This is a genomic window from Burkholderia sp. BCC1996, from assembly GCF_905339955.1.
In the GTDB taxonomy this organism is placed as follows: Bacteria; Pseudomonadota; Gammaproteobacteria; order Burkholderiales; family Burkholderiaceae; genus Burkholderia.
This window is the reverse complement of the sequence record NZ_CAJPHM010000043.1, coordinates 1-44643: the sequence shown is the minus strand read 5'-3', so window position 1 is coordinate 44643 and position 44643 is coordinate 1. Positions and strand designations below refer to the sequence as shown.

Here is a 44643-nt window from a genome sequence, read left to right as displayed (position 1 = left end):
TGCCGCTGGCATCCTGACTCAGCGTGTATTCGCATCCGGCTTTCCGGTCGGCGTTCAGAAACCCTACCGGTACTGGGAAGACGATTGGCGATATGACAAGAAGGGAACGAAGCCGGGATTCTGGTATCCGCCGTCACCGCCGGCCAAATTCAATCTGATCGGTGCGCTCAAAGGAAACGAAAACGTTCTGGGGATAGCCGCAACGCTGGCGACCGCGCCGCTCATGTTCGTCGTGACTGGCATCAGTTCGGCGTTGAACATGCTCCGCGTGAACGCTGACCCGCCGAAGGGTTGGACGGTGGTGGCGGATGCGCCGGAACTCGACGAGCCGTTCCCGCCGAAGGCGATGCGATTCGGTAAACCCGTCGAGACGAAGGACGGCGATGCGACAAGCGACTTCAACGAAGGCAACGATCCGCCGGCTGCTTGGCGCGACGCGAACAAGGCTGACGCGGACAAGCGGGCCGATGATCCGTACGACCAGTACCAGCCGAAGAACACGGATAGCGTCGCGCAGGGTACGGCAGGCACGGAGGCCGGGCAGCGTTATGAGGACCGCGCGTTGATGCGGATGGAAGCGCGACGAACGCTGAACAAGGAATGGCTCGATGGCGACGGCCACGTGATCGGCGAGGACGGCAAAAGCGCGATGCCCGAAGGCTACAAGGAATGGCGCGACAAACAGATTGTCGATTGGCTCGATCGCGGCGCGACCAACAGCCCGACGAATCACTCAACGACGATGACCAACCCCGAGCATGCCGAAAAGGCGCTTGCGTATGACGTGGCCGTGGGCCTGTGCTACTTGACGGAAAAACAACTCAAATCGCTGCGCATTGAGGCTGATTGGCGGATGGGCGATGGGATACCCAAAGACACCCCGAACAAGAAGTATGCCGACTATTTTGCGTCTGGCTCTTTCGCTAGAACGCCTCTCCAGGAATGGGTACACGCAGAGAAAAGCGAAGGCGAGATGCCGGCCGCAATCTCGAATGAGCGTGAAGGTCAGTTTTACTTAAAGGTTGGGGGGGCCGTATGAAGATGCTGATCGCTACATGGCCGCGACGTATCGCTATCGCTATTTGTGTCTGGCTGATCACCACTGCTCTCATGGCCTGGCTGATGGCGCACGTAGAACAACCTGACCCTGCGCATTTGGAAATCGGAGATTGGATGAAACGCTTTTTTGTCGTGCCCGCACTGACTGCGGCTATGGTTTTTGCGTTCACTACGGCCATGACGCGTCCAGCACAAGGCGCACCTATCGGGGATCCGAAGGAAGGTACAGCAGTCGGATCCGCAGAATCGGCGAAGCCATTCGTCGCTCAGGTTGTCGGCCTGGTCTGGTTGAATCCATTGCAACGTATGGATTACCCGACCGAATGGCAATCGTTGTGGACGCAAGGGCTTGCGACACCGAACAAAAACGATGACATGGTCCGCACCGATCCGAAGTCCTTTACCACCCTGCAATCGGTAGCGGGGATCGCATATGGCAACGAAGGCGAGGAAACGTTCGACGGCTTCTATGCCAAGTACATCGACAAATTCATCCTGCTTCTACGCGCTCGTTACTTCAGCAACGTGAAATACTTCTACACCGTGAAATCCGATAGCCAGAAAGATTGGCGCGAACTCGCCGGCATACGCGTCGAAGCTGCCGTTCCGCCCCGACTCGATCCGGCCTTTGCCAAGTCGCGCATGATCGATCGGATGATGAACTTCTTCGAGATTGGCCCGCCGTCACCCAAGACGCTTTGGAGCCGCGACACGCCTCCCGACGTGCAAATCACCCAAGGTGGCGCAAACGCCGGCTTCACGTCGCTGAACAACGCGCTGGACTACTTGCAGGCGAACCCCGACAAGACCGTATGGGCCATGAACTGGGACGCCCCGAACTTCCCGCCCACAGACGCGCAGATCAACGAGAACCTCGTCGTGCTTTTTCTCGCCGGCCCGAACTTCAACACCGAGCGCGAACCGCTCGCCTGGATCGGCAAGGCCGCAACCGGCAACACGCACGATTTTTCACCGAAGGTCGGCACGACACGCGCCGTGCAGGCATGGAAAGCCACGATCGACGAAGCAGCACGCAATGCCGGTGTCGCGGTCACGGACCTGAATTACATCGTCCACGACGCAGGTGTACCCAGCGACGCAGCGTCGTTACGCGTTGTCTCGCTCGCGCAGACCTTGACCGAAACCCTTCCGGAATACGACCCCAGGAATCAGACCTTCAACACGGCCGCCCTGCTCGGCGACATGGGAACCGGCAGCGCGTTGACCGACGTCGCACTCGCAATCGGCCGAATCAACCACTTTGGCGGCAACGCCTTGGTAGCAGGCACGACCGACCCCGAGCACCCCGTCGCGGTCGTGATCAAACCACCGTCGAAGCTCACCCCGATCGATCCGAACCAAGACTGGTTCCGCGCACGCGGCGGCAACAACGCGTACCTCCCCTGGTGGGGTCGTCGACACGACACCGATTACGGCATGCAAGGCTATTCGTGGTGACGCAAACTACGCGGCGGCGCAATCGTTGGCGACCGGGTTCGCTCGGCCGCTCCGCCGCGCCACCCGCAATTCGGCACCGGCGATCAGAACGATGGTGAATGGCGAACGGCGTACCCCACACGACACGCATTCGCCGGTTCCGCCACGCTCGCCCCCTCAAGGCGCAAACCGCGTGAACACATAGTCGTGATTCTTCACGCGCGCCTGATGGCACGCGAAGCAGGTCTGATGCTGACCGATATCGGCCGGCACGCCGTTGATGAAGCGCCCGAAGCCCCAGCCACCCGTCGATGCATAGCGACGCGAATCCTTCACCATCACCTGCACGGTCGTCGCCTGGCCGGGCACCGTCGCCGACGCGAACTCGTCGGACTGCTTGCGCTTGTACGCGAGCTTCACGAGGATCGCGCCGTCCGGAAACGGCAGCGTCGCCTGTTCGAGCGCGCGGATCGCGATGGGGTTGCCGAGCACCACGCGCAATTCGTCGAGCGGTGCCGCTTCCTCGGCCGGCGCGACCATTTCCCACTTCCGGTAGCCGGGCGGAATCGTCACGCCGTAGATCGGCGACGCGGCCGGCTTCGGCTGCTCCGCGAAAGCGGCCGGGCCGCTCGCGGACAACGCACCGGCCAGCAGCGCACCCGCGACGAGCGCATGGCGCGCGCCGCGATGCACGACACCAGAGGTACCTGCCTGCATCACAGATGCTCCACTTGCAGGATCGCATCCGCGAACGCCTGCGGCGCTTCCTGCGGCAGGTTGTGGCCGATGCCGCCGGTGATCGTCCGGTGCTGGTACTTGCCCGTGAACTTCTTCGCATACGCGGCCGGCTGCGGATGCGGCGCGCCGTTCGCGTCGCCTTCCATCGTGATCGTCGGCACGGTGATCGCCGGGCCGGCCGCGAGCCGCCGCTCGATGTCGTCGTATTGCGCTTCGCCCTGCGCGAGCCCGAGGCGCCAGCGATAGTTGTGGATCACGACGGCCACGTGGTCGGGGTTCTGGAATGACGCGGCGCTGCGCGCGAAGGTCTCGTCGGAGAACTGCCACTTCGGCGATGCGAGTTGCCAGATCAGCTTGTTGAACGCGTCGCGGTTCGCCGCGTAGCCGAGCGCGCCGCGCTCGGTCGTGAAGTAGAACTGATACCACCACTGGAATTCCGCTTGCGGCGGCAGCGGCTTGCGGTTCGCCTCCTGGCTGCCGATCAGGTAGCCGCTCACCGACACCAGCGCCTTCACGCGCTGCGGCCACAGTGCCGCGATGATGTCGGCCGTGCGCGCACCCCAGTCGTAGCCGCCGAACACCGCGCGGTCGATCTTGAGCGCATCCATCAGCGCGACGATGTCGACGGCCGTCACCGCCTGCTGGCCGTTGCGCACCGTGTCGGCCGAGCGGAACGTCGTCGATCCGTAGCCGCGCAGGTACGGCACGATCACGCGATAGCCGGCCGCCGTGAGCAGCGGTGCAACGTCCGCGTAGCTGTAGATATCGTACGGCCAGCCGTGCAGCAGAAACACGACCGGACCGTTCTTCGGCCCGAGATCCGCATACCCGACGTTCAGCACGCCCGCGTCGATCTGGTGGATCTTGCCGAGCGACGCCGCGCCGGCCGCGCGCTTCGGCGTCGACGCATCGGGCGCCGACTGCGCGCGCGCCAGCGAGCCGAACCCGAGGTCGGCCAGGCTCAGGCTGGCGAGTGTCGTGCCCAGAATCAGGCGGCGGCGGGTGTTGACGGTATCAGGCATGACGCGTTCTCCATTGTCGATCGGTAAGAAAGGGGCCCGCGGCACGTGCGGGCGATGCGGTATCGCCATTCACGGCGGCGGCGCATCGCACCGCGCCGCCGTGTGAATCGCTTCACCGGTTTTATATCCGAACCGCCCGGACGCTTTGTATCCCAACGTATCTGCGTTCGGGTACGACATACAGCGATTCAAAATCGTGGCGGAAACGGGTGTTCGCGGTCGGCCGCGCGCGACGCGCGACACGAGCCGGCATCGCTACCGGCCCGCGTTTTCCCGTCAAGCCACGCTTACGCGCGACGCAACGGCCGGAACCCGGCGCGCACTTCGCGGGCGAACAGTTCCGGCTCCTCCCAAGCCGCGAAATGCCCGCCCTTGTCGACTTCGTTGAAGTAGATCAGGTTGTGATAGCTGCGCTCGGCCCAGCTGCGCGGCGCCTGGTAGATCTCGCCGGGGAACACCGTGATCGCCGCCGGCAGCGAGATGTCCACCGCGTTGAAGTTGTTCGAGTGATCCTCCCAGTAGATCTGCGCGGCGGACGTCGCCGTGTTGGTCAGCCAGTACAACGAAATGTCGTCGAGGATCTCGTCGCGCGGGATCGACCGTTCCGGCACGCCGCCGCTGTAGGTCCACTGCGAGATCTTGTCGTACATCCACGCGGCTTGACCCGACGGCGAATCGGCCAGCGCGTAGCCGACCGTCTGCGGACGCGTGACCATCATCGCCGAGTAGCCGCAGTTATCGCGATAGAACGTCGCGAGCTTCTCGTACGCGGCCTTCTCCTTCGGCGCCAGCGACGCCGGTGCCGGCGCGTCGGTCTGGAGCAGCGTCGCGATGTCCGGCGGCACCGTCGCCGGCATGTTCACGTGAATCCCGGCCAGGCCCTGCACGCGCTGCATCGCCATCCGGTGCGAGATCACCGAGCCGCAGTCGCCGCCCTGCGACACGAAGCGCGTATAGCCGAGGCGCGCCATCAGCTCGCCCCAGGCACGCGCGATGTGGTCGGAGCCCCAGCCCGTTTTCGCCGGACGCCCCGAGAAACCGAAGCCCGGCAGCGACGGCACGACGACGTGGAACGCATCGTCGGCACTCGCACCGTGCGCGGTCGGGTCGGTCAGCGGGCCGATCGCCTTCAGCAGCTCGAAGATCGAACCGGGCCAGCCGTGCGTCATGATCATCGGCATCGCGTTCGCGTGCCGCGAGCGCACGTGGATGAAGTGAATGTCGAGCCCGTCGATCTCGGTGATGAACATCGGAAAGCCGTTCAGGCGCGCCTCGCCCTTGCGCCAGTCGTATTCGGCACCCCAGTAACGCAGCAGCGCCTGCATGCGCGCGAGCCGCACGCCCTGCGATTCGTCGGCGACGGTCTCGCGGCCCGGCCAGCGCGTCGCGGCAAGGCGGCGGCGCAGGTCGGCCAGTGCGTCGTCGGGGATATGGGCGGTGAACGGGCGTATGCCGTTGCCGCCGGTGGCCGCACGCAGCGCGGCGGTGGGCAGCATCGCGGATACCCCGGCGGCCACGGAAGTGGCCAGCAGGTGGCGACGCGTCGGGGAAAACGGTGTGGAAGACATCGTTCGGCATCTCCTTTCGTGAAGTGGAAAGTGAACATGCCGCGCGTCGGAGCGCGCCTTCGCTTTCATTCGGGCGCGCGCCGGTCACGCGGCGTTGCCCATTTGAAAGGTCTGATGTATCGGGGATTTGTCTGACTTGTACGCGCTTGTAGCAAAACCGCGGACGTCGCCGTCAGGGCGCGACCCAACGGCCTTCGTAGCCGTCGTCGTTCACGTCGAACACCGCGCGGCGATGGCCGCCGCGCGCGAGTTCGAGCCAGTCGATGCGCGTCACCGTGACGTGGAGCAGGCAGAAGTTCCGGTACCCGTCGTCGATGGCCGATGTGCCTGCGGTTGCGCCTGCCGCAACGTGCGCCTCTTCGGGCGACTCGACCGGCGTGCCGGGGCGCAGCGGTGCGCGATACAGCAGCAGCGTATGCGGACGGCTCGATTGCCAGACCGCGCGACGTTGCGCTTCGTCGTCGCAGATCGATGCCATGCCTTCCGCGCGAATCTGCACGAGTGAATCGAGATCGTTCGCGACGATGGCGATACGCGCGTCACGGCGCAATTCCGCGACCTTCTCCGAACGCGCATCGGTATGGAACGACAGCAGGCGATCGGCGCGGCTCAGTTGCCGCAACACGATCGTGCGCACCTTCGGCGCACCATCGAGGCCGAGCGTCGCGGCCTGCAGCATCGTGAACGGCGAGCGCTGCGCGCCGACGCCGGACTCGAGGCAGGACCAAAGGCGGTCGTACGTTTCCGTCAGCGATTCGGAACGGGTGTCGGTGTCGGACATGATGGCGCGGCGATCCTGCGCGATTCGATCGCGACAGCTTAACCGTTTCGGCGGCGGGCTTTCCTTCTAGGCCCGCCGCCGCGCGGTTCAGTTGTAGCCGAGGACGGCCGGTGCGGCGTCGCGCGTGTCGGTCGACTCCGCGCCGAAGCGGCCGAGTACGTCGGCCACGTACTGCGGCCCCGCGCTGATTTGCGACGACTTGTGCGCGACGGGACGGATATCGGCCATGCCCGGCGCTTCGTCCATCCATGCGGTGTGGTTGATGATCATGTTCATGTGTGTCTCCTCACGCGGCCAGCGCCGCACCATACGCGCGCACGAGGCGCGCCACGCCTTCCCGGATCGCGTCGACATCGGGCGCGGCGAACGACAGCCGCAGCGATGCCGCATCGACGTTGTCCGCGAAGAACGCCTTGCCCGGCACGAAGACGACCTTGTTCGCGATCGCCTGCTGCAGCAGCACGTCCGACGACACCGCGCCGATGCGCGCCCACACGAACATCCCGCCTTCGGGACGATGGAACGCGATCGCATCGCCGAGACCGTCGCGCAGCGCGTCGCACATCGCGTCGCACTTGCGCTGGTAGGCCGCCGTGATGCGCGGCAGATGGCGTTCGAGTGCGCCGTCGGCGAGATACTCGGCGGCGGTGGCTTGCGTCCACGGCGTGCTGCACAGGTCGACCGTCTGCTTCGCGATCACGCAGCGCCGCGCGATTTCGGCCGGCGCGATCGTCCAGCCCACGCGCAGCCCCGGCGCGACGATTTTCGACAGGCTCGCGAAATGCACGATCCAGTCGCGCGCGCCTTCGACGTCGTTCGCGAGTGCAAGCATCGACGGCACCGGTTCACCCGCGAAACGCAGGTCGCCGTAGGGATCGTCCTCGACGATCAGGAAACGGTATTGCACCGCGAGGCGCAGCAGCTTCAGCCGGCGTTCGCGCGTGAGCGTCGCGCCGGTCGGGTTCGCGAAGGTCGGGACCGTGTAGAGCAGCTTCGGCTGCGCGATCGCGCCGGATGCGAGTTGCGACGCGAGGAGGTCGACGTCGAGGCCTTCGCCGTCGACGGGGATCGTCACGATGCGCGCCTGTTGCAGACGCATCGCCGACAGCGTCGCCGGATACGCCGGCTGTTCGGTCAGCACGACGTCGCCGGGGCCGACCATCACGCGCAATAGCAGATCGAGGCCCTGTTGCGAGCCGGTCGTGACGAGCAGTTCGGCGGGCGTGCACGTCACGTTGCGGCGCGCCATCAACGCGATCAGTTGCTGCTTCAGTTCGGCGAGGCCGTCGGTCGGGCCGTATTGCAGGCAGCGGACCGGCTGGGCGTATGCGCGTTCGGCGGCGGCGTTCAGGCCGTCGACGTCGAACAGGTCGCTGGCCGGGTAACCGCCGGCGAACGAAATCATCCCCGGCTCGGAGAGGTATTTGAACAGCTCGCGGATCGGCGAACCGGCAGGATTCTGGAATGAAGGCGTGAACGCGTACATGTCGTCGTGAGCTGGATGGCAGCGACGGCCGGGATAGCCGACAGGTGCCGCCCGCCAAGGCGCTTCTGGCGCCAACGGCGGGAATTCGAGCCACGATTGTCGATAGTCATTAACGCTGCGGCAAACGATATCTATGCACTAGGTCTTGCGGTTTGGTCATCAATTGCCGGGGGCGAATATATTCGCCGGATGAACGTGCGGCCGATGATGTCCTCGCTGTCCCGCTCCGTTGCGCATTTCTGGCCCGGGGGGATCGCAAGCGCACTTTCCAGAGTTCTCCGACCATTGGCATAACCTGCCTCCGTCGAAACAATCGCCGCGTTTCGTATGCCGCCTTTGCTCGACGCAGCGGGCACACGGCAGATCGATCGCGGCTCCGACCGCGCCGGCCAGGCTGCCGCGACGTTTCAGATCTGCAACATAATCCCCATTCCGTTTGCCCGGTCACGTGTCATCCGCACCCGCTCCAACAAGGCTGCCGGTTCCCGCCATAGGCGCCCTGGCGGGCACCGACGCGCCCATCGCGCCGGGCCCGTCTCGCCATCGCACTTGACTGCCGCCACTTCAGAAGGAAACCGGTCATGAAGTGTACGCGCTCGACGTTCAGGCGCCGCGGTGGGCGGCCTAGCCAATCCGGCACTTCCGGAACGTTTCAAGTCCGACACATTTCGCGCGACGACCGGCATCTCGACTTGCGTCGATGCCGCCTCATCAGCCCGAACGAACCGCCCCGACGCGCGTGGCACGCTCCGTGCGTCCACGCCACAGGCGCGGGACCAGCCGTCCCGGCGCCTCACCAAATATTTCGACAAAGTCCGCGTCCAGCACACCGGTAATGGCGCTTTTTCGCTGCAGGACGCATCGGGGGACACAATGAAAACAAGCACCACGATCTCGATCGCGGCGTCGCCGGGAATGCGCAGCGGCGCAGCAACGATCACACCGGGACCGCTCCCGGATGCAAGTCGAACGCTCCGACAGGCATGTGCGCCTGATCACAAGCAGCGGCGCCGTGTGCGCGCACGGACGCACCATCCCGCCGCTCACTTCATCGGCATGAGCGTCCGCGTACCGCTGCCTATTCACCACAAGGCGAAACGCGCGTGCTGAGTTGCGCCCGGCATCTCGCCTGAAGGCTCACGGGCCGCCAGGATGCACCGCGCTGCCTTCAGCGAAGCTGGAACCTGATGGTCCGTTGCGCCGCGTGTGGATTGCCGGCTCACGAAATATCGTCGATAAAAGTCTTCCATTCGATTATGAAGCGGACTGAGAAAAGCCCTTGTTCGGTCATCGCACTTGCGCTTTCGTTGGCCGTTCTGTTCGTGTTAACTCACCCGTATACGGGCATTCGACACGACGCGATCCTGTACACCGCGCAGGCACTATACAACGCACATCCCGAGAATTTTTCGCACGACCTGTTCTTCGAATTCGGCTCCCAGGATCGCTGGACGATTTACGGTCGGATCTTCTCGCAGCTGATCTCGGCATTCGGGCTCCGCACGAGCAATCTCGTGGGCCTGATTGCAGCTCAGGCACTCTGGTGGAGCGGCATGTTGCACCTGACGAAGAAACTGCTGCCTGCTCCGTGGCACTGGCTAGCGTTGTTCTTCATCGCCTGTATGCCGGCAGATTACGGCGACGGTCTGCTATTTTCGTACGACGAAGTATTTCTCACTGCCCGGCTTCCCGCCGAAGCACTCGGCCTGTGGGCGATTGCCGCGATGCTCGAACGCCGATATCGCGTTGCCATCGCGCTGACGGTCGTCGCGACTGCCATGCACCCGCTGATCGGCGGCGTTTCGCTTGTCTTCGTCGTACTCGGCCAGATGCCACGTATGAAGTGGTGGCGGCTATTGCCGCTCGCGCTCGTAGCATTCGCAATCGTCGAGATGCCGCCGTTCAAGGCGCTGCATCTGTATCCGTTCGATCCGGAATGGCGGTCGATCGCACGATACAACGTGCCATTCCTGTTTCCGACCTTATGGTCGCTCACTGCATGGAGCAAGGTTTGCTGGGCTATCGCACTTCCTGCGACGTTATGCGCGTCCCAAGCCGAGGAGCACCGTGCGCTGTGGTCGAATCTCACACTGATCGGTGTTGCCGGCGTCGCGCTGACGACGATCGCGGACTTGACCGGACAGGACGCCATCTGGATACAGCTGCAGCCGTGGCGCGCGCTGTGGCTGCTGACGTTGCTGCAATGGCCCGCGGCCATTTTGCTCATGCGGCGCGAACGCCACACACGGCAGACGCTGATCTGGCTGCTCGTGATCTGCTGGCTACTGGTCGACGTCGGCGGAGGATTCATCGCGCTGGGCGTTGCCGCGGCGCTCCACGCGGCAGCCCGTCGGCCGGCATCCGGCACTCCGAGAGCGCTGCTTGGCGAGCTCACCCCGGTGCTTCGCCATACGTGGATCGGGACGACGCTCATTGCCGCAACGGTCTGGATCGTATTCCAGTGCGCGTACCAGGTCGGTCGCGTCGCCTATCCGACCGGCAGCGTGATGCTCGATAGCCCGTGGCTCGAAACACTGATTCACACGCGCCTCGTCGTCATACTGGTCGCGTTGCTCGTCATGCTCAATCTGTCGCGCAAACGAATCGCGATCATCGGTCTGCCGGTGGTATTGGCCGCATTCGCCGCATACGGACTCGTCAATATCGACCAGCGATCGGAAGCCGCCAAGATCATGGAAGCCGGCGCCGACCGCGCGGACTTCGCGCCATTCGAAGGTACGGTCGCGCGCGGCGACATCGTCTACTGGGACGGACCGGCGGACGAAGTGGTCTATCCGTGGCTGATGATGAAGACGTCGAGCTATTACTCGTCGACGCAGGCTGCGGGTCTGATCTTCCACCGCCGCACTACCTTCGAGGCAGTACGACGGGTCGAACTGATCAAGCAAGATCCCAATGCCGCACGGCCGCGCGGCGGCAATGCCGCGGACAAAAGGTCGACCGTATTCGTGACCAAGTACGAATACCTGCCGCTCACCCAAGCGGGCATCCGGCACATCTGTGCGGACCCGGTGCTGGATTTCATCGTGTCGCATCGGCGCTACCCGGAGCTGGTGACCCGCTACGCCTGGTCGCCCGAACCCCAAAACACTGTCTGGCTATACGACTGCCGCAGCATCAGGGCGACTGCCGCAGCTCAGGACACGTCGTCCGCGCGCACGCAACAAGCCAGCAAGACGAAGGCGCTTTCCGCACAACGGCCGACTGCCGCCCGAGGCGATACCTCCCCGCCTCGCCACGCGCAAGCGCACGACGTCTGAACAGGAAATCCAGATCATCGATTCGAGATGGCAGTTTGCCGTTTAGCTGGAGCGGCCGATACGACAGTCAATGGACCAGCGATTTGAGACCCGGGGTGACAACATGGATCAATCGGTTGACGTACTTATCATCGGCGCGGGGCCGGGCGGCCTCACCGCCGCCTATCTGCTGACCAAGCAGACCGATCTGTCGGTCGCGATCGTCGAGAAAGATCCTCACTATGTCGGCGGCATCAGTCGCACCGAACGGTTCGACGGCCACTGCTTCGACATCGGGGGACACCGCTTCTTCTCCAAGTCCGCGGACGTGGTCGCGCTGTGGCACGAACTGCTCCCGGACGACTTCATCGAGCGGCCGCGCAGCTCGCGCAGCTTCTACCGGAACAAGTTCTACCGCTACCCGCTCGACGGCATCGAGGCTTTGGTGAATCTCGGCATCATCGAAAGCATTCGCTGCGTGCTTTCATACCTCGCAGCCCGCATCAAGCCTTGCCCAAACCCCAAGTCCTTTCATCAGTGGGTCGCCAATCAATTCGGAGAACGGCTTTTCTCGATCTTCTTCAAGACGTACACCGAAAAGGTCTGGGGCATGTCGTGCGATGAGATTTCGGCCGACTGGGCCGCGCAGCGCATCAAGGGCCTGAGCCTGTCTACCGCCATCGTCAGCGCAGTGAAGCGCTCGCTCGGCATCCGGTCGAAAAAGTCCGACGTCAAGACCCTGATCGAATCGTTCCATTACCCGCGCCGCGGCCCCGGCATGCTGTGGGAAGCCGCCGCCCGGAAATTCGAGGATCAGGGTGGACGGCTGATGATGGGACAAGCGGCCAGCGCAATGCAATACGACAGCCGCACGCGGCGCTGGCTCGTCGAAACCGTCGGCCAGGACGGACAGAAGAATCGCATCAGCGCTCATGATGTGGTGTGCACCGCGCCGCTGCGCGAAACACTCAACGCGATTTCGCCCCGTCCGTCGTCCGCGGCGGCCGCGTCAAGGCTGCAATATCGGGACTTCATCACGGTCGCGCTGATCCTCGATCGGCCCGCCACGTTCACCGACAACTGGATCTACATTCACGACCCGTCTGTCAAGGTCGGGCGCATCCAGAATTTCGCGTCGTGGTCGCCCGAAATGGTGCCGGACGCGACGACGGGTGGCTGCCTCGGGCTCGAATACTTTTGCTTCGACGGCGACTCGATGTGGGAAAGCAGCGACGCCGACATCACCGAACTCGCGATCGTCGAACTCGAGAAAATTGGCCTGGCGACGCGCGACCAGATTCGGGGGTCGCGTGTCGTTCGTCAACCGAAGGCGTACCCCGTGTACGACGACGACTATCGCGACATTGTCGACGAGATCCGCGCCGATCTGGCCGAGCACTATCCGAACCTGCATCTCGTCGGCCGCAATGGAATGCACAAGTACAACAATCAGGATCACGCGATGATGACCGCAATGCTGACCGTCGAGAACATCGTCGCCGGGCACAAGCTTCGCGACGTCTGGGCCGTCAATGAGGACGCGGAATATCACGAGAGCGGCAGCGAACCGCAAGCGGGCGCATCGGGGTTGCGCGCGGTCCCGACGCGCACTGTTCAGTGGGGGCGGACATGATGTTCTCCAGCTATTTCGTCGTGAGCGCCCTGTCGCTCGTCGTGGACTGGGGGCTGTTCCTCGCCCTGACCTCGGCCATACAGGTCGATGCCGGGATATCGGCGTGGGTGGCGTACCTGGTCGGGGGTGGCGTGAATTACGTGCTGTCGCGCCGCTTCGTGTTCCGCTCGGCCACGATCGGCCGCCGGCGGATCGGCGAAGCACTGCTGTTCGCGGCAAGTTGCGGGTTCGGCTCACTGCTGACCGCGGGCATCGTGCACATCGCTGCGGCAGCGGTCGGCAATATTGCCGCGAAATGGATCGCGGTGGCGGTCAGCTTCATCACGCTGTATTTGGTTCGCAGGGTCGCCGTATTCCCGGTACCGCGTGCGGGTGCGCCGGCCGCTTTTCTGGCGACCGAGCGCCGGGAAGCTCGCGGGGACGCTTGCGTCGAGGCGACGGTTCGTTGAGTAAGAGGGGATGAAGCAGAAGCCAGATCCGGGGCGGATCGATTGTCCGGCTGGCACGAGCCGAACGGGTCAGACCGGTTCTGCGGTACGAAAATCAAAGCCTGCTACCGGAAGGTGTCGGGAATTCCGAGCACGATCGCGCGGTCCGAGCTCGACGGGGCCAACGGCGCGGGTTCGTCGGCGGGCCATGCCCGTGCGGGTCCTGAGCCACCACCTTCCTTCTCTTCGTAGACAAGGCGACGTCAGGTTCTGCCTCATGGCCCCTCGGAGGCAATACTGTGCCGGACACGCGATGCATGCGGCGCCGTACACTTCCGTCACAGCCCCTGCCGACGAACGCCACCTTATCGGCACACAATATCGACCGCCAGGATCTCGTACCCCGGATCGGCGTTCTCGCTCGCCACCTTTTTCGCTTCTTCATACGAAAGAAAGGACATCGCTTCTTCGATCTCCGGTGCCATGCCGATGTCGCCGTCCTCGCCGGTACAGAGGAACTGAAGTCCGGTCTTCACGACATAGATGGTCGTCATGTCTCCCTCCATGGTGTGCATGGGGAACTTCCAGTCTAGCCTCCACGCTCCCTTATTCAACTCCGGCAACGCCGCGCGGCAGCCTGCCGGGCGGCCAGCGCCCCCCGCCCCGCCCCCGATTACCTAGGTAATTGACACGTATGGACCTAGGTAATTGGCGTCCCTACGATGTTTTCGACGCGAACCGAATCACACCTACGAAGAGGACACGACCATGACCACCCAGGACGTCGATACCAGCACGCTACGACGCGTGATCGCCGCAGCCTCGATCGGCAATTTCGTCGAGTGGTTCGATTTCGCCGCATACGGCTTTCTCGCCACCATCCTGACGCGCGAATTCTTTCCGAGCGGCGATCCCACGGTCGGCCTCCTGAAGACCTTCGCCGTCTTCGCGGTGGCCTTCGCATTCCGCCCGCTGGGCGGCCTGGTCTTCGGCGTCATCGGCGACCGGATCGGCCGCAAGCGCACGCTTGCGCTGACGATCCTGATGATGGCCGGCTCGACCACATTGATCGGCCTGCTCCCGACCTACGCGAGCATCGGCTACTGGGCCCCGTTGCTGCTCACGATCATCCGCTGCGTCCAGGGGTTCTCGGCAGGCGGCGAATACGCCGGCGCATGCGCGTACGTGATGGAACACGCACCGCGCCGCCGCCGCGCGTTCTTCGGCAGCTTCGTGCCGGTGTCGACCTTCTCGTCGTTCGCCTGCGCGGCCGTGGTCGCCTATCTGCTCGAATCGTCATTGTCGTCGCAGGCGATGGTCGAATGGGGCTGGCGCGTGCCGTTCCTGATCGCGGCACCGGTCGGCCTCATCGGCGTGTACCTGCGCGTCAACCTGAATGAAACGCCCGCGTTCCAGGCACTCGAAGGCAAGCACGACATCGCGCATGCGCCGCTGATGGAAACGCTGCGTTCGCAGTCGCTGAATATCCTGAAGCTCGGTGCGTTCGTGTCCGTGACCGCGTTGTCGTTCTACACGTTCACGACGTATTTCGCGACGTATCTTCAAGTGGCCGGGCACCTGTCTCGCGGCACGTCGCTCCTGGTGACGGTGCTCGCCCTCTTCTTCGCCGCAGCCCTGTGCCCGGTCGCCGGCTTCTTCTCCGACCTCGTCGGCCGCCGCGCGACGATCGCCACGACCGGCCTCTTCATCATCGTGTCGGTTTATCCGGCGTTCTCGCTGGGCGGCTCGGGCGTGCTGTCGCAATCGCTGGCCGGCGTCGCGCTGCTTGCGATCGGCGCGGTGTTCTCGGGCGTCGTGACGGCACCGCTGATGTCGGAAGTGTTCGCGACGAAAACGCGCTATACCGCATCGGCGATCACGTACAACCTCGCGTACACGATCTTCGGCGGCACCGCACCGCTCGTCGCCACGTGGCTGATCTCGGCGACGGGGACCAACCTGTCGCCCGCTTATTACCTGATCGCCGTGTCGATCCTGGCGATGATCGGCGGCCTGTCCCTGCCGGAAACGTCGAAGACGGCGCTCGAAGATGCAGGTCCGGCAACCGCGAGAACCGGCCAGTCCGCCAAGCGCGGCGTCGAAGGCGCGGTTTGAGTACACGCCTCGCTCGTGCAAACGGGGCCGACTAAACCAACGCATGGAGAAACACCATGACGAGCCTTCACGACACCAGCATCATCATCGACGGCCTGAACATTTCCCGCTTCGAGCGATCGGTGTTCGAAGACATGCGCAAGGGCGGCGTCACGGCCGTCAACTGCACGGTCTCCGTGTGGGAAGACTTCCAGAAGACGATCGACAACATCGCGGAGATGAAGCAGCAGATCCGCGAATACAGTGAAATCCTCACGCTGGTGCGCACGACGGACGACATCCTGCGCGCGAAGAAGGAGAACAAGACCGGCATCATCCTCGGCTTCCAGAACTCATATGCGTTCGAGGACAACCTCGGCTATATCGAAGTGTTCAAGGAGCTCGGCGTGAATGTGGTGCAGCTCTGCTACAACACGCAGAACCTCGTCGGCACGGGTTCCTATGAACCGGATGGCGGGTTGTCCGGCTACGGCCGCGAAGTGATCCAGGAGATGAACCGCGTCGGCATCATGGTGGATCTCTCGCACGTCGGCGCGAAAACCTCGTCCGACGCGATCGCCTGTTCGAAGAAGCCGGTCACCTACTCGCACTGCTGCCCGTCCGCGCTGAAGGAACATCCGCGCAACAAGACGGACGAGCAACTGCGCGAGATCGCGGAAGCGAACGGCTTCGTGGGCGTCACGATGTTCATGCCGTTCCTGCGACGCGGCGCCGATGCAACCATCGACGATTACCTCGAAGCGATCGAATACGTGATCGACGTGATCGGCGAGGACAAGGTCGGAATCGGCACGGACTTCACGCAGGGCTACAGCACCGAGTTCTTCGACTGGATCACGCACGACAAGGGCCGCTATCGCCGCCTGACGGACTTCGGCAAGGTCGTCAATCCGGAAGGCATCCGCACGATCGGCGAATTCCCGAACCTGACGGCCGCGATGCAACGCGCCGGCTGGAGCGAGTCGCGCATCAGGAAGGTGATGGGCGAGAACTGGCTGCGGGTGTTCGGCGAAGTCTGGAACGGTTGAATCGCACGACACGAACCCACCACGCACCCGCCATGCAGCCACAATTGCCGATCGACGTCGATCCGGACACCGGTGTCTGGACCACCGACGCGCTGCCGATGCTGTACGTGCCGCGCCATTTCTTCACGAACAATCATGTCGCCGTGGAAGAGGCGCTCGGCCGCGAAGCCTACGCGTCGATTCTCTACAAGGCCGGCTACAAGTCGGCCTATCACTGGTGCGACAAGGAGGCGAAGCAGCACGGCATCGCCGGCATGGCCGTGTTCGAACATTATCTGAAGCGGCTGTCGCAGCGCGGCTGGGGCGTGTTCAGCATTGCCGAAGCCGATCCGGCGACGTCGCACGCGCGCATCCATCTGCATCACTCGTCCTTCGTGCTGGCCCAGCCCGACAAGCACGGCAAGCTCTGCTACATGTTCGCGGGCTGGTTCGCCGGCGCAATGGACTGGGTCAACGACACCGCGCCCGACACGGCGAGCAGGGGCCCGCGTGCGCATTCGGCCGAACTCCGGTGCGCGGGCGAAGGGCACGACTGCTGCGTCTTTCACGTCGGTTGAATGTGCTGCAAGCGCTACGGCTACAATCCGACAGGAGCGAACCTGCCCGATAGCCTGGGTCCGAACACGGTTCGGAGCCGCCGACCCGATGCCGAACATGACCGACACGATGCCAAGCCTCGACTACGAAGATCTCTTCAGGCATCTTCCCGTCGCCGCGATCGTGGCGAAAGAGCGCATCATGATCGACTGCAACGAGAAGGCGCTGCAATTGTTCAGGGCGACCCGCGACGACATCATCGACCAGTCGTTCGCGAAGCTGTATCCGCAGCAGAAGGACTTCGCGACGACCGGCCGTCGCCTCGCGCCGCTGCTCGCGAAGCGTGCGGGGTTCAGCGACGATCGCATCATGCGCCGCGTCGACGGCAGCCATTTCTGGGTCACCGTGTGCGGCTTCGGCTACAACCCGAAGCGGCCTTTCGAGCTGGCCGTCTGGACCTTCACCGACCTGTCGGGCGACGCGAAGCATCCCGACGTCGCCAGCACGTTGACCGATCGCGAGCGCGACGTCGCGGCATTCCTGGTTCACGGGCTCACCAGCAAGGAAATCGGCAAGGAGCTGAACATCAGCCCGCGCACGGTCGATATTCATCGTGCGAGCTTGCTGCGGAAGTACGAGGTGCGCACGACGCATGATCTGATCGCTTGCTTGCTGGCCTGAGTCGCTCGCGCCGGAACGACGCGTCCGGCCTCCCGCTCCGATAAAAAAAGGTTCATCGCAGGAAACCGTGTCGCCTTGCATACAGGTGTTGCCCGCGCAAAATGCCAAGATCGTTGCCGACTTGCGTCAGTGGCTGGAACGAACTCTACACCGTCACCGTACTAAACGCGGGGAGCAGGTCACCACACGAAACGAATGAACGCGACGAAGCCACGCGCTGTACGTCGACGCCTGACGAAGGCACAACTTCTCCCGCTACCGACTCGGGATGTGCAGCGCTTGTCGCTCAAGCATCACCGGGCACTAGCTACGCTCCTAACGCGTCGTACCGACGTCGATTCGATAGCGACGTTATTGAATGTGGTGTATCTCGCCTTCTTTCCTCGAGATCCAGACGACGTCGATCTGTCTCGCTATCGTGAAGCAGGAGATGTTCTGAACGCCATCGTCGCTCGCATGCAAAGGGGGGAGTGTGGGCGACCGAGCGAGCATGAGCGGATCGCGCTTGAGCGGATTGTGATCGAGCACGATGCACAAATGGCGGCCGTAGCGAAATCCCGATTGGATGGGCCCTACGTGGCCGGTTGTAGAACCGCAGTCCTTCACCTTTTCATATGTACCAGCGCGGCATTGCAGCATGTATCAACGGCGAAATCGATTGAGCTTGTGCTCGACGAGGGAGCTATTGTGAAATGTCAAGGATTGCAAAGTACCCGTCGATTTCATTGCACCTATCTTACGTAGTGCTATACCTTATCAAAGAGAGGGTGCCGCGAATTACCCTCTTTCATTTTATAAATAACAACCTCTTAATTCGAATTGGGGGTGGACAATTTCTGTCTTACTGCCATGACGTTAGATCTGTCGTACCGGTGATGAAGTTGATGTCGATCGACGATTCGTCAATCGAGAATAATAATTATGGGAGTCCACATGCAAAATGGCTGGGGCCGATACTATCCAGGGGTCTAATACCCCGACGTTCGATCAAATTGTCGTTCGTATTTTCATGCAACCGTCTGGCGCAAGACAAATTTCACTTCCATTATGATGGTTGAATGAACCATTCAGGGTCCAATATATGAAAACGTTGATTTCGCTTTTTGCAATTTCAATTCTGGCAAGCACCACAGCCTGTACGCAAATGCCGTCAAGCAGCGGTAATCAAATTGATAAATTTTCACCGAGCTATGTCAGGCAACACATTGTTGTAGGAAAAACCACGAAGGCCGATGTGGTTGCGCTATATGGAGATTCAAATTCCAAGCAAACGAAAGATGATGGCAGGGAAACTTGGTATTACAATGAAAGTACCGCATCGACTCCAAATGTAATGGAACGCATGGGAGGGATGCTTAGTGGAATTACTTCCGGTTTATCTCAAATGGGCTTATCTACGGCTCAAAATACAGTGGGCGCCGTTAGCGATCAAGTTAATGGCGCAAATAGAAGGGTTAACGGTGCCAAGACGGTCGCGACTTCCGCTCAGGATGGAAAGACAGCGAAAGAAAATGGATATGCGCGCCAGTTGTTCATTGATTTTAGCAATAAAGGCATTGTTACTCATTGGTGGAATTAAAATCCGTTAACGATGGTCTAAAAATCTCCACCAAACAAAGGGCGACAGAGGAAATCCGATGAGGCCTGCCGATTGTTGACGATAGCCAGATGCCGACTGACCGGTTTTATGCCTCATCTGTGGTGTAGATGTTGTAGCTGGGTCGGAAGACATCGGATCATCAAATGCAACGCCATCGGAACCAGCACTCCGTCGCCCACAATTCCGACGAATGGAACCGCGAAATTGAAAGGATTGGTCGGCGATAGCCGCACGCTGTCGCTCTACCTGAAGCCGGTCAGCAAGGTCATGTACTGCGAGCAATGTGGTGCGCGTTGCCAGCAGATTCATGAAACGACCGTACGGCGGGTACGTGATCTGCCGTTGTTCGAGTACCGGGTGGTGCTGCACGTGCCCCGACGCCGGGTCTGGTGCGAGCGCTGCGGTGGGCCGACGCTGGAGAAGCTTGACTGGCCGGGCCGCTACCAGCGGGTGACAGAGCGATTCGCCAAGGCCTGCGAGAAGCTGCTGCAAGCGGCCAGCGTGCAGGCGGTAGCCGCCTTCTACGACCCGGGCTGGCACACGCTTACGGGTACCGCGACGAGGCGTACGTCTTCCTCAAGATCCGCGCCGCGTTCCCCGGTAATCTGCGATGAACCAAAAAAAAGCCCGGCAAAGCCGGGCCAATCAGATTGAGACACAAGGAGAATCCCGCCCACCCCACACCGGGCGGTCACGCCGCGCTACACGACGTTCTTTTCGACGATCGGCCGGTTTTCGAGCACACGCTCCCAGCCGAGCGACGACAGGTCGAGCGATTCGTATCGCCCGCCCAGGATCAGCTCGCTCACCCCACGCCCGGTTGCGGGCCCTTGCTGCAGCCCGTGCCCGCTATACCCGTTCGCGAACACGACGTTGTCGAGCTCGGGGTGATACCCGATGATCGCGTTGTGATCGAACACGTTGTACTCGTAGTATCCGGACCAGCAATTCTCCACGCGCAGCGCTTCGAACTCCGGCACGCGATTCGCGAGCGTCGGCCAGATCACCTCGTCGAACAGGTCGTGATCGACCTCGTCGAGCGGCAGGTCGTCGGGGTCGCGATCGGGGCTCGGCGACGTCCCGCAGATGTACGTGCGCCCTTCCGGCCGGAAATACACACCGGTCGGATCGATCAGCAGCGGGCAATCGGTGAGCTTCGCCGGCGACGACACGTTGAAGATGCTGCGACGCCGCGCGTACACGGGAATGTCGATGCCCATCATCGACGACAGCGTGCGCGTCCACGCACCGGCCGCGTTGACGAGCGTGTCGCATGCGTAGCGCTCGCCGTCGTTCGTCACCACGTGCGTGATCTTGCGACCATCGCGCACGACGCCGGTCACATCGGCCGGCACATACCGCGCGCCGAGCGCCTGCGCCTTCTTGCGCAGCGCCTGCACGAGCCCGTAACCGTCGAACCACCCTTCGCCGCTCGCGCCATAGGCGCCCGACACGAGATCGTCGACGTTCAGCCAGGGAAACTTCGCGCGCAGCGCGTCGCGATCCATCAACCGGATATCGGCGCCGAGCTTCGTCTGCAGCGCGTGGTTCTCGCGCAGCGTCGCGTCACCAGCCGGCGTCGCGAGAAACAGGTAGCCGCCTTCATGCAGATCGATCGACGGCCGCGTGCCGTCGACTTCGAGCCGCTCGCCGAGCGTGCGCAGGAAGTCGATCCCGAACAGCGACATCTCGATCGACAGCGGCGTCGAGAACTGCTGGCGAATCGACGCGGCCGACAGCGCCGACGACGACTTCGCATAGGTGGGATCGCGTTCGATGACGGTGACGGACACCGTCGGATCGGTAGCACGCAGGAAATAGGCGATCGAGCTGCCGATCACACCACCGCCGACGATGACGACTTGAGAACTCACGACTGACTCCAGTTGCACGTGAAAGGCGCGGCCGGCCGGCCGCGCCCGAAGGTTGTTCGTGCCGCGTCGCGCGCGGCGCCGTGCGCGGCGGACCGTGACCACCCGGCGAATCGCCCCGACATGCGCCGCGATCGCATCCGATCGCTCTGGCTATTTCAGCACGTCCGGGCGCGCCGCGAAAGTCCGCGCGCGTTCGGGTAATTCGGGTACTCAGTCCGCCGTTTGCGTGGTGACGGGCTGCCATGCGGCGTTCTTCACTTCATACAGCGTCGAGCTCGGGTTCTTCAGGTCGCCCGTGTTCGTGAACGCGATCGTGCCGGTGATGCCATCGTAGCGCGTGCCCTTCAGCGCGCCGTTGAAATCGGCCGGCTTCGTCGAGTTCGCCTTCTGCATCGCGTTGATCGCGATCCACGTCGCGTCGTATGCGAACGGCGCATACGCGAGCATGTCGACACCGTACTTCTGCTTGAATTTCGTTTCGAACTGCTTGCCCTTCGCGAGACGCGACAGCGGCTGTCCGTACTCCCACACCGACGCGCCTTCGGCCGCATTGCCGGCGAGCCTGATGAAGTTCGCATTCATCACGCCGCCGCCCGCCAGGAACTGCGCGCGGATGCCGAGCTGGCGCATGCGCTTGACCAGCATCGCGGACTGCGCGTCGAGGCCGCCGAAGAACACCAGGTCGGCATTCGTGCTCTTGATCTTCGTGAGCTGCGCGCTGAAGTCGACGGCCTTGTCGTTCGTGAATTCGCGCGCGACGATCGTGCCGCCGTTCGCCTTCGCGGCCTTCTCGAATTCGTCGGCTTCGCCCTGGCCGAACGCGGTGCGGTCGTCGATGATCGCGATGCGCTTCGCCTTGGTCACGCTCGCCGCATACGCACCGGCATTGCCGGCGTTCTGCGCGTCGGTCGCGATCACGCGGTACACGGTGCCGAGCCCGGCGCGCGTGATGTCGGGATTGGTCGCCGACGGCGTGATCATCGGAATGCCGGCCTTCGCGTAGATCTTCGACGCGGGCAGCGTCGTGCCCGAATTGAAGTGGCCGACCACGACGGCCACCTGCGCGTCGGTCAGCTGCTGCGCGGCCTGCACGCCGATGCGCGGATCGCTCTGGTCGTCCTGCGACGCGACGACGAATTTCACCGGCTTGCCGCCGATCGTCGGGTGCGCGGCGTTCGCCTCGTCGACGGCCATGCGCACGCCGTTCTCGATGTCCTTGCCATACGCGGCGCCGCCGCCGGTCAGCGGCACGGCGACGCCGACCTTGACGACGGTTTCCTGCGCATGGGCCGCGCCCGTCTGGAACGCGAGAATCGCAGCGGTCAATGCAATGCCGGAAAGCGAACGAATGCGGAACGTCATCGGCCAATCCTTCTTCTGTAGGTCGGGATGCGACGCGCGACCATCGCGCGCCGGCGACCTCTCGCGTGCCGGTGATTTTTTCGGTCGCCGGAAGCGTCGTCGCGCAAGGGCGCATCGCCTGCCGGTCGATCACCGCGGTTCCGTCTCCGGGGAACCTGTCAGCGCGAAAGAGGTGAACCGATTGTGGGTAGCCAATACGCGTGCAGCAAACGAAATATCGGAACTATGTTGTGAGGAATTGTCATCAAGTGCCCGTGCCACCACGATCCGCGGCCCGCGCGACGGCGGCCCGGAAGCGGCGGCCGCATCGAGCGGGATGCGCGCACGCGCCGTTGCGCCAAGGGCGCGCAGGGTCATGCCAATGGAGAATCATTGCCAGGTCACACGGCGGCAACGCAGCGCACATCGCGCGATTCGATCAAATGGCGCCCGGTGCCGCTCAATGCCGGTCGGTGCCCGTCTGCTTGCGCACCGCATCGGCCGCCTCGCCGGCCTGCTCCTGACGCTTGCCGGCCTGCTGCTCCGCCACGCCTTCCGCTTCCGTCTCGCGGTCGCCCGTCACCTTGCCGAGCGCTTCCTTGACCGAACCCTTCACCTGTTTGAGCTTGCCTTCGATGCGATTCCTGTCCATGGTCGTCTCCTGCGATGAGTTGGGGAGAGAGACGACGGCACGGCAGCCCGCGCCGCACCGCCGAGTGGACAGGATCGCAGCCGCGCGCCGCGCGCGGCAGATGCGGATGCACCAGCCTGCATGGTGCATTCGCACCGATGGCCCGACGGCCGGCGTCAGTTCTTGCCGTCCTTGTCGGCAGCTTTCTCGCCGCGCGCACCGTTCGCGTCGGACGTGCCGACAATCCCGCGCTCGCGCGCCCACACGATCGCCTCGCCGCGGCTATGCACGTCGAGCTTCGCGTAGATCGTCGCGACGTGATTGCGGACCGTGTTCGGCGCGAGCCCGAGACGGCCGGCGATCTCCTTGTCGGCGAGGCCGTGACACAGCAGGTCGAACACGTCGCGCTCGCGCGCGGTGAGGTCCGACAGCTGCGCGCCCGCGTCCGGCGCATTCGCGCGCCGCACGTTCGCCAGTTTTTCGATCAGCGTGCGGCTGAACCACGACGCATCCTGCATCGCGGTCTCGATCGCATAGACGAGTTCCATCTCGGTGCGCTTGCGATCGCTGATGTCGAGCAGCGCGATCAGCAGGCAATCCTGCCCGTGAATCGCGACCGGCTCGGCCGACACGACGCAATCGCGCACGTCGCCGTCGCGCGTCCGGATCTGCACATCTGCGTTGCGCACGTTGCCGTCGCGCGCGAGTTGCGTGTCGATGCACTGCCGTGCGCCGCGTTCGGCCCACAGGCCGATCTCGTCCGCGGACTTGCCGAGCAGGTCGTCGCGCGCATGGCCGGCCATCCCGACGAACGCGTCGTTCACGTCGAGCAGCACGAAACCGTCGGCCGTGACGATCGCGGTCGCGACCGGCGCCATCCGGAACGCCTTCGCGAAGCGCTCCTCGCTCTGCCGCAGCGCGAGCTCGGCCTGCTTGCGCGGCTCGAGATCCATGAACGTGAACAGCATGCACGGCTCGCCGTTCATGTCGATCGGCTGCCCGGCGACCACCACCGCCTTCGTGCCGCCGTCCGCGCGCTTGAGCACGGCCTCCATCTGCGGGATCGTCGCGCCCTCGCCCAGCCGCTCGATCGCGAGTTCGCGCCGCTCGGCCTGTTCGAGCACGTCGAGTTCGTAAACGGAGCGGCCGAGCACGTCGTCGCGCGCATGGCCCGTCATCTCGAGGAAGCCTTGATTGACCTTCACGTAGCGCAGGTCGTCGAGCCGGCAGATCACGGCCGGCGCCGGGTTCGCGTTGAACGTGCGCTCGAAGCGGTCCTCGGCGCTCGCCCATTCGGTCGCATCGTGCAGCACGAGCGCGAGACAGTCGGGCTCGCCGGCCGCGTTCGTCAGCACGAGGCTGCGGATCCGGTGAACCCAGCTCACGTTCTCGTCGGCCGCCGATTCGACTTCGACCGTCACGTCGCTGAACTCCTCGCCCGCGATCACGCGGTCCATCGGATAGTGGCCGTCGCGCACCGGACGGTTGTTCCGGTAGCGCAGCCGGAAGCGCTCGCGATACTCGGTGACGTCCGCGCCGAGCGCGTCGAGCTCGGTCACGCCGTGCATCGCGAGCGCGGCCTCGTTCGCCCATACGATGCGCTGGTCGGGTTCGATGAGGATCACGCCCTCGGTGAGCCCCGCGATGATCTGATGCAACTGGCGCCGGTCGGTATGCGACTTGAGCACCTGTTCGTTGACTCGTTCGTCCATTGATCGGTGGTCCACGTGGTCGATATTGTTGCCGGGCGGGTCGCCGCCGCGCCGATAAGCGCCGATAAGCCCCGACATGCGCGGGCCGGCGCGCGCCGCGATGATCGCGTGCGGTCGACGCGGTCGAGAGGCGCGGATGCACCCTGCGCAATAGTACATTCGCATGCCGCGCCGCCTGCGTGCGCCATCCCGCCAAGCGGCGCGCGGCGCGCCTCCCGCGCCTGTCGTCCCGCATCGCGCGTGTCACGACGCATTTCCCGTTCCCGCTTCCCCGTTCCGTCCCCGTGCAAACGCACTAGCCGATCCGGTGAATTTGCGCGATGCCCGCGTGCGTTCGCGCCGGTACGCTGGTACTGCATCGGCGCTCACGCGCTGCCCTTCCATACCGCAGAGGAGGACCAACTGATGAAGCTGCATCAGACACCCGATCCGACGCGGCCCGAGCCGGCTCCGGACAATCCGCCCGAACCGTCGCCCGGCACCGATCCGCCGGTGCCGTTGCCGCCCGACGTGCCGCGCCCGGACATGCCGCCGCGCGAGCCCGGCTACGACACGCCGATCGCGCGATGACGCGCGGCGCGCCTGCACCGACTCGCCCATCCATCACGTCAATCGAAGGAGCACATCCCATGAACAAGACCTCGAACCTGTCGGCGTTGCTCGCCGTCAGCGCGGCGTTCCTGCTTTGCGCCGCCCCGCTCACGAACGCACAGGCGTCGTCGTCCGACGAAGGCATGAAGACGGAATCGAACCAGCCCGTGACCGACACGTGGATCACGACCAAGGTGAAGAGCGAACTCGCGACCACCGAGGGCGTGAAGAGTACGCACATCAGCGTGAAGACGGTCGACGGCGTCGTCACGCTGACGGGCGTGCTGCCGTCGAGGATCGCGGTGAAGAAGGCCGTCGCCGCGACGCGCTCGATCAAGGGCGTGAAGCACGTCGACGCAGCCGGCCTGAAGGCGAAGGCCTGAGCTATCACGCGGCCGCGTGCCGCACTTTTTTCTCCCCTTATGACAGGAGCGCATCATGAACGAGGACAAGATCAAGGGTCAATGGAAGCAGCTGACCGGCAAGATGAAGGCGAAGTGGGGCAAGCTGACCGACGATGACCTGAAGGTCGCCGAAGGCAACCGCGACTACCTCTCCGGCAGGATCCAGGAGCGTTACGGGATTGCGCGCGACGAAGCCGAGAAGCAGTTGAAGGAATTCGATCGCGAGCTGTAACGCGCCGGTCGTCTCACCCGCCGCGACGCATCCCGCGTCGCGGCCATGAAGAGGACAACGACATGGGCAAGTATCTGATCGCCTGGCTGCTCGGCGTACCGATCGGCGTGCTGCTGCTGTTCTATCTGGTGACGCACCTGTTCTGACGATCGCGGCGCCCATTGAACGCAAACGGGCCGGTGGCTATGCTCAGCCACCGGCCCGTTTTTTTCGTGCGGCGTCGCGCTTACTTCGCCGCGTTCGCCGTCATCTTGAAGATGCCCTGCGCGTTGCCCGCATCGAAACGCAGGTCCGTCACCCAGCGGTGCGCCGCCTGGTCGAACGTGCGACGGCGCGTGATGAACTCGTAGAACGAGCCCGGCACGTTGCGCTTCACCGTGCCGCCGTCGCGCGTGCGGAACTCGCGCTCGACGATGTCCGCGCGATACGCGGTCTGGAACACACGGCCCGAACGCGAGCGCTCGACTTCCGGCTTCATCGGCCGCCCCTTCGCCTTCTCGTCGTCGGACAGCTTGAACACGTCGGCCACGCGATCGGTCGCATGGTTGAACGCGTTGCCTTCGGTCGCGATCCACGCCATCTCGGCCGATTCGAGCAGCAGCGTTTCGTAGTCGAGTTCGTTCGGCAGATCGTGCTGGCGCGCGAACGCACCGACGATCTCGGGCAGCAGCGCGTGCGCGGCGTCGAGCGACAGCCAGCCTTCGCGCTCGATCTCCCACAGAAGCGCGACGGCCGCCGGCGACAGCGGATCGCGCGACGAACTCACGACGTTCGTCACGGCCTGCTGGAATTCCTTCGAGAAGCGCTCCGGATGCAGTTCGCTGACGAAGAACTGCGCGATCTCGTCCGGCGCGTCTTCGTGCGCATACGCGCGGCCGGTCATGCCGAGCTTGTCGAGCGGATAGCGGCCGTTCAGGCGGAAGCCGAGCGGACGCAGGATGCGCGTGAACGCGGCTTCGCCCGGCGGCAGCGCGCCCGTGTGCGGCCAGCGCACCGTGCGCAGCGCGCCGTGGTCGAAGTAGACCGAGCCGCCGTTTTCGATGGCATCGGCCGTGTACGCGCGGCCGTTCGCCGAACGTTCGAGCAGCCCTTCGAACAGCGCCATGTTCATCGCTTGCGCGATTTCCGCGCGCGTGACGACGTCGGTTTCCCATTCGTCGAGGATGGCCGGCATGTTCAGGGTCGCGAACAGGGCGTCGGTCTTCGCCTGTCCCAGCAGCTTCGTCAGCAAGCTCTCGATATTCGGATTGCGCATCAGGATTCTCGTGTTCGGGGGACCGCCGGCAAACGTGCCGGCAACTCGATTGGCCGGCCGCCCAGCGGGCGCCTGGCCTTGCGTGGGATGCATTATTCAAAGGGTTGCAGCGGGGCGTAAAGCGAGATTAAATTGACACGTGATGAGTTTTTGGAATTATTCGCGGTCCCCACACGCGTCCGACGGCCCGCCGCGGGCCGGTCCGTTCGTCAGACAAAACGAGCATCATGCGCAAATTCAAGATCCCCAACATGGGTGCGCTCGTGGCTTTCGAAGCCGCGGCGCGCCACGAGAGCTTCACGCACGCGGCCAAGGAGCTGTTCCTGACCGAAAGCGCGGTATCGCGGCAGATCGCGACGCTCGAGGCGAGCCTCGGCGTGCGACTGTTCGCGCGCGTGAAGCAGCGCGTCGTCCTGACGCGCGCCGGCAAGCTGTACGGCACGCAGGTGCGGCGCGCGCTGGAGGCGCTCGACCGCGACACGCTGTCGATCATCGCGCACGGCAGCGGCGGCGGCTACCTGGAACTCGCGGTGCTGCCGACCTTCGCGTCGCACTGGCTGATTCCTCGCATCAAGAGCTTCTACGACCGCACGCCCGACGTGCGCGTGAACATGGGCAGCCGCACCGACCTGTTCTCGTTCGAGGACACCCACTTCGAAGCCGCGATCCACTACGGCAAGCCGACCTGGCCCGGCACGTCGTCCGACTACCTGTTCGGCGAGGAAGTCGTCCCGATCTGCTCGCCGGCGCTGCTCGACGGGCCGGTCGAACGCGTCGAGGATCTGCTCGCGTATCCGCTGCTGCACTCGACCACGCGTCCCGGCGCGTGGGCGCAGTGGTTCGAGACGCACGGCGTCGAGGACATCCGCACGATGCAGGGCGTGCGCTACGAGCTGCACACGATGCTGATCAGCGCGGCCGCGGCCGGGCTCGGCGTCGCGCTGGTGCCGAAGTTCTTCGTCGAGGAACAGTTGCAGCAGCTTGGCCTCGTCGTGCCGTGCGACGCGGCGACGGTCGGCGATTCGGCGTACTACCTCGTGTATCCGACGGAGTTCAGCCACAGCAAGCCGCTGGAATCGTTTCGGGCGTGGTTGCTGGAACAGGCGAGCGCGTATGCGGCGCCGGGGCGGGACAGAGAGGACGATGACATGGATGCGGAGGACGACGAAGACGTCGAGTGATCGCGTCGCGTCACCGGAGGTCCGGTGCGCGCCGAGCCGGGCAACCCCGACCCGGCGCTCCGGGCAGCCGACCTCGCTTCGGCAGCGCGGCGGACCTTCTCTCTTTTCTTCACTGCGTCTGTTTTCTCTCAGGTTCCGGGCAATTTTTTCTTCGCCGCGCCGGGTCATTATCCACTCAATGCGGCCGAAGTGAAACGTTTGCGCATGCACCGAGCGGCTTATACCCGCCATTCGGACACAATCCTTCAAATTGTTTACGCGTGGTGCGATGGCATTCGGCAAATCTTGCAATCGGCTCGGCGTTCCTTTTAAATGGAACTGGTTCCATTCCGCGCTTCGGCCATGCCGACGCGTGACGTCCCGTCGTCCGCGCGTCATCATGCCGATTCAGGATCGAGGATCGTTCAGCTCAGGATTCCGCATCGCCCGTCCTTACCGGACACCCCCGTCAAACGAGACCGTCATGCCCGATTCCGCTTCCCTGCAGCAGCTGTTTCCCGCCTATCAGGACATCCCCGCCGAGTTCCGGCTCGCAGCCCCCATCCACCAGCGCGTGTCGCTGGTCGACGGCGAGCTGCGTCCGTGGGACGGCACGACCAAGACCGTGCTGTCGCCGGTGTGCGTGCGCCAGCCGGACGGCAGCGTCGCGCAGATGGAGATCGGCAGCTATCCGGTGATGGGCGAGACGGAAAGCGACGCGGCGCTCGACGCCGCGGTGCGCGCGTACGACTCGGGCCGCGGCGAGTGGCCGACGATGAAGGTCGAGCAGCGCATCGCCTGCATGCAGGACTTCATCAAGCGGATGGTCGCGCAGCGCGAGCTGGTCGTGAACCTGATCATGTGGGAGATCGGCAAGAGCCTCGCCGATTCGCAGAAGGAGTTCGACCGCACCGTCACGTACATGACGCAGACGATCGACGCGCTGAAGGAGCTCGACAACGCGAACTCGCGCTTCGTGATCGCGGAAGGCACGATCGGCCAGATCCGCCGCACGCCGCTCGGTGTCGTGCTGTGCATGGGGCCGTACAACTATCCGCTGAACGAGACCTTCGCGACGCTGATCCCCGCGCTGCTGATGGGCAACACGGTGGTGTTCAAGCCGCCTCAGTACGGCACGCTGCTGTTCGAACCGCTGCTCGAGGCGTTCCGCGACGCGTTCCCGAAAGGCGTGATCAACACGATCTACGCGCCGGGCGCGGTGGTCGTGCCGCACATGCTCGCGTCGGGCAAGATCAACGTGCTCGCGCTGATCGGTTCGAGCAAGGTCGCCGATCACCTGAAGAAGCAGCATCCGAAGTCGCACCGGCTGCGCGCGATCCTCGGCCTCGATGCGAAGAACGCGGCGATCGTGCTGCCCGACGCCGATCTCGACCTCACCGTGAAGGAGTGCCTGCTCGGCGCGCTGTCGTTCAACGGCCAGCGCTGTACCGCGCTGAAGATGCTGCTCGTGCACCGCTCGATCGTCGACGAATTCCTGAAACGCTTCACCGCCGCGCTCGAACAGCTGAAAATCGGCATGCCGTGGGAGAAAGGCGTGAGCATCACGCCGCTGCCGGGCATGCATCGCACCGCGTACATGACCGACGCGATCGACGACGCGAAGGCCAAGGGCGCGCAGGTCGTCAACCACTCGGGCGGCGAGTTCAGCAAGACGCTGTTCTACCCGGCCGTCGTGTATCCGGTGTCCGAAGGGATGAAGCTGTATCGCGAGGAGCAGTTCGGGCCGATCATTCCGGTCGCGCCGTTCGACGACGTGGAAACGGCGCTCGATTACGTGACGACCTCGGAGCACGGCCAGCAGGTCAGCATCTTCGGTTCCGATCCGGCGCAGATCGGCGCGCTCGTCGATCCGCTCGTGAACCAGGTGTGCCGCGTGAACATCAACTGCCAGTGCCAGCGCGGGCCGGACGTGTTCCCGTTCGCCGGGCGCAAGGATTCGGCGGAAGGCACGCTGTCGGTGACCGACGCGCTGCGCGCGTTCTCGATCCGCTCGATGGTCGCGGCGAAGCAGACCGACGGCAGCAAGCAGCTGCTCGATTCGATCGTGTCCGATCACTACTCGAAGTTCATCAATACCGGCTTCATCTTCTGAAGCACTGAAGCCGGGACGGTGCGATCGACGATCCGCCGCGTGTGTGCGCGGCGGATCGTCTGTTTTTGGATTCGGGGATTCGGGGATTCGGGGATTCGGGGATTCGGGGATTCGGGGATTCGGGGATTCGGGATTTGGGTTCTGGTGACCGCGGCAGGTTCGCTCACACGTTGGACGCGAGCAGCCGGATCCCGGCGAGCCCGAACACCACCGCAAGACACGCGTCCATCATACGGCGGCCGCGCACGTACAGCCGGCGCGCGCCGTCCGTCGAGAATACCAGCGCATAGCCGCCGAACACCGCGCAGCCGATCGCGAGGCAGCCCGGCACGACGGCGCCGTGCGACGCGCCCGCGCCATTCGACGACAGCGCGACGATCGACACCCACACCAGGATCGCTTTTGGATTCGTCAGGTGCAGCATCGCGCCGCGCGCAAAGAAGCGCGACAGCGTCTGCTCGGGCGCAGCTTTCAGCGCGGCGCCCGCCTTCGCCGACCACGCGGTGCGGCCGGACTTGAACGCGAGCCACAGCAGATACACGCCGCCGAACAGCTTGATCGCGACCAGCAGCTTCGACCATGCGAGCAGCGCGGCCGAAACACCCAGCGCGGCCACCGTCGCCCAGCACATCGAGCCGGAGATCACGCCGAGCGCGAACGCGAGCGCCGCCTTGCGGCCGTGGTTCGCGGCGACCGACATGATCGCGAGATTGCTCGGGCCGGGGCTGGCCGTGCCGACGAAGTAAGCCGTGTAGGCCAGCAGCAGGTTGGCCGAGAAGAAGGCGTGGACGCTCATGTCGAACCTCGCGGGGATGATGCGGTGATTGTTCGCGAACCCGGCGCCGCTGCCCATGAACAGTTGTCCGGTTATTCGCTGGGCCAGTTGGAGGGCGCGCGTGACGCCGGTTGCACGTGCGTCCGGCGGGCCGCGAAAAAAACGTCTCGGATATGAAACATCCGGCGCATGCGACGCGCGCCTTCAACGCGCGGCGGGTGGCGTCGCGGCTCGCCGCACGAGACCGTCCCGAGGCCGCGGGGACGCCGCCGACGCCCATGCTCCGCGACCTTGCAGCGCTGCGTCGATCGACACACTCGACCGTTTTCAACCCGGCGTTACGTTACATCGCTGAAGCATTTCGTCCGTCCTGCCCCTGTCGCGCGGCCGACCGCGATCGCGCGCGGCGGACGGGCGCCCTGCCCGATTTTCCGTGCAAGCCAGTCCCGGCGGGACGCGATGACCGCTGCCGCGCCCCGCGTCAACAGTGCTCAACAATCGGATCGAGGGCTGGTACGGAACCTGCATTCGCATTGCAGTGACAGCCGCGCCGACGATCGGCGCGAACACGAACCCGGATCGGGACCGTCCCCGGATACGCCCGAACGATCCACGCAAGCTGCGAGGCACATCATGGATGCGCTGCCCAATTCGTCCGATACGTCGTTCCAGATCTTCCTCGCGAAACTGCTCGAACAGCCGCAGCCCGAATGGACTGAAAAGCAGCAGATGGAACTCGAGATGGCGCGCACGCTGTCGACCCGGATGGTCAGCTACGCGGAAGCCATGCGCGGCGGCAGCGCGGATCTCGCGCACTGCCTCGTACTGCTGCGCTACGCGAAGGTCCTCGACTTCATGCTGACGTCGCTCGCCGCGCACCGCGACATTCATCCGCAGACGCTGCGCACGCTGTTCCGGCTCGCGAACCTGAAGGTCGACGACGCGTATCCGGTGTGAGCGGGCCTCGGGCAGCCCGACGCGCCGCGTGCGCGGCTAGCGCGCCGCCCGCCCCGCCATCCACTTGCGGTACCGCCGCGTCTGGCACTGCGCGGCGAGTTGCTGCGACACCAGCGCGCGCAGCGGCGACACGCCCGGATGCGTACGCCGCCCGACGCTCAACCGTGCGAGCTGGAACTTCACGACGGCCATGTTCGCCAGCGCGCCCAGCGCCTTGTTCTTCCACCGGATCGGCTGCAGCGCCGGCGCGCTGTCCTTGCCGGCCTGCCAGTCGCGCGGCAGGTTCGGCTCGATCGACAGCGCGGTCGCGATGCCGACCATCGCCACGCCGCTCGCGACCACCTGCTCGGCCACCGCGCGACGCCGGATCCCGCCCGTGACCATCAGCGGCATCGCCGCGACCGCCGTGATGTCCCGTGCGAATTCGAGGAAATACGCTTCGCGTGCCAGCGTGCGTCCGTCGCGCGCCTCGCCCTGCATCGCCGGCACTTCGTAGCTGCCGCCTGACAGTTCGACGAGATCGACGCCCAGCGGATTCAGCAGTTCGACGACGCGCTTCGCATCGTCCGCGCTGAAGCCGCCGCGCTGGAAATCGGCCGAATTCAGCTTGACCGACACGACGAACGCCGGCGATACCGTCGCACGCACCGCGCGCACGATGTCGAGCAGTAGCCGCGCGCGGTGCTCGATGCTGCCGCCCCACGCATCCTGCCGGCGGTTCGTCAGCGGCGACAGGAACTGGCTCAGCAGGTAACCGTGCGCCGCGTGGATCTGCACGCCGGTGAAGCCGCTTTGCTCGGCAAGCTGCGCGGCGCGCACGAAGCGCTGCTGCACGTCGGCGATGTCGGCTTCCGTCATCTCCTTCGGCACCGGAAACTGCTTCGACAGCGCGCCGAGCGCGAGCGGCACGGCCGACGGCGCGAGCGTCGTCTGGCCGAGCGCCGCCTGCATCTGGCGCCCCGGATGGTTGATCTGCATCCACACGTGCGCGCCGCCGGAGCGCGCGACCTGCGCCCATCGCCGGAAGCGGTCGAGATGTGCGTCGCCGTCGAGCACGACGCCGTTCGGCCCCGTCATCGCGCGGCCGTCCACCATCACGTTGCCGGTCAGGATCAGGCCCGCCCGGCCGTCGGCCCACGCCTGGTACAGGCGCAGCAACGCGTCGGACGGCGCGTGATCCGCATCGGCCATGTTCTCTTCCATCGCGGCCTTGGCGAGCCGGTTCGGGATCACCGCGCCATTGGGCAGCGTGAGGGGCGCAAACAGGTTCATGGTGGACTTCCTCGATTGACGATGCCCAACCATAACTTTAAAGTCAACTTCAAGGTCAAGCCCCTCTGGAGCACAAGCATGAAAATCGGCGAACTGGCGCGCACCAGCGGCATCGCGGCGTCGCGCATCCGGTTCTACGAAGCGAGCGGCCTGCTCGAACCGGCGCGCCGGCAGGCGAACGGCTATCGCGAATACGGGCCGGAAGCGCTGACGCGGCTCGCGATCATCGACCGCGCGCAGCGCGCGGGCTTTGCGCTCGACGAGATTCGCGCGGTGCTGCCGCCCGATCTCGGCGCGTGGCCGCGCGACGAACTGCTGGAGGCGTTGCGGCACAAGGTCGACGAAATCGCGTTGCTCGAGCAGCGGCTCGCGCAGAACCGGCGCAACCTGCAGACGCTGGTCGACGAGATCGCGAACAAGCCGGCCGGCGAGGATTGCGCGGGCGCCGCGCAACGCATGCTCGACAAGCTGTGCAAGGAGGAAGCCGAGTCGGTGCCGGCGCCTGCGCCGATGGCGCACGCTCGGCCGATGCGCAAGCGCGCGTAGGCGCGGCGAGCGCACGCGTGCGCCGGGTCTTGCGGTGTGGTTCACGCGAGGCGGCCCGCGCGCACGGCTGCGCGGATTTGCTTACGTCGGAGGTAATCGACGCGCGCCGCGTGCGCATCGATCATGGCTTCACCGATCAACGACGAACGATCGACGCATCGCATCGACACCCCGGAGCCCGCCATGACCGCCTACGCCATCGCCCACCTGCACGACGTTCACATGTGCGACGACATCGTCGAATACCTCGAACGCATCGACGGCACGCTCGCGCCGTTCGACGGCCGTTTCGTCATTCACGGCGCGCGGCCCGACGTGCGCGAAGGCGAGTGGCGCGGCGACCTGATCGCGATCGCGTTTCCCGATCTCGATACGGCGAGCGCGTGGTACGAATCGGACGCGTACCGGCAGATCCAGCCGCTGCGCGCGCGGCACGCGAGCGGCCCGTTGATCCTGATCGACGGCGTGGACGAGCGGCACAAGGCGACCGACATCCTGCGCTGATCGACGTGCGCGAGCCGGCCTCGCTTACTTCGCGTTGCGCTCCAGCGGCTCGCCGACGACGAACCCGCCGCCCTGGAAGCGCTGCGCGGGATCGTCGTACTCGGCGCTCGGCGCCGTCACCGGGAACAGCCCGGCGAACTGCTCGGAACTGTCCTGCGGCCGGAAGCCGAGGAAGCCGGCCTTCGTGTTGTCCCACCACTTCACCGGGTTGTCCGACACGCCGTAGACGATCGCGTGGCCGACGCGGTTCGTCAGCAGCGAGCAGCGCACGAGCTCGATGAAGTCGCGATAGCTGAGGAACGTCACGAGCATGCGCGGGTTCTTCGGCACTTCGAACGACGAGCCGATCCGCAGGCACACCGTCTCGATCCCGAAGCGGTCGAAGTAGTAGCGCGACAGCGACTCGCCGAAGCACTTCGTCACGCCATACAGGCTGTCCGGACGCTGCGGCGAATCGGCATCGAGCACTTCCGTGACCGGATGGAACCCGATCGCATGGTTCGAGCTCGCGAACACGACGCGCTTCACGCCGTGCTTGCGCGCGGCTTCGTACAGGTTGTACGTGCCGGTGATGTTCGCATCGACGAGATCGTCGAACGGCGCGTCGACCGAAATGCCGCCGAGGTGGACGATCGCGTCGACACCGTCGACGAGTGCCATCACCGCCGGCCGGTCGGCCAGGTCGACGACCCGGGTTTCTTCGTGCGGGGCGGCGTCGCCCAGCGCGGCGATGTCGCTCACGCGCACGACGTCGGCCCAGTTCGCCAGCGCGCCGCGCACCTGACGGCCGAGATTGCCGGCCGCGCCGGTCAGCAGCAGGCGCCCGAACGGCTTGCGTGCGCCGGTGGATGTGGCGTTCATCGAATCTCCTTGAATCTGTTCTGAGGTGTCCTGGACGTTGCCCGAAACCGACGGAGCCGGCAAACGATCGGAAAACGTTTTCCAACTATACGCGGGGCAAAAGCCGAACGTCAATGGTTGAACCTGTTCGCACCCATCCGCACTTTCCCGATATCGTCCGGCGGCCGGACGCCGGCTTTTTCTGCCACAATCCGGTGCAATCGAACGAAAACGTTACCCTTCCGATGAAAAAAGTTTCCCCGACGATCCGCGACGTGGCCGCGGAAGCCGGCGTGTCGGTCGCGACGGTCTCCAAGTACGTGAACGGCACGCAGCGCTTTTCGCCGACCGTCGAAGCGCGGCTCAAGGAAGCGATCGAGCGGCTCGGCTACCGTTCGAACCCGCTCGCGCGCTCGATGATCACCGGGCGCACGCGCACCATCGGCCTCGTGATCCTCGACATCAGCAACCCGCACTTCACGAACGTCGTGAAGGGCGCGAACCGCGTCGCGCTCCAGCACGACTACACGCTGCTGCTCGTCGATACCGAGGAGAACCAGGCGCGCGAACGCTCGCTGATCGAGGCGCTCGCGCAGCGCGTCGACGGGCTGATCGTCAGCACGCGGATGCCCGACGACCAGGCCGGCTGGATGCTCGACCTGCACAAGCCGCTCGTGCTGCTGCGGCGCAGCCCCGGCCTGCCGATTCCGAGCGTCGGCATCGACAACCGGCTCGCCACCTACATGCTTGCGCGTCACCTGCTCAATCTCGGCCATACGCGCATCGCGTACCTCGGCTTCGGGCCCGCGCGCGTGAACGACGAACGGATCCAGGGCGCGCGCGACTGTCTCGCGGAAGCGGGGCTCACGCTCGACGTGCACGACGCGCACGCGCCGACCGCCGAAGCCGGCGAGCGCGCATGCTCGCGCGTGATGCTCGGGCCGCAGCGTCCGCAGGCCGTGATCTGCTACAACGACCTGATCGCGCTCGGCTTCATGAAGGAAGCGGCGTCGCTCGGGTTCCGGCTGCCGCAGGACGTGTCGGTTGCCGGCGTCGACAACGTGCCGTACGGCGCATACGCGGCGCCCGCGCTGACCACCATCGACATCCAGAGCGAAAACATGGGCGAGCTCGCGATGCAGAAGCTGATCGACGCGCTCGCCGGGCGTACCGAGGCGAGCTATTCGACGTTCGAGCCGCGACTGATCATGCGCGCGTCGACGGCCGCGGTGGGTTGAAGCGCGCATCGCGTTCGATATCCGCTGTATCGCTGCTTCGGCGTATCGTTGATTCGTTGATTCGTTGATTCGTTGATTCGTTGATTCGTTGATTCGTTGATTCGTTGATTCGTTGATTCGTCGCTTCGTCGCTTCGTCGCTTCGTCGCTTCGTCGCTTCGTCGCTTCGTCGCTTCGTCGCTTCGTCGCTTCGTCGCTTCGTCGCTTCGCAAACAAAAACGCGCCGCCTCCGGGCGGCGCGTTCGTTTGCCGGCACGCGATCACGCGTCGAGCTTCGCGGGCTTCATCTTCGGCGTGAGCATGTGCATGATCGCCAGCGCGAGCAGGTAGGCCAGCGCGCCGATCGCGAACAGCACCCAGTAGTGGCCCGTGCGTTGCAGCACCTGGCCGATCACTTCCGAGAACAGCACGCCGCCGATCGAGCCGGCCATCCCGCCGATGCCGACCACCGACGCGACCGCGCGGCGCGGGAACAGGTCGGACGCCGTCGTGAACAGGTTCGCCGACCAGCCCTGGTGCGCGGCGGCCGCGAGACCGACGATCAGCACCGCGATCCACAGGCTATGCACCTGCGACACGAACGCGATCGGCAGCACGCAGCACGCGCAGAACAGCATCGCCGTCTTGCGCGCGCCATTCACGCTCCAGCCCGCGCGCAGCAGCGCCGACGACAGCCAGCCGCCGCCGATGCTGCCGACCGTCGTCAGCGCATAGATGCACACGAGCGGCAGGCCGATATGCTGCATGTCCATCCCGCGCGACTCGTTGAGCCACTTCGGCAGCCAGAACAGATAGAACCACCACACCGGGTCGGTCAGGAACTTGCCGATCAGGAACGCCCACGTCTCGCGCTTGCGGATCAGTTCGCCCCAGCGCGGCGCGCCGGCATCCGCGTTCGCCGCGTCGAGCGCTTCGGCTTCGTCGCGCGGCTCGTCGTATTCCGCGGCGAGTGCGCGCGTGTCGGCCGTGCGATACATCAGCAGCCACACCGCGAGCCACACGATGCCGATCGCGCCGATGATCACGAACGCCGCGCGCCACCCGTAGGCCACCGCGATCGCCGGGATGATCGCCGGCGCGAACACCGCGCCGATGTTCGCGCCCGAGTTGAAGATGCCGGTGGCGAGCGCGCGTTCGCGGCGCGGAAACCATTCGGCCGTCGTCTTGATCGCGGCCGGGAAGTTGCCGCCCTCGCCGATCCCGAGCAGCGCGCGCACCGCCGCGAAGCCCGTCACGGAGCCGACCGCCGCGTGCAGCATCGCCGCGATGCTCCACACCAGCATCGCGACCGCATACGAGATGCGCGTGCCGAGCCAGTCGACGATGCGCCCGAAGCCGAGCAGGCCGATCGCATAGAACGCGGAAAACGCCATCACGATGCGACCGTACTGCACCTGGCTCCAGCCGATGTCGTGCTGCAGCATCGGCGCGAGCAGGCCGAGGATCTGCCGATCCATGTAGTTGATGACGGTCGCGAAGAACAGCAGCGCGCAAACGGTCCAGCGGTAGCGGCTGGCCGCGGTGCGCACGGCACCGACGACGGCGGATTGCATGAATGTCTCCGATACGCGGTCGCGCCCGTCGCGCCGCTGGATTGTGCTGTCCGTGACCGACGACGGGCGCCGGGGCGGGCGGCGGCCACGCCCCTTGCGTGGCGCGGCCGCTCGTCCGTCGAGTTCTGGAAAACGTTTTTCAAAGGATAGGGCGTGGGCCGGTGCCGTGTCAGTCGGGGATTTCGATGAGTCATCTCAAAATGGGCCGCGCAAAAAGAGATGACTGTTTCGCAGAGTGGCATTAACCGTTTTTCCGGGATTCTCCCGCGTGCGAAACGGGGCCACGACGCGGGATGGCGCGTCGATACACATGTCCGATTCCAGCCAGAATCGGCGGCGCGGATGGTTTACAGTCGTCGCATGCGCCTCGACCCCGACACCTGCTACGACGCCCTGCTTGCGCGGAACCGCCGCTTCGACGGCTGGTTCTTCGTCGGCGTGTCGACGACCGGCGTGTATTGCCGCCCCGTTTGCCCGGTGAAACCGCCGAAGGCGCGGAACTGCAGTTATTACCCGACCGCCGCGGCCGCCGAGAAGGCCGGCTTTCGCCCGTGCATGCGCTGCCGGCCCGAGCTCGCGCCCGGCCACGGGCTGCTCGACCTTCATGGAGACGCTTCGCGATGACTCCCGCCCATCTGATTCCGAGCCCGCTGGGCGACATCGCCATCCGTATCGAGGACGATGCGCTCACAGGCCTTTTTTTCGTCGGCCAGAAATACTATCCGTCGCTGGCGATCGCGCCGGACGCGGACGTACGCGGCGCGTCGCCGCTCGCGCGCAAGGTCGCCGAAGAAGTCGCCGAATATTTCACCGGCACGCGCGAAACCTTCTCGGTGCCGATTAATCTGCGCGGCACCGCGTTTCAGCGCAGCGTGTGGAAGGAACTGCTCGCGATTCCGTTCGGCGAACTCGTGTCGTACGGCGACATCACCGAACGCGTCGGGCTGCCGACGAGCGCGGCGCGTGCCGTCGGCGGCGCGGTTGGCCGCAATCCTGTGTCGATCATGGTGCCGTGCCATCGCGTGATCGGCGCGTCGGGCAGCCTGACCGGTTATGCAGGCGGCATCGAACGCAAACGCGCGTTGTTGTCGCTCGAAGGCGCCGGGTTCGTGCGCGGGGAACGTCATCCGATGCAGCAGTCGCTGGCGTTCTGAACGAAGATCCGCGGCGCGCGTTGCCGCGTCATGCGCTCAGCGCCGGCCGGCGCGCTTCACGCTTCGCGTACACGCCGGGCGTCACGTTGAACTTCGCCTGAAACAGCGCGATGAACGACGACGTCGAGTCGTAGCCCAGTTGCGCGGCCACCGCGCCGATCGGCTCGCCCGCATCGAGCAGCGGCAGCGCCGCAAGCAGCCGCACGGCCTGCCGCCACTCGGTGAACGATAGCCCCGTGTCCTGCCGGAACAGACGCGACAGCGTGCGCCGTGTCGCACCGACCTGACGCCCCCATTCGTCCAGGCTGCGCGTGTCGCCCGGATGCGCATGCAACGCACGCGCGATTTTCAGCAGACGCGAATCGTGCGGCAGCGGCACCGTCAGCGGCGCGGGCCGCATCCGCGCGATCCGGTCGGCGATCAGGCACACGAGCGCACCGTCCGGCCCCGACTCGTCGTAGTTCACCGGCAACTCGCCGGTCGCGATCACCAGCTCGCGCAACAGCGGCGTCATGCAGAGGATCATGCAATCGTCGGCGGCATCGTCGCGCGCGATCGCATCGTCGAGATACAGGCTGTGGAACGCGACGCAATCGCGCGTCGACACCGCGTGCGGCACGTGCGGCGGAATCCACATCGCATAGTGCGGCGGCAGCAGATGCCGGCCCGACGGTGTCGATACCTCCAGCACGCCGCTCGTCGCATACATCAGCTGGGCCCACGGGTGACTATGCGCGTCGACGCTCGCGTTGCCGGGAATCCCGAACGCGCGCACGAACAGCGGCCTCGGCAGGCGCGCCATCGGCGGCACCGCGTACGGATCACCCGATTGTCCCGCCAGCGACATAAGACGTCCTCCGAAGGTCATTGCATGCACGATCGCGATGCTACCGTAACGACTCTTCTTTCTCACGGCTTCCGTTCATGAGCGCGCATACCCGCACCACCCGCAAGACCGTCACCGCGATCCGCGCGACGAAAGGCATCGGCAGCCTCGTCTCGCTCACCGCCTATTCCGCACCGATGGCGAAGCTCGTCGACGAAGTGGCCGACGTGATCATCGTCGGCGACTCCGTCGGCATGGTGCTGTACGGCATGCCCGATACGCTGCGCGTCACGCTCGACATGATGAGCGCGCACGGTGCGGCAGTCGTGCGTGGCACCGCGCAGGCGTGCGTCGTCGTCGATCTGCCGTTTTCGACGTATCAGGAATCGCCCGCGCAAGCGTATCGCTCCGCCGCGCGGCTGCTCGCCGAAACCGGCGCGCAAGGCGTCAAGCTCGAAGGCGGCAGCGAGATGGCCGACACGATCCGCTTCCTGACGGAGCGCGGCATTCCGGTGATGGCGCACGTCGGCCTCATGCCGCAGCAGGCCAATGCGACCGGCGGCTTCCGCGCGCAGGGGATGGACTCGCGCTCGGCCGCGCAGGTGTTCGACGCCGCGTGCGCGGCCGAGCGGGCCGGCGCGTTCAGCGTCGTCGTCGAGGGCACCGCGGAAGCGCTCGCGCGCCATCTGACCGAAACACTGTCGATCCCGACCATCGGCATCGGCGCATCGCCCGCGTGCGACGGGCAGGTGCTCGTGACCGAGGACATGATCGGCGCATTCGACGCGTACACGCCGCGCTTCGTGAAGCGCTACGCCGATGCGAACGCGGTGATGCGCGACGCGATCCGCCAGTACGCGCACGACGTGCGGCAGCGCGTGTTTCCCGAGCCGGCGCACTGCTTCGGGTACGGCAAGCCGCTGCAACTCGCGGCAGCCGCCGCGGCGTGACGGCTGCGCTTACGCACGATTACGCACGATTACGCACGCTTGCGCATCGCATGCGCGACCCGCGCGTTCGCCTCGAACTTCGCACGATGCGTCGAGAAGAACGTCCGCACGTTGCGCACGTTCGATGCGCCGGTGAACAGCCGCCGCGCGAACGCGTCGTATTCGGCGACGTCGGCCAGGTCGGCCACCACCACGAAATCCGGCCCCGGCGACACGCGGTAGCACTGCGTGACCGCCGGCTCCGCGCACACGTAGGCTTCGAACGCGTCATAGTCTTCGGCCGTCTGCCGGTCGAGGCTGATCTCGATCAGCGCCGTGACCGCCGTGCCGATCGCGACCGGATCGAGCACCGCGACCTGGCGGCGGATCACGCCCGCTTCCGTCAGCCGCCGCACGCGACGCATGCAGGTCGGCGGCGACGACAGCGCGCGCTCGGCGAGTTGCAGGTTCGACACCGATGCGTCGTCCTGCAGGATCGCGAGAATGCGCAGGTCGAGATCGTCGAGCGTGATGCCGGCCATGGGCGGCTCCTTCCGGTCAGGGTGTGAAATTTAATTTCAGCATGATAGACGATCGCCTGTCTGTTTCATCTTCTTATATATTTTGAAATTTAATTCCATTCGTGCGCCTCTACCATCGCTGTCACGGGTCCAGACAGGACATTTACGGAGCGCGCTATGTGTGGAATTGTCGGGGCGGTTGCCCAGCGGGACATCCTGCCGAACCTCGTCGACGGGCTGAAGCGGCTCGAATACCGCGGCTACGACTCGTGCGGCGTCGTGGTCTATCGCGATCGTGCGCTGGCACGCGCGCGCAGCGTCGACCGCGTCGCCAACCTGCAGCGCGAGATCGCCGGGCATGCGCTGTCGGGCTACACCGGCATCGCGCATACGCGCTGGGCGACGCACGGCGCGCCCGTCACGCTCAACGCGCATCCGCACTTCTCGCCGAGCGACGACAACGCGCGCATCGCGCTGTCGCACAACGGGATCATCGAGAACTGCGATCAGCTGCGCGCGGAACTGCAGGCGCATGGTTATGTGTTCGCGAGCCAGACCGACAGCGAGGCAATCGCGCACCTGATCGATCACCTGTACGACGGCGACCTGTTCGACGCGGTGCGCCGCGCGGTCGCGCGACTGCGCGGCAGCTACGCGATCGCGGTGATGTGCCGCGACGAGCCGCACCGGATCGTCGGCGCGCGCGACGGGATGCCGCTCGTCGTCGGTGTCGGGGATGGCGAGAATTTCCTGGCGTCGGATGCGATCGCGTTGTCGGGCATCACCGATCGGATCGCTTACCTCGAGAACGGTGACGTTGCCGATATCCAGCTGCATCGCTACTGGATCGTCGATGCGGCCGGCCAGCGCGTCGAGCGTGCGGTGCAGCGGGTGGCCGCGCACAGCGGCGCGGCCGACCTCGGGTCGTATCGCTATTACATGCAGAAGGAGATCTTCGAGCAGCCGCAGGCGGTGGCCGATACGCTGCTCGATGTCGGGTCGATCATGCCGGAGCTGTTCGGCGACGGCGCGTGGCGCGTGTTCAACGACGTCGATTCGGTGTTGCTGCTCGCGTGCGGCGGCAGTTATCACGCCGCGCTGACCGCGAAGTACTGGATCGAGAGCATCGCGAAGCTGCAGGCGAGTGTCGAGATCGCGAGCGAGTTCCGGTATCGCGACAGCGTGCCGAATCCGCGCACGCTGGTCGTCGCGGTGTCGCAGAGCGGCGAGACGGCTGACGTGCTCGGGGCCGTGCATGTCGCGAAGCAGCGCGGGATGCTGCACACGCTCGCGATCTGCAACGTCGCGACGAGCGCGCTGATGCGCGAATGCGCGCTGCAGTTCGTCACGCGTGCGGGGATCGAGATCGGGGTGGCGTCGACGAAGGCTTTTACGACGCAGCTCGTGGCGTTGTTCTTGCTGACGTTGTCACTGGCGCAGGTGCGCGGGCGGTTGAGCGACGACGAGGAGAAGGCGCATCTGCGCGCGCTGCGGCATCTGCCCGATGCGATGTCGAAGGTGCTCGCGCTGGAGCCGCAGATCATGGGTTGGTCGGAACTGCTCGCGCGACGCGACAACATGCTGTTTCTCGGACGCGGAATGCATTATCCAATTGCGCTCGAAGGCGCGCTGAAGATGAAGGAGATTTCGTATATCCACGCGGAGGCTTATCCCGCCGGGGAGTTGAAGCATGGGCCGCTGGCGTTGGTCAGTAACGAAATGCCCGTGATTGCGGTGGCGCCGAATGACGTGCTGCTCGAAAAGCTCAGGTCGAACATGCATGAAGTCAGCGCGCGGAACGGCAGGCTTTTCGTGTTCGCGGATGTGGACTGCGGGTTGGTGCCGAGTGAGGGGATCGAGGTGATTCGGCTCAATGAGTACTACGGGCCGTTGTCGCCGATCCTGCATACGGTGCCGATGCAGTTGCTGGCTTATCATGCGGCGTTGGCAAGGGGGACGGATATCGATAAGCCGAGGAATCTGGCCAAGTCGGTGACGGTGGAGTGAGGGCATATCGCGGAGGCGCCGGGCTGTGCTGAGTTGCATCATTTTCGGTTACCGGACTCATTTTGGTTTTGGTTACGGCGGTTCTCAGCTGCCGCTGTGCCTTATCCAACAGCGCGTAACCGGAATTAATGTCAAAGGGGCACTGGAGCTTTTTTCAGTGCGCCTTTTTTTGCGACTGGCCACCTGTTCCTTGAAAATGAACGCGTTCCGCAGTACCTCCATTGCGAGCAATTAGTAAGCGCACGTTTTTTCCGCGACGAGGGTCAGGTGTACTTGCCGGGCAGCAATACCAAGCTCGACACGAAAATCGTTCCCCCGACTTCTGGCATGCCCTCATGCGCCTTCGACCGCAGGCAGCGCAACCGGTCAACGCCGTTCTGGCACGTCGCGCTCGACCGAAGAATTCAAGTTGAGCCGGGGTCCGCGATATCATTTGTGAATCGAAACCTACCGGAGGGTTGGGCATGTTGGACACATCGGAGGAGATAGAGGGTTTGCCGTCACCCGACTTTCGACTAGAACAGCTGGTGGGAGAAATGCCCCCTGCAATGCGGTTGTACTTACAGACATTTGTCCGGTCCTCAACGAACCCCGATGCCTGGATTTCCCGCCACCCTACTGACTGGCACTTGCTCGCGGTCATCGAAGCGCACCAGATTACATCGTACCCCGTCTTTACTAACCCGTACGCACAGCGTTATCTGCAACCGAAACACGGGCCATTCGATAAGCTCGTACTGGAGCGTGATTCGGACATGCCGTTGCCGGAAAACGAAGACGAAGCGCTGCGCGAAATGAGTTCGTATTGGAGGCTTCTCGATGAGCCCTCTTATGTG

39 protein-coding genes and 4 pseudogenes are annotated in these 44643 nt (G+C 64.7%); 25 read left to right on the top strand and 18 right to left on the bottom strand.

From position 1 onward, the window contains the following. On the top strand, positions 1-1039 hold a 1039-nt coding region (locus U4Z64_RS35465; protein ID WP_321822449.1), incomplete at its 5' end, for a hypothetical protein. Next, a complete protein-coding gene (locus U4Z64_RS35460; protein ID WP_321822448.1) occupies positions 1036-2517 on the top strand; it encodes a virulence factor in 1482 nt (493 codons plus the stop codon). The genes U4Z64_RS35465 and U4Z64_RS35460, both read left to right, overlap by 4 nt. Positions 2518-2673: 156 nt before the next feature. On the opposite strand, the gene U4Z64_RS35455 is transcribed toward U4Z64_RS35460, so the two are convergent. The 6 genes from U4Z64_RS35455 to U4Z64_RS35430 all read right to left on the bottom strand — a co-directional run bounded on the left by U4Z64_RS35455 (position 2674) and on the right by U4Z64_RS35430 (position 8091). Further along, positions 2674-3213: a cytochrome P460 family protein gene (locus U4Z64_RS35455; RefSeq protein ID WP_321822447.1), complete on the bottom strand. Its 540-nt coding sequence runs from the start codon at positions 3211-3213 to the stop codon at positions 2674-2676. Continuing rightward, positions 3213-4256 (bottom strand): alpha/beta hydrolase, encoded by a 1044-nt coding sequence (locus U4Z64_RS35450; RefSeq protein WP_321822446.1) that lies wholly within the window; start codon positions 4254-4256, stop codon positions 3213-3215. Before U4Z64_RS35450 ends, U4Z64_RS35455 begins: the two co-directional genes overlap by 1 nt. Before the next feature lie 287 nt (positions 4257-4543). Beyond that, positions 4544-5824 carry an epoxide hydrolase gene (locus U4Z64_RS35445; protein ID WP_321822445.1) on the bottom strand — a complete coding sequence of 427 codons (1281 nt, stop codon included), beginning with the start codon at positions 5822-5824 and terminating at the stop codon, positions 4544-4546. 172 nt (positions 5825-5996) lie between these two features. Then, on the bottom strand, positions 5997-6605 hold the full coding sequence (locus U4Z64_RS35440; protein WP_321822444.1) for a pyridoxamine 5'-phosphate oxidase family protein: 609 nt from the start codon (positions 6603-6605) through the stop codon (positions 5997-5999). Positions 6606-6692: 87 nt separating this feature from the next. Next, positions 6693-6881 carry a hypothetical protein gene (locus U4Z64_RS35435; protein WP_044849029.1) on the bottom strand — a complete coding sequence of 63 codons (189 nt, stop codon included), beginning with the start codon at positions 6879-6881 and terminating at the stop codon, positions 6693-6695. Positions 6882-6891: 10 nt separating this feature from the next. Further along, positions 6892-8091 (bottom strand): PLP-dependent aminotransferase family protein, encoded by a 1200-nt coding sequence (locus U4Z64_RS35430; protein ID WP_321822443.1) that lies wholly within the window; start codon positions 8089-8091, stop codon positions 6892-6894. 1307 nt (positions 8092-9398) lie between these two features. Here U4Z64_RS35430 and U4Z64_RS35425 point away from each other — a divergent pair. The 3 genes from U4Z64_RS35425 (at position 9399) to U4Z64_RS35415 (ending at position 13433) form a co-directional block, all read left to right on the top strand. After that, entirely contained in the window at positions 9399-11372 is a 1974-nt protein-coding gene (locus U4Z64_RS35425) for a hypothetical protein (RefSeq protein WP_321822442.1), read from the top strand. 70 nt (positions 11373-11442) lie between these two features. Then, positions 11443-12984, top strand: coding sequence for an NAD(P)/FAD-dependent oxidoreductase (locus U4Z64_RS35420; RefSeq protein ID WP_321822441.1), 1542 nt, complete (start codon positions 11443-11445; stop codon positions 12982-12984). Further along, on the top strand, positions 12981-13433 hold the full coding sequence (locus tag U4Z64_RS35415; RefSeq protein WP_321822440.1) for a GtrA family protein: 453 nt from the start codon (positions 12981-12983) through the stop codon (positions 13431-13433). Before U4Z64_RS35420 ends, U4Z64_RS35415 begins: the two co-directional genes overlap by 4 nt. Positions 13434-13777: 344 nt before the next feature. Here U4Z64_RS35415 and U4Z64_RS35410 read toward each other — a convergent pair whose 3' ends face one another. Next, the gene (locus U4Z64_RS35410; protein WP_059819600.1) at positions 13778-13966 is read right to left on the bottom strand and encodes a hypothetical protein; all 189 of its coding nucleotides are present in this window, start codon (positions 13964-13966) and stop codon (positions 13778-13780) included. Positions 13967-14180: 214 nt separating this feature from the next. Here U4Z64_RS35410 and U4Z64_RS35405 point away from each other — a divergent pair, with 214 nt between their 5' ends. From U4Z64_RS35405 to U4Z64_RS35380, 6 genes and pseudogenes are all read left to right on the top strand, one after another. Further along, positions 14181-15527, top strand: coding sequence for an MFS transporter (locus U4Z64_RS35405; RefSeq protein WP_044849019.1), 1347 nt, complete (start codon positions 14181-14183; stop codon positions 15525-15527). A gap of 56 nt (positions 15528-15583) precedes the next feature. Continuing rightward, positions 15584-16555, top strand: coding sequence for a dipeptidase (locus tag U4Z64_RS35400; protein WP_321796396.1), 972 nt, complete (start codon positions 15584-15586; stop codon positions 16553-16555). A gap of 32 nt (positions 16556-16587) precedes the next feature. Beyond that, positions 16588-16812: pseudogene (locus U4Z64_RS37705) on the top strand (DUF5943 domain-containing protein); the annotation flags it as partial. A 388-nt stretch (positions 16813-17200) separates the two neighbouring features. Then, positions 17201-17773: a PAS and helix-turn-helix domain-containing protein gene (locus U4Z64_RS35390; RefSeq protein ID WP_052664858.1), complete on the top strand. Its 573-nt coding sequence runs from the start codon at positions 17201-17203 to the stop codon at positions 17771-17773. A gap of 1081 nt (positions 17774-18854) precedes the next feature. Then, positions 18855-19352, top strand: coding sequence for a hypothetical protein (locus U4Z64_RS35385; RefSeq protein WP_321822439.1), 498 nt, complete (start codon positions 18855-18857; stop codon positions 19350-19352). Positions 19353-19592: 240 nt separating this feature from the next. Beyond that, positions 19593-19919: pseudogene (locus tag U4Z64_RS35380) on the top strand (helix-turn-helix domain-containing protein); the annotation flags it as partial. Positions 19920-20074: 155 nt separating this feature from the next. Here the strand turns inward: U4Z64_RS35380 and U4Z64_RS35375 are convergent. The 4 genes from U4Z64_RS35375 to U4Z64_RS35360 all read right to left on the bottom strand — a co-directional run bounded on the left by U4Z64_RS35375 (position 20075) and on the right by U4Z64_RS35360 (position 24931). Continuing rightward, positions 20075-21247, bottom strand: coding sequence for an FAD-binding oxidoreductase (locus U4Z64_RS35375; protein WP_321822438.1), 1173 nt, complete (start codon positions 21245-21247; stop codon positions 20075-20077). 210 nt (positions 21248-21457) lie between these two features. Further along, positions 21458-22609: a branched-chain amino acid ABC transporter substrate-binding protein gene (locus U4Z64_RS35370; RefSeq protein ID WP_124524186.1), complete on the bottom strand. Its 1152-nt coding sequence runs from the start codon at positions 22607-22609 to the stop codon at positions 21458-21460. Positions 22610-23048: 439 nt separating this feature from the next. Then, entirely contained in the window at positions 23049-23240 is a 192-nt protein-coding gene (locus U4Z64_RS35365; protein ID WP_124530190.1) for a CsbD family protein, read from the bottom strand. Positions 23241-23395: 155 nt separating this feature from the next. Further along, positions 23396-24931, bottom strand: a complete 1536-nt coding sequence (locus U4Z64_RS35360; protein ID WP_124524189.1) for a helix-turn-helix transcriptional regulator — start codon at positions 24929-24931, stop codon at positions 23396-23398. Between the two features lie 405 nt (positions 24932-25336). On the opposite strand from U4Z64_RS35360, the gene U4Z64_RS35355 reads away from it, so the two are divergent. The 3 genes from U4Z64_RS35355 to U4Z64_RS35345 are packed head-to-tail and all read left to right on the top strand — an operon-like array spanning position 25337 to position 26158. After that, positions 25337-25501 (top strand): hypothetical protein, encoded by a 165-nt coding sequence (locus U4Z64_RS35355; protein ID WP_167357956.1) that lies wholly within the window; start codon positions 25337-25339, stop codon positions 25499-25501. A gap of 59 nt (positions 25502-25560) precedes the next feature. Further along, positions 25561-25905, top strand: a complete 345-nt coding sequence (locus U4Z64_RS35350) for a BON domain-containing protein (RefSeq protein ID WP_044849024.1) — start codon at positions 25561-25563, stop codon at positions 25903-25905. Positions 25906-25960: 55 nt separating this feature from the next. Then, the gene (locus U4Z64_RS35345) at positions 25961-26158 is read left to right on the top strand and encodes a CsbD family protein (RefSeq protein ID WP_044849025.1); all 198 of its coding nucleotides are present in this window, start codon (positions 25961-25963) and stop codon (positions 26156-26158) included. Between the two features lie 226 nt (positions 26159-26384). Here U4Z64_RS35345 and U4Z64_RS35340 read toward each other — a convergent pair whose 3' ends face one another. Further along, positions 26385-27413, bottom strand: a complete 1029-nt coding sequence (locus U4Z64_RS35340) for a DUF1338 domain-containing protein (RefSeq protein WP_321822437.1) — start codon at positions 27411-27413, stop codon at positions 26385-26387. 227 nt (positions 27414-27640) lie between these two features. Here U4Z64_RS35340 and U4Z64_RS35335 point away from each other — a divergent pair, with 227 nt between their 5' ends. Beyond that, complete coding sequence (locus tag U4Z64_RS35335; RefSeq protein ID WP_044848360.1) at positions 27641-28594, top strand: LysR family transcriptional regulator; 954 nt, start codon at positions 27641-27643, stop codon at positions 28592-28594. Between the two features lie 463 nt (positions 28595-29057). Continuing rightward, complete coding sequence (locus tag U4Z64_RS35330) at positions 29058-30686, top strand: NADP-dependent glyceraldehyde-3-phosphate dehydrogenase (RefSeq protein ID WP_257771125.1); 1629 nt, start codon at positions 29058-29060, stop codon at positions 30684-30686. Positions 30687-30849: 163 nt separating this feature from the next. Here the strand turns inward: U4Z64_RS35330 and U4Z64_RS35325 are convergent, their stop codons facing one another. Then, on the bottom strand, positions 30850-31482 hold the full coding sequence (locus U4Z64_RS35325; protein WP_321822436.1) for a LysE family translocator: 633 nt from the start codon (positions 31480-31482) through the stop codon (positions 30850-30852). A gap of 612 nt (positions 31483-32094) precedes the next feature. Here U4Z64_RS35325 and U4Z64_RS35320 point away from each other — a divergent pair. After that, the gene (locus U4Z64_RS35320; RefSeq protein WP_124489271.1) at positions 32095-32418 is read left to right on the top strand and encodes a DNA-binding protein; all 324 of its coding nucleotides are present in this window, start codon (positions 32095-32097) and stop codon (positions 32416-32418) included. Positions 32419-32454: 36 nt separating this feature from the next. On the opposite strand, the gene U4Z64_RS35315 is transcribed toward U4Z64_RS35320, so the two are convergent. Continuing rightward, positions 32455-33690, bottom strand: coding sequence for an NADH:flavin oxidoreductase/NADH oxidase family protein (locus U4Z64_RS35315; protein WP_321822435.1), 1236 nt, complete (start codon positions 33688-33690; stop codon positions 32455-32457). Positions 33691-33768: 78 nt separating this feature from the next. On the opposite strand from U4Z64_RS35315, the gene U4Z64_RS35310 reads away from it, so the two are divergent. Together U4Z64_RS35310 and U4Z64_RS35305 are read left to right on the top strand one after the other, a co-directional pair. Next, on the top strand, positions 33769-34236 hold the full coding sequence (locus U4Z64_RS35310) for a MerR family transcriptional regulator (protein ID WP_321822434.1): 468 nt from the start codon (positions 33769-33771) through the stop codon (positions 34234-34236). Between the two features lie 183 nt (positions 34237-34419). Beyond that, positions 34420-34740, top strand: coding sequence for a DUF1330 domain-containing protein (locus U4Z64_RS35305; protein ID WP_321796369.1), 321 nt, complete (start codon positions 34420-34422; stop codon positions 34738-34740). Between the two features lie 24 nt (positions 34741-34764). Here U4Z64_RS35305 and U4Z64_RS35300 read toward each other — a convergent pair whose 3' ends face one another. Beyond that, positions 34765-35601, bottom strand: coding sequence for an NAD(P)-dependent oxidoreductase (locus U4Z64_RS35300; RefSeq protein WP_321822433.1), 837 nt, complete (start codon positions 35599-35601; stop codon positions 34765-34767). 113 nt (positions 35602-35714) lie between these two features. On the opposite strand from U4Z64_RS35300, the gene U4Z64_RS35295 reads away from it, so the two are divergent. Further along, complete coding sequence (locus tag U4Z64_RS35295) at positions 35715-36818, top strand: LacI family DNA-binding transcriptional regulator (protein WP_124489267.1); 1104 nt, start codon at positions 35715-35717, stop codon at positions 36816-36818. Positions 36819-37077: 259 nt separating this feature from the next. Here U4Z64_RS35295 and U4Z64_RS35290 read toward each other — a convergent pair whose 3' ends face one another. Beyond that, a complete protein-coding gene (locus U4Z64_RS35290) occupies positions 37078-38370 on the bottom strand; it encodes an MFS transporter (protein ID WP_321796364.1) in 1293 nt (430 codons plus the stop codon). Positions 38371-38712: 342 nt separating this feature from the next. Here U4Z64_RS35290 and U4Z64_RS35285 point away from each other — a divergent pair. Together U4Z64_RS35285 and U4Z64_RS35280 are read left to right on the top strand one after the other, a co-directional pair. Beyond that, a pseudogene (locus U4Z64_RS35285) lies at positions 38713-38982 on the top strand (Ada metal-binding domain-containing protein); the annotation flags it as partial. A gap of 8 nt (positions 38983-38990) precedes the next feature. Further along, entirely contained in the window at positions 38991-39524 is a 534-nt protein-coding gene (locus tag U4Z64_RS35280) for a methylated-DNA--[protein]-cysteine S-methyltransferase (protein ID WP_321822432.1), read from the top strand. 28 nt (positions 39525-39552) lie between these two features. On the opposite strand, the gene U4Z64_RS35275 is transcribed toward U4Z64_RS35280, so the two are convergent. Next, positions 39553-40371, bottom strand: coding sequence for a helix-turn-helix transcriptional regulator (locus U4Z64_RS35275; RefSeq protein WP_321822431.1), 819 nt, complete (start codon positions 40369-40371; stop codon positions 39553-39555). 77 nt (positions 40372-40448) lie between these two features. Between U4Z64_RS35275 and panB the strand changes: the two genes are divergently transcribed. Beyond that, positions 40449-41300: a 3-methyl-2-oxobutanoate hydroxymethyltransferase gene (panB, locus tag U4Z64_RS35270; protein ID WP_321822430.1), complete on the top strand. Its 852-nt coding sequence runs from the start codon at positions 40449-40451 to the stop codon at positions 41298-41300. A 29-nt stretch (positions 41301-41329) separates the two neighbouring features. Here the strand turns inward: panB and U4Z64_RS35265 are convergent, their stop codons facing one another. Beyond that, a complete protein-coding gene (locus U4Z64_RS35265; RefSeq protein WP_006761025.1) occupies positions 41330-41821 on the bottom strand; it encodes an Lrp/AsnC family transcriptional regulator in 492 nt (163 codons plus the stop codon). Between the two features lie 156 nt (positions 41822-41977). Here U4Z64_RS35265 and glmS point away from each other — a divergent pair, with 156 nt between their 5' ends. Continuing rightward, positions 41978-43807 carry a glutamine--fructose-6-phosphate transaminase (isomerizing) gene (gene glmS, locus U4Z64_RS35260; RefSeq protein WP_321822429.1) on the top strand — a complete coding sequence of 610 codons (1830 nt, stop codon included), beginning with the start codon at positions 41978-41980 and terminating at the stop codon, positions 43805-43807. Between the two features lie 464 nt (positions 43808-44271). Further along, a pseudogene (locus U4Z64_RS35255) lies at positions 44272-44643 on the top strand (DUF4263 domain-containing protein); the annotation flags it as partial.

Bases quoted from the DNA above. Each gene is read 5' to 3' on its own strand.
- U4Z64_RS35335 (WP_044848360.1), top strand. From the start codon at position 27,641: ATGCGCAAATTCAAGATCCCCAACATGGGTGCGCTCGTGGCTTTCGAA.
- U4Z64_RS35400 (WP_321796396.1), top strand. From the start codon at position 15,584: ATGACGAGCCTTCACGACACCAGCATCATCATCGACGGCCTGAACATT.
- U4Z64_RS35360 (WP_124524189.1), bottom strand. From the start codon at position 24,931: ATGGACGAACGAGTCAACGAACAGGTGCTCAAGTCGCATACCGACCGG.
- U4Z64_RS35410 (WP_059819600.1), bottom strand. From the start codon at position 13,966: ATGACGACCATCTATGTCGTGAAGACCGGACTTCAGTTCCTCTGTACC.
- U4Z64_RS35460 (WP_321822448.1), top strand. From the start codon at position 1,036: ATGAAGATGCTGATCGCTACATGGCCGCGACGTATCGCTATCGCTATT.
- U4Z64_RS35430 (WP_321822443.1), bottom strand. From the start codon at position 8,091: ATGTACGCGTTCACGCCTTCATTCCAGAATCCTGCCGGTTCGCCGATC.
- U4Z64_RS35265 (WP_006761025.1), bottom strand. From the start codon at position 41,821: ATGGCCGGCATCACGCTCGACGATCTCGACCTGCGCATTCTCGCGATC.
- U4Z64_RS35365 (WP_124530190.1), bottom strand. From the start codon at position 23,240: ATGGACAGGAATCGCATCGAAGGCAAGCTCAAACAGGTGAAGGGTTCG.
- U4Z64_RS35315 (WP_321822435.1), bottom strand. From the start codon at position 33,690: ATGAACCTGTTTGCGCCCCTCACGCTGCCCAATGGCGCGGTGATCCCG.
- glmS (WP_321822429.1), top strand. From the start codon at position 41,978: ATGTGTGGAATTGTCGGGGCGGTTGCCCAGCGGGACATCCTGCCGAAC.
- U4Z64_RS35420 (WP_321822441.1), top strand. From the start codon at position 11,443: ATGGACCAGCGATTTGAGACCCGGGGTGACAACATGGATCAATCGGTT.
- U4Z64_RS35450 (WP_321822446.1), bottom strand. From the start codon at position 4,256: ATGCCTGATACCGTCAACACCCGCCGCCGCCTGATTCTGGGCACGACA.
- U4Z64_RS35405 (WP_044849019.1), top strand. From the start codon at position 14,181: ATGACCACCCAGGACGTCGATACCAGCACGCTACGACGCGTGATCGCC.
- U4Z64_RS35455 (WP_321822447.1), bottom strand. From the start codon at position 3,213: ATGCAGGCAGGTACCTCTGGTGTCGTGCATCGCGGCGCGCGCCATGCG.
- U4Z64_RS35300 (WP_321822433.1), bottom strand. From the start codon at position 35,601: ATGAACGCCACATCCACCGGCGCACGCAAGCCGTTCGGGCGCCTGCTG.
- U4Z64_RS35310 (WP_321822434.1), top strand. From the start codon at position 33,769: ATGAAAATCGGCGAACTGGCGCGCACCAGCGGCATCGCGGCGTCGCGC.
- U4Z64_RS35390 (WP_052664858.1), top strand. From the start codon at position 17,201: ATGCCGAACATGACCGACACGATGCCAAGCCTCGACTACGAAGATCTC.
- U4Z64_RS35325 (WP_321822436.1), bottom strand. From the start codon at position 31,482: ATGAGCGTCCACGCCTTCTTCTCGGCCAACCTGCTGCTGGCCTACACG.
- U4Z64_RS35385 (WP_321822439.1), top strand. From the start codon at position 18,855: ATGAAAACGTTGATTTCGCTTTTTGCAATTTCAATTCTGGCAAGCACC.
- U4Z64_RS35320 (WP_124489271.1), top strand. From the start codon at position 32,095: ATGGATGCGCTGCCCAATTCGTCCGATACGTCGTTCCAGATCTTCCTC.
- U4Z64_RS35330 (WP_257771125.1), top strand. From the start codon at position 29,058: ATGCCCGATTCCGCTTCCCTGCAGCAGCTGTTTCCCGCCTATCAGGAC.
- U4Z64_RS35350 (WP_044849024.1), top strand. From the start codon at position 25,561: ATGAACAAGACCTCGAACCTGTCGGCGTTGCTCGCCGTCAGCGCGGCG.
- U4Z64_RS35435 (WP_044849029.1), bottom strand. From the start codon at position 6,881: ATGAACATGATCATCAACCACACCGCATGGATGGACGAAGCGCCGGGC.
- U4Z64_RS35295 (WP_124489267.1), top strand. From the start codon at position 35,715: ATGGTTGAACCTGTTCGCACCCATCCGCACTTTCCCGATATCGTCCGG.
- U4Z64_RS35345 (WP_044849025.1), top strand. From the start codon at position 25,961: ATGAACGAGGACAAGATCAAGGGTCAATGGAAGCAGCTGACCGGCAAG.
- panB (WP_321822430.1), top strand. From the start codon at position 40,449: ATGAGCGCGCATACCCGCACCACCCGCAAGACCGTCACCGCGATCCGC.
- U4Z64_RS35370 (WP_124524186.1), bottom strand. From the start codon at position 22,609: ATGACGTTCCGCATTCGTTCGCTTTCCGGCATTGCATTGACCGCTGCG.
- U4Z64_RS35355 (WP_167357956.1), top strand. From the start codon at position 25,337: ATGAAGCTGCATCAGACACCCGATCCGACGCGGCCCGAGCCGGCTCCG.
- U4Z64_RS35290 (WP_321796364.1), bottom strand. From the start codon at position 38,370: ATGCAATCCGCCGTCGTCGGTGCCGTGCGCACCGCGGCCAGCCGCTAC.
- U4Z64_RS35415 (WP_321822440.1), top strand. From the start codon at position 12,981: ATGATGTTCTCCAGCTATTTCGTCGTGAGCGCCCTGTCGCTCGTCGTG.
- U4Z64_RS35440 (WP_321822444.1), bottom strand. From the start codon at position 6,605: ATGTCCGACACCGACACCCGTTCCGAATCGCTGACGGAAACGTACGAC.
- U4Z64_RS35445 (WP_321822445.1), bottom strand. From the start codon at position 5,824: ATGTCTTCCACACCGTTTTCCCCGACGCGTCGCCACCTGCTGGCCACT.
- U4Z64_RS35275 (WP_321822431.1), bottom strand. From the start codon at position 40,371: ATGTCGCTGGCGGGACAATCGGGTGATCCGTACGCGGTGCCGCCGATG.
- U4Z64_RS35280 (WP_321822432.1), top strand. From the start codon at position 38,991: ATGACTCCCGCCCATCTGATTCCGAGCCCGCTGGGCGACATCGCCATC.
- U4Z64_RS35305 (WP_321796369.1), top strand. From the start codon at position 34,420: ATGACCGCCTACGCCATCGCCCACCTGCACGACGTTCACATGTGCGAC.
- U4Z64_RS35340 (WP_321822437.1), bottom strand. From the start codon at position 27,413: ATGCGCAATCCGAATATCGAGAGCTTGCTGACGAAGCTGCTGGGACAG.